At 52.9% G+C, this 57,671-nt stretch carries 49 protein-coding genes and 1 other RNA gene (2 of these 50 only partly in view); 17 read left to right on the forward strand and 33 right to left on the reverse strand.

Annotated features, from left to right (window positions below; translation table 11 throughout):
• A protein-coding gene (locus QEH52_RS00735) for a glutamine synthetase beta-grasp domain-containing protein (protein ID WP_308948000.1) crosses the window boundary here: on the forward strand, positions 1-689 show its 3' portion. It extends 337 nt beyond the left edge of the window; only the last 689 of its 1,026 coding nucleotides appear in the window; its start codon lies off the left edge, out of view; its stop codon occupies positions 687-689.
• A gap of 146 nt (positions 690-835) precedes the next feature.
• Here the strand turns inward: QEH52_RS00735 and QEH52_RS00740 are convergent, their stop codons facing one another.
• A complete protein-coding gene (locus QEH52_RS00740; protein WP_308948001.1) occupies positions 836-1,972 on the reverse strand; it encodes a J domain-containing protein in 1,137 nt (378 codons plus the stop codon).
• A 263-nt stretch (positions 1,973-2,235) separates the two neighbouring features.
• On the opposite strand from QEH52_RS00740, the gene QEH52_RS00745 reads away from it, so the two are divergent.
• Both QEH52_RS00745 and QEH52_RS00750 read left to right on the forward strand, forming a co-directional pair.
• Positions 2,236-3,456: a hypothetical protein gene (locus tag QEH52_RS00745; protein WP_308948002.1), complete on the forward strand. Its 1,221-nt coding sequence runs from the start codon at positions 2,236-2,238 to the stop codon at positions 3,454-3,456.
• A gap of 54 nt (positions 3,457-3,510) precedes the next feature.
• On the forward strand, positions 3,511-4,377 hold the full coding sequence (locus QEH52_RS00750) for a TraB/GumN family protein (RefSeq protein WP_308948003.1): 867 nt from the start codon (positions 3,511-3,513) through the stop codon (positions 4,375-4,377).
• A gap of 31 nt (positions 4,378-4,408) precedes the next feature.
• Here the strand turns inward: QEH52_RS00750 and QEH52_RS00755 are convergent, their stop codons facing one another.
• The 4 genes from QEH52_RS00755 to QEH52_RS00770 form a co-directional block, all read right to left on the reverse strand.
• A complete protein-coding gene (locus tag QEH52_RS00755; RefSeq protein WP_308948004.1) occupies positions 4,409-5,155 on the reverse strand; it encodes an RsmE family RNA methyltransferase in 747 nt (248 codons plus the stop codon).
• Between the two features lie 6 nt (positions 5,156-5,161).
• Complete coding sequence (locus QEH52_RS00760) at positions 5,162-6,376, reverse strand: DEAD/DEAH box helicase (protein WP_308948005.1); 1,215 nt, start codon at positions 6,374-6,376, stop codon at positions 5,162-5,164.
• A gap of 285 nt (positions 6,377-6,661) precedes the next feature.
• A complete protein-coding gene (locus tag QEH52_RS00765; protein WP_308948006.1) occupies positions 6,662-8,686 on the reverse strand; it encodes a BamA/OMP85 family outer membrane protein in 2,025 nt (674 codons plus the stop codon).
• A gap of 50 nt (positions 8,687-8,736) precedes the next feature.
• Entirely contained in the window at positions 8,737-12,345 is a 3,609-nt protein-coding gene (locus tag QEH52_RS00770; RefSeq protein WP_308948008.1) for a translocation/assembly module TamB domain-containing protein, read from the reverse strand.
• Positions 12,346-12,600: 255 nt separating this feature from the next.
• On the opposite strand from QEH52_RS00770, the gene gluQRS reads away from it, so the two are divergent.
• From gluQRS to QEH52_RS00795, 5 genes are all read left to right on the forward strand, one after another.
• A complete protein-coding gene (gene gluQRS, locus QEH52_RS00775; RefSeq protein WP_308948011.1) occupies positions 12,601-13,473 on the forward strand; it encodes a tRNA glutamyl-Q(34) synthetase GluQRS in 873 nt (290 codons plus the stop codon).
• Entirely contained in the window at positions 13,439-13,867 is a 429-nt protein-coding gene (locus QEH52_RS00780; protein WP_308948012.1) for a mechanosensitive ion channel family protein, read from the forward strand. Before gluQRS ends, QEH52_RS00780 begins: the two co-directional genes overlap by 35 nt.
• Positions 13,868-14,366: 499 nt before the next feature.
• Positions 14,367-17,831 carry a LamG-like jellyroll fold domain-containing protein gene (locus QEH52_RS00785; RefSeq protein WP_308948013.1) on the forward strand — a complete coding sequence of 1,155 codons (3,465 nt, stop codon included), beginning with the start codon at positions 14,367-14,369 and terminating at the stop codon, positions 17,829-17,831.
• A 60-nt stretch (positions 17,832-17,891) separates the two neighbouring features.
• On the forward strand, positions 17,892-18,725 hold the full coding sequence (locus tag QEH52_RS00790) for a peptidylprolyl isomerase (RefSeq protein ID WP_308948015.1): 834 nt from the start codon (positions 17,892-17,894) through the stop codon (positions 18,723-18,725).
• Positions 18,722-19,723 carry a HupE/UreJ family protein gene (locus tag QEH52_RS00795; protein WP_308948016.1) on the forward strand — a complete coding sequence of 334 codons (1,002 nt, stop codon included), beginning with the start codon at positions 18,722-18,724 and terminating at the stop codon, positions 19,721-19,723. The genes QEH52_RS00790 and QEH52_RS00795 overlap by 4 nt, the downstream gene beginning before the upstream one ends.
• Before the next feature lie 80 nt (positions 19,724-19,803).
• On the opposite strand, the gene QEH52_RS00800 is transcribed toward QEH52_RS00795, so the two are convergent.
• Together QEH52_RS00800 and QEH52_RS00805 are read right to left on the reverse strand one after the other, a co-directional pair.
• A complete protein-coding gene (locus QEH52_RS00800) occupies positions 19,804-20,487 on the reverse strand; it encodes a hypothetical protein (RefSeq protein WP_308948018.1) in 684 nt (227 codons plus the stop codon).
• A gap of 72 nt (positions 20,488-20,559) precedes the next feature.
• Positions 20,560-21,879, reverse strand: coding sequence for a thymidine phosphorylase (locus tag QEH52_RS00805; protein ID WP_425609273.1), 1,320 nt, complete (start codon positions 21,877-21,879; stop codon positions 20,560-20,562).
• 208 nt (positions 21,880-22,087) lie between these two features.
• Here QEH52_RS00805 and ssrS point away from each other — a divergent pair.
• Positions 22,088-22,269, forward strand: a non-coding RNA gene (gene ssrS / locus QEH52_RS00810) — 6S RNA.
• A gap of 31 nt (positions 22,270-22,300) precedes the next feature.
• Here ssrS and QEH52_RS00815 read toward each other — a convergent pair.
• Genes QEH52_RS00815 through QEH52_RS00840 form a run of 6 tightly spaced genes read right to left on the reverse strand, consistent with a single transcriptional unit; the run spans position 22,301 to position 32,977 of the window.
• Positions 22,301-22,735 (reverse strand): ExbD/TolR family protein, encoded by a 435-nt coding sequence (locus tag QEH52_RS00815; RefSeq protein WP_308948020.1) that lies wholly within the window; start codon positions 22,733-22,735, stop codon positions 22,301-22,303.
• 2 nt (positions 22,736-22,737) lie between these two features.
• On the reverse strand, positions 22,738-23,148 hold the full coding sequence (locus QEH52_RS00820; RefSeq protein ID WP_308948021.1) for an ExbD/TolR family protein: 411 nt from the start codon (positions 23,146-23,148) through the stop codon (positions 22,738-22,740).
• Positions 23,149-23,176: 28 nt separating this feature from the next.
• Entirely contained in the window at positions 23,177-23,956 is a 780-nt protein-coding gene (locus QEH52_RS00825) for a MotA/TolQ/ExbB proton channel family protein (RefSeq protein ID WP_308948022.1), read from the reverse strand.
• Complete coding sequence (locus QEH52_RS00830; protein WP_308948023.1) at positions 23,953-25,158, reverse strand: hypothetical protein; 1,206 nt, start codon at positions 25,156-25,158, stop codon at positions 23,953-23,955. Before QEH52_RS00830 ends, QEH52_RS00825 begins: the two co-directional genes overlap by 4 nt.
• Positions 25,159-25,161: 3 nt before the next feature.
• Positions 25,162-28,188: a tetratricopeptide repeat protein gene (locus QEH52_RS00835; protein WP_308948024.1), complete on the reverse strand. Its 3,027-nt coding sequence runs from the start codon at positions 28,186-28,188 to the stop codon at positions 25,162-25,164.
• A gap of 7 nt (positions 28,189-28,195) precedes the next feature.
• Positions 28,196-32,977: an alpha-amylase family glycosyl hydrolase gene (locus tag QEH52_RS00840; protein ID WP_308948025.1), complete on the reverse strand. Its 4,782-nt coding sequence runs from the start codon at positions 32,975-32,977 to the stop codon at positions 28,196-28,198.
• Between the two features lie 17 nt (positions 32,978-32,994).
• On the opposite strand from QEH52_RS00840, the gene QEH52_RS00845 reads away from it, so the two are divergent.
• Together QEH52_RS00845 and QEH52_RS00850 are read left to right on the forward strand one after the other, a co-directional pair.
• Positions 32,995-34,236: a hypothetical protein gene (locus QEH52_RS00845; protein ID WP_308948026.1), complete on the forward strand. Its 1,242-nt coding sequence runs from the start codon at positions 32,995-32,997 to the stop codon at positions 34,234-34,236.
• 43 nt (positions 34,237-34,279) lie between these two features.
• The gene (locus tag QEH52_RS00850) at positions 34,280-35,005 is read left to right on the forward strand and encodes a phosphoadenylyl-sulfate reductase (RefSeq protein ID WP_308948027.1); all 726 of its coding nucleotides are present in this window, start codon (positions 34,280-34,282) and stop codon (positions 35,003-35,005) included.
• Between the two features lie 69 nt (positions 35,006-35,074).
• Here QEH52_RS00850 and QEH52_RS00855 read toward each other — a convergent pair whose 3' ends face one another.
• On the reverse strand, positions 35,075-35,293 hold the full coding sequence (locus QEH52_RS00855; protein WP_308948028.1) for an FmdB family zinc ribbon protein: 219 nt from the start codon (positions 35,291-35,293) through the stop codon (positions 35,075-35,077).
• A 255-nt stretch (positions 35,294-35,548) separates the two neighbouring features.
• Here QEH52_RS00855 and uppS point away from each other — a divergent pair, with 255 nt between their 5' ends.
• From uppS to rseP, 4 genes are all read left to right on the forward strand, one after another.
• Positions 35,549-36,274 carry an undecaprenyl pyrophosphate synthase gene (gene uppS, locus QEH52_RS00860; RefSeq protein ID WP_308948029.1) on the forward strand — a complete coding sequence of 242 codons (726 nt, stop codon included), beginning with the start codon at positions 35,549-35,551 and terminating at the stop codon, positions 36,272-36,274.
• 21 nt (positions 36,275-36,295) lie between these two features.
• Positions 36,296-37,126: a phosphatidate cytidylyltransferase gene (locus QEH52_RS00865; RefSeq protein ID WP_308948030.1), complete on the forward strand. Its 831-nt coding sequence runs from the start codon at positions 36,296-36,298 to the stop codon at positions 37,124-37,126.
• Positions 37,127-38,305 carry a 1-deoxy-D-xylulose-5-phosphate reductoisomerase gene (gene dxr, locus QEH52_RS00870; RefSeq protein ID WP_308948031.1) on the forward strand — a complete coding sequence of 393 codons (1,179 nt, stop codon included), beginning with the start codon at positions 37,127-37,129 and terminating at the stop codon, positions 38,303-38,305.
• 115 nt (positions 38,306-38,420) lie between these two features.
• Positions 38,421-39,872, forward strand: a complete 1,452-nt coding sequence (gene rseP, locus QEH52_RS00875; protein ID WP_308948032.1) for an RIP metalloprotease RseP — start codon at positions 38,421-38,423, stop codon at positions 39,870-39,872.
• A 160-nt stretch (positions 39,873-40,032) separates the two neighbouring features.
• On the opposite strand, the gene QEH52_RS00880 is transcribed toward rseP, so the two are convergent.
• The 18 genes from QEH52_RS00880 to rplE form a co-directional block, all read right to left on the reverse strand.
• Positions 40,033-40,380, reverse strand: coding sequence for a hypothetical protein (locus QEH52_RS00880; protein WP_308948033.1), 348 nt, complete (start codon positions 40,378-40,380; stop codon positions 40,033-40,035).
• Positions 40,380-41,522 (reverse strand): DNA polymerase III subunit gamma/tau, encoded by a 1,143-nt coding sequence (gene dnaX / locus QEH52_RS00885; RefSeq protein ID WP_308948035.1) that lies wholly within the window; start codon positions 41,520-41,522, stop codon positions 40,380-40,382. The genes QEH52_RS00880 and dnaX overlap by 1 nt, the downstream gene beginning before the upstream one ends.
• Positions 41,523-41,572: 50 nt before the next feature.
• Entirely contained in the window at positions 41,573-42,685 is a 1,113-nt protein-coding gene (locus tag QEH52_RS00890) for an aminopeptidase (RefSeq protein ID WP_308948036.1), read from the reverse strand.
• 286 nt (positions 42,686-42,971) lie between these two features.
• Positions 42,972-43,964, reverse strand: coding sequence for an adenosine deaminase family protein (locus QEH52_RS00895; protein WP_308948037.1), 993 nt, complete (start codon positions 43,962-43,964; stop codon positions 42,972-42,974).
• 178 nt (positions 43,965-44,142) lie between these two features.
• On the reverse strand, positions 44,143-44,688 hold the full coding sequence (gene rplQ / locus QEH52_RS00900; protein ID WP_345785430.1) for a 50S ribosomal protein L17: 546 nt from the start codon (positions 44,686-44,688) through the stop codon (positions 44,143-44,145).
• A 43-nt stretch (positions 44,689-44,731) separates the two neighbouring features.
• Positions 44,732-45,733 carry a DNA-directed RNA polymerase subunit alpha gene (locus QEH52_RS00905; protein WP_308948038.1) on the reverse strand — a complete coding sequence of 334 codons (1,002 nt, stop codon included), beginning with the start codon at positions 45,731-45,733 and terminating at the stop codon, positions 44,732-44,734.
• Positions 45,734-45,799: 66 nt separating this feature from the next.
• The gene (rpsD, locus tag QEH52_RS00910) at positions 45,800-46,408 is read right to left on the reverse strand and encodes a 30S ribosomal protein S4 (RefSeq protein ID WP_308948039.1); all 609 of its coding nucleotides are present in this window, start codon (positions 46,406-46,408) and stop codon (positions 45,800-45,802) included.
• A 59-nt stretch (positions 46,409-46,467) separates the two neighbouring features.
• Positions 46,468-46,977, reverse strand: coding sequence for a 30S ribosomal protein S11 (rpsK, locus tag QEH52_RS00915; protein ID WP_345785431.1), 510 nt, complete (start codon positions 46,975-46,977; stop codon positions 46,468-46,470).
• Positions 46,978-47,006: 29 nt separating this feature from the next.
• The gene (gene rpsM / locus QEH52_RS00920; protein WP_308948040.1) at positions 47,007-47,369 is read right to left on the reverse strand and encodes a 30S ribosomal protein S13; all 363 of its coding nucleotides are present in this window, start codon (positions 47,367-47,369) and stop codon (positions 47,007-47,009) included.
• Positions 47,370-47,444: 75 nt separating this feature from the next.
• The gene (gene map / locus QEH52_RS00925; RefSeq protein WP_308948041.1) at positions 47,445-48,212 is read right to left on the reverse strand and encodes a type I methionyl aminopeptidase; all 768 of its coding nucleotides are present in this window, start codon (positions 48,210-48,212) and stop codon (positions 47,445-47,447) included.
• Between the two features lie 87 nt (positions 48,213-48,299).
• A complete protein-coding gene (gene secY / locus QEH52_RS00930; RefSeq protein WP_308948042.1) occupies positions 48,300-49,814 on the reverse strand; it encodes a preprotein translocase subunit SecY in 1,515 nt (504 codons plus the stop codon).
• Between the two features lie 42 nt (positions 49,815-49,856).
• The gene (gene rplO / locus QEH52_RS00935; protein WP_308948043.1) at positions 49,857-50,327 is read right to left on the reverse strand and encodes a 50S ribosomal protein L15; all 471 of its coding nucleotides are present in this window, start codon (positions 50,325-50,327) and stop codon (positions 49,857-49,859) included.
• 12 nt (positions 50,328-50,339) lie between these two features.
• Positions 50,340-50,864 carry a 30S ribosomal protein S5 gene (gene rpsE, locus QEH52_RS00940; protein ID WP_308948044.1) on the reverse strand — a complete coding sequence of 175 codons (525 nt, stop codon included), beginning with the start codon at positions 50,862-50,864 and terminating at the stop codon, positions 50,340-50,342.
• An 11-nt stretch (positions 50,865-50,875) separates the two neighbouring features.
• Positions 50,876-51,232: a 50S ribosomal protein L18 gene (rplR, locus tag QEH52_RS00945; RefSeq protein ID WP_308948046.1), complete on the reverse strand. Its 357-nt coding sequence runs from the start codon at positions 51,230-51,232 to the stop codon at positions 50,876-50,878.
• Between the two features lie 20 nt (positions 51,233-51,252).
• Positions 51,253-51,789 carry a 50S ribosomal protein L6 gene (gene rplF / locus QEH52_RS00950; protein WP_308948047.1) on the reverse strand — a complete coding sequence of 179 codons (537 nt, stop codon included), beginning with the start codon at positions 51,787-51,789 and terminating at the stop codon, positions 51,253-51,255.
• A gap of 17 nt (positions 51,790-51,806) precedes the next feature.
• Positions 51,807-52,205 carry a 30S ribosomal protein S8 gene (gene rpsH / locus QEH52_RS00955; RefSeq protein ID WP_308948048.1) on the reverse strand — a complete coding sequence of 133 codons (399 nt, stop codon included), beginning with the start codon at positions 52,203-52,205 and terminating at the stop codon, positions 51,807-51,809.
• A gap of 47 nt (positions 52,206-52,252) precedes the next feature.
• Entirely contained in the window at positions 52,253-52,558 is a 306-nt protein-coding gene (gene rpsN / locus QEH52_RS00960) for a 30S ribosomal protein S14 (RefSeq protein ID WP_308948050.1), read from the reverse strand.
• A 32-nt stretch (positions 52,559-52,590) separates the two neighbouring features.
• The gene (rplE, locus tag QEH52_RS00965) at positions 52,591-53,181 is read right to left on the reverse strand and encodes a 50S ribosomal protein L5 (RefSeq protein WP_308948051.1); all 591 of its coding nucleotides are present in this window, start codon (positions 53,179-53,181) and stop codon (positions 52,591-52,593) included.
• A 248-nt stretch (positions 53,182-53,429) separates the two neighbouring features.
• Here rplE and efp point away from each other — a divergent pair, with 248 nt between their 5' ends.
• Both efp and QEH52_RS00975 read left to right on the forward strand, forming a co-directional pair.
• Positions 53,430-53,987, forward strand: a complete 558-nt coding sequence (gene efp / locus QEH52_RS00970; protein ID WP_308948052.1) for an elongation factor P — start codon at positions 53,430-53,432, stop codon at positions 53,985-53,987.
• Positions 53,988-54,268: 281 nt separating this feature from the next.
• Entirely contained in the window at positions 54,269-57,001 is a 2,733-nt protein-coding gene (locus QEH52_RS00975; RefSeq protein ID WP_308948054.1) for a TonB-dependent receptor domain-containing protein, read from the forward strand.
• A gap of 325 nt (positions 57,002-57,326) precedes the next feature.
• Here the strand turns inward: QEH52_RS00975 and QEH52_RS00980 are convergent, their stop codons facing one another.
• A protein-coding gene (locus tag QEH52_RS00980) for a response regulator (protein WP_308948055.1) crosses the window boundary here: on the reverse strand, positions 57,327-57,671 show its 3' portion. 309 nt of this gene lie beyond the right edge of the window; the window shows 345 of its 654 coding nt (coding positions 310-654); its start codon lies beyond the right edge, outside the window; it ends in the stop codon at positions 57,327-57,329.

The following is a 57,671-nucleotide window of genomic DNA, read 5'->3' on the forward strand; positions in this document are numbered from 1 at the left end:
TCCTCATCCAAGACGGCCGCGCACTCGGCTGGCCTGACAACGGCTTCCCTGCGCCTCAAGGCGACTACTACTGTGGCGCAGGCTACTCTTCAGTCGGCGACATCGCTCGCAGCATTGTTGAAGAACACCTCGACCTTTGCCTCGACGCAGGCATCAACCACGAAGGTATCAACGCCGAAGTGGCCAAGGGCCAGTGGGAATTCCAAGTATTCGGTAAGGGTGCATACAAAGCCTGTGACCAAGTTTGGGTCGCTCGCTACATCCTTCAGCGCCTTTGCGAAAAATACGGCGTGGACGTCGAATACCACTGCAAACCTTACACAGGTGACTGGAACGGCTCCGGCATGCACTGCAACTTCTCGACCGAATACATGCGTGAGACGGGCGGCAAGGAATACTTCCTCAAGCTCATGGACAAGTTCGAAGAGTATAAGGACGAGCACATCGCTGCTTACGGCCCCGACAACCACATGCGCCTCACAGGCCTCCACGAAACACAGTCCATCGACAAGTTCTCTTGGGGTGTTGCTGACCGCGGTGCTTCGATCCGCGTGCCACACAGCTTCGTTAAAGACGACGCTTACAAGGGCTACCTCGAAGACCGCCGTCCAAACTCACAAGGTGACCCTTATCAAATCGTCTCCCGCGTCTCCAAGACAGTCGCTGAAGTCGAAGCTGAATACAAATAAGGCGAACCGCCTCAACGTGCGCCGCGCCGCCTAAGGCCAAGGACCTTGGCCAAAGAGTTGCAAAGCGAAAAAAACACGCCCGAGGCAAACACTTCATCAACGCCACTCCGCAAGGAGTGGCGTTTTTTTATTTCGAGAACTCAGAGTCAAAAGAAGGTCATCTGCTCAGCATCCTTGGCCCGCTCAGCATTCTTGCCAGATGTCGCAGGCGTCTTCACCTGCGGCGCCTGCCTTTGCCCTCGGCGCAAAGCCGCTTTAGCTGTCCGAATCTCGGAAGCCTTCAATTCGGCTTCCACTTCATTACGAATCGATTTAGCCGCACGCGCCAAATCAGCCACGGCAGCTTTCAAGTCAATCCGTTCAAATTTCAAGCCACCAGCAATCTCGTATTCCACCTCAGGCGAAGGCCCCCGCTGCGAGAACCCAAAGGCGATGTCCTTCTTCGCCGCTCGCAAAGCTTCCCGGATCGGTAATAGATGCGCCTTCTGATACGCGGCCAGATCACGCAAACGTGCCAAGCCGAGCTTCACACTGAGCCCCTCTTCGTCCATGTCGCACACGGCTTCCACTCGCAGCAAGCCCTCCAAATCGCTATTGTGGTAAGCCTCCTGAATCTCATGCCAGCGTTTCTCACGCACCGACTCCTCTAGCTCCGAATGATCAGGGTGCAAGCGTTTCGCCAGTTGCCGATAGCAGGATTTCAAACGCGCATCATTAGCGGCTTTACGGGCACTCGCCGCACGCAATTCCTCCTCACCATACCCACTACCCGCGCGCCCATCGCCAAAGGCACGGTCAAAGAAATCACGCATGCGATCCGCATCCGTCCAATCTTCATCCTCCTCGTCCTCAAATACATCCCCCCATGCATCGTCGCCCTCATCATTAGCATCATCGCTCTCCACCGAATCTTCCACCTCCGGCGGCACATAACTATAGAGCATGCCTTTCTTTTTGAGTTGAAAAAGCTCCTGATAGAGCTTCGGCACGTCCTCAAAGGAGTGATATGCGCAGTGCGACAAGTGGTGCAAGATGAACTGATACGCCGACACCTCATCCCGCAATTCACGCACCTGTGTCAAAGTCGCACCATGTGTACTGTTTAACCAACGCTGAAACGCAGCACGATCCTCATCTTCAAAATGCGCCAATAAGCCCTGCTTTTTGTCCAGCTCCTTACGCAAGCGCCGACAGGTCGACAGTGCTTTCTTCAAAAAGGGAGCCTGATCGACAACTAATAGCTCGGTGCAAGTCACCGTAAATTCCGAAGATCGTGTCTGCACTCGTGTAGCGCGATTGTTAGAGCCATATGCCATAAAATGAAGCCTGCCTACAGCACATCCTCCTTCAATTGAAAAATAACCTTATTGCACCGAGTTTGCCTCAAAAACTGTCAACAGGCCAACTCACAGAAAATAACTCGCGCTACAAACGTATAGATCACTAACTAATAAATTACCGTAAAAAAAACGAACTGCTCGATCCCTATTGCAAGTTAGACAAAGAGGCATTTAACATAAACGCTCCATCCTTTTCCCCATTAAAGATGAGTATCCACATCCTAACCACAGCGCCCAAGCTCTGTCAGCAACTCACCCAATTGCTCGAAGGCGGACAGCAAGCATTTCATTTCTACCGCGACTTAGAGGCACTCATCACGGTGCTACCTAAACTAAAGAAGGCCGACAAAGTCTTCTATGACCTGCAATTAGAGCCCCAATTGATGGCTTTCGATGCGCTTCGCTTCGGAAGCAAGAAGACGAATCTAGTCGCCTTCGAACTACTCCTTGAAGGCTCAACTCACTCCAACTGCCCTAAGACCGCAAAGCACTACTTCGCACTTTCCAATGATATCCGTAAATCAAGCGTGCGCCTCAAACAAGTGCTCCACGAAGTCGACAGCTTAAACGCCAAAAAGAAGCGCGCGCGCAAGAAGGCCCACACGCCCAAGAGCCCGCAAGTCAAGTCTAGCGGCAAACAACAAGCAAACACACCAATCACCCTCGCACGCTACCTCACCGCAAAGAGCGGCGTGATGCAGGAGCTACTGGTCACCATCGCGGGACTGGCCAAGCGCCCCAAATTCATACTCCTCTGCGGCGAGGATGGTGCCGACTTTGAGCTCACCGCACACGAACTCAACTTCCGTACCAATGGCGATCAATGCCCCCTCCACATTGCCGACCCCATGCGTGTTGAAATCAACGAGATCAAACGCAAAATTACCCCCCATACCCCAACAGGCTACTGCTATCTGGGCCTATCCTACGAATTAGGCGCGCTCACGATCGAACGCTTAAACAACTACCTCCAGCAATTGAGCGAAGCCGAGATACAAGCACCTAGACCATGCTTCATTCTAGGCCACGTAGATGACTCCGAAGGCTATTTAGAAAAAGAAGTTAAAGCCCTACTGAATAAGTTTAGAGAACTGGGCGAGACTGTCGAAATCCCATGCATGGCAGAACGCAAAGAAGATGTCAGCCTAATCGCCCAATCCATCTTCACCACCCTACGCAGTGCCCACCCCTTCCTAGTCACACGCATGCTTAGCCAAAGCGCCATCGAGTATCTAGAAGCACAATGTGCAGAAATGAGCTACTCCGGCTTAGTCCGCATCATACGCAACTCTATGTCGCTCACAGAACGTGACACGCTAACCGAAAACGAGCTCAAGAGCTTCGGTGACGACAGCCCCACCACCTCGCACCTAATCGAAAGCCTTGCCGACGAAAAATATTTCAAGAACCAAACGGGCGCTGCTTAGCCTACGAGAGTGGCGCATCGCGAGCTCCAAAAAAACGGAAGATCGCACAACTACATGAAAACCCTGACATACATCGCCGCCGCTTGCCTCCTAGTCAGTAGCAGCCTCTCTGCCCAAAGCTCTGTTTGGAAAGTATCCCAAGGCGCGCATAGGCTTTATCTGGGAGGCACTTCTCATATTTTGCGAAGCAGTGACTACCCCTTACCCAATGAATTCGACATCGCCTACCAAGCCGCCGACAGCTTGGTCTTCGAAGTCTCCCCCGACAATTTAAACGATCCAGCCTTTGCCATGCGACTAATGGCAGAAAGCGTCTATAAAGACGGCCGCACGCTAAAGAGCGTGCTTAACGATAAAGCCTACACCGCCCTAGCCGCAGAATGCCGTCAAGCTAACATGCCGATTGAAATGATCCAAAGCATGAAGCCGGGCATGGCCGTCATGATGCTAACAGTGCAGAAACTCATGCAAGCGGGCGTGTCACAAGCGGGTGTCGACCTACACTACGCCCAGCAAGCCAAAGTGGATCAGAAGCCGATCGCATCGCTTGAAACGACGGAGTTCCAACTCCAACTCATCACTAGTCTGGGCGAGGGCATCGAAAGCGAAATGGTGCTCTACAGTCTAAAGGACTTGGAACGCATCAACGAACTCTTCGAGCAAATGATCGAAGCTTGGCGCATAGGAAATATGGATACAATTGAACAACTCTTTGTCGATGACATGCTACAGTATCCAGAAATCTATAACACGATGCTCAAGGACCGCAACGCCCGCTGGTTACCACAAATTGAAGCCATGTTAGAAACCGAGCCCACCGAATTAGTTCTAGTCGGCCTCGCCCACATGGCCGGCAGCGATGGCCTGATTAAACTCTTAACAGCCAAGGGTTATACCGTCACGCAGCTAAATGCGGACTAAATACTACCTTTAAGCATTCGAACAGATGCACTTAAAGAATTGTGCAGGTCTGCGTATCGTAAAAATCCAAGCAAGCGGAAATAGCACCCACCGCGACAGTGCAAGCCGTCTCCAGGCGCAGCACATGTGCCCCTAAATGAGCTAACTTCCAACCGTTCTTACGAAAGGTATCACGCTCATTGGGCGACCAACCGCGCTCGGGACCCAAGGCGATTACGGCGCTGCGCAAGCCCGGGGATAATTGCTGCGGCAAAGGCCCTGCCGCTTCGTAATTATCCAATGCGATGTGCGCGCCCTCACCTTGTAAAAAAGAAATCGCGGACTGCAAATCGGTGTGCATGCCAACCTCAGGCACATGCGTGCCGAAAGATTGCTCCGTGCCGAGGCGCAAGCGCTCTTTCCATTCATCGCTCGTCCATAAACTGCTTTGCGCGTATGAAGGCTCACCACGTTCGGCCTCAAAGAAGTGCAAATCCTGCACCCCCATACTCGCGGCCTCAAAGAGTATACGCTTGGCGGTATGCGGGCGCGGCAAACCGAGTAAGAGACGAATCGGCAAGGGCTTCGGCGCGGCTTCCGTGCCAATCACACGCAAACTGATCGCACCATCGGCCTCCACCAAGGTCACCTCGGCTCGAGCACGCAGACCATTGATAAAGCCTACAAAGACCTTAGTGCCCACACGGGCACGCAGGACTTTAAAGATGTGCTGCCCGCGAGGATCACCTGCCTCCAGCCGCCTGGTTTCGAAGGGAGTATCAAAGAGGATGAGATTCATTAATGGCTACCGACGACGACCAAAACGGCTGCTGCCTGAATTACGCTTGCGGCGACGTGGCTTTTCAGCCGTTGAAGTGCGGATAATTGGCTCATGAAAGTAGTTAAAGCCTTCCAACTTCAACTGCGGAATCTGCATATCAATAAACTTCTCGATTGCGTCCAACTTGGCTTGCTCATCAGGCGCAACGATTGTCGCTGCATCGCCTTCACGCTGCGCACGGCCGGTGCGGCCGATGCGGTGCACATAATCTTCGGCATGCTCCGGCACATCGTAATTAATAACGTGGGTAACGTTGGCGATATCCAGACCGCGCGACGCAATATCCGTCGCAATCAAAATCTTAATCTTGCCGTCCTTAAACTGCTGTAGTGCTTTAGTGCGCGCCTTTTGCGGCAGATTCGAGTGCATCGCCGCGCAACTCAAGCCACGCTCTTGCAACCAGCGTGTGATGCGGTCGGCGCCCACCTTCATACGACAGAAAATGATCATGCTATCGATTTCCATTTGATCGATCAGTGCGATCAGCAGGTCAAATTTCTGCATGGCTCCCACCGGATAAATGACATGCTTCACCGTCTCTGCAGGTGTGAGCTTAATACCAATGGTCACGTCAACGGGATCTTTTAAGCCCTTAGCGACTAAGCGCTTAATATCCTCCGATACAGTTGCCGAAAAGAGTAATGTTTGCCGGTTCTTATTGCACAGCTTCATGATGCGCTGCACATCGTCAATAAAGCCCATATCGAGCATACGATCAACCTCATCCAGCACCAAGACTTCGATGGACTTGAGGTCAAAGTTCTTTTGCTGAATGTGGTCCAGCAAACGCCCGGGCGTCGCGATCACGACATCGGCGCCCGCCTTGATCTCATCAATTTGCTTACCATAGCCCACACCACCGTGGATCAGGCAGCACTTAGGCGCACAGTATTTGCCATACGAATCAAACTGGTCCTCCACCTGTGCCGCCAGCTCACGTGTGGGGCCCAAAATCAAGCAACGCGGTGCGGCGCCTTCGCGGTGCCCGCCGAGGCGATGCAGAATCGGCAGCGCATAGGCGGCCGTTTTACCTGTGCCTGTCTGCGCGGAGCCGATTACATCGCGCCCTTCGAGAATATGTGGGATCGCGCCCGCTTGAATAGGTGTCGGCTCTGTAAAGCCGAATTCGTCGATAGATTTAAGGATAGACTCGTCGAGTCCAAGTTCGTGAAACGTCATAATTATTTTGCTGTGGGTGAAATGCCCGGCCAACATAATAACGCATCCGGGTCCGATATAAATCCGAGCTATTTACGCGAAAAACGGTAATTACTCAGAAAGGAAGTCGCAAACACTGCCTGCATTTCATTGAAGATCAAGGAGAAAGCGTAAGCGCCTAAAAAGGGCGAAAGAAGACGTAGGGGCGTCACTCATGACGCCCGCCGAGCTTGAGCGCCGAGCCTGGGTGCGCCGGTCTTCATAAGTGAAGCCCCGACATTTCGCAACAGTTTATAATACTCACAGCTAAAAAGGGAAGCCGATCGAAAAATGTAGCGCGCCGTCCGAATCGGAATCTCTGGGATTCAAATTGTGCCCATACTCCAAGCGCAAGGGCCCCACCACAGTCTGATACCGAAGTCCAAAGCCGATGGAGCTCAAGACCTCCCGCTCGCGATCGAAAAAGCCGTCGCGGGCATTCAAAACAGAATCAAAAAAGAACACGGTCGAAAGCTGAGAGTAAATACGCTGCTCCAACTCTAGGTTAAGCAAGAGATAACTCTCTGAGCCCACTTCATCGCCCCCGGAATCCCTGGGGGAAGCACCACCTTCGACGTAACCACGCACGGAATTTTCCCCACCCGAGAAAAAGCGCTCATTAAATGGAATATTATCCTCGGCCGCGCCGGTAGTAAAAATCGTGCCTCCTTGCAGCCCGGCATGGAGCAGTATGCTCTCACTCAACGAACTATGATAGCTGCCCCCCAGCTCTAACTTTTGAAAGTTCACGCTTCCGCCCAGCCATTGTCCCGCAGTTTCTAAACTGGCATATAAGCTATAGCCGGAGCTGGGCGCTAAAAAGTCATCACGTCGGTCCAGCGATGCCTTAAAAGTCACACTCGCCACTGTAGCGTCTTCTTCCGATTCAAAACTAACTAGATCCAGACGATCAGCATTCTCTTGCGAAAAACCATACTCGACCGCCAGGCGCAGCCCCGTATCCGACAATTGCATAGAAGTGCCAACGGCCATCCCTTGGGCACGTCGATCAAAAGAAAGCTCTTCCCGATAATTGTATTCAGCATTCAGATACGTCGTCAAATCGGTCCCTAAAAACTGGGGAATCGAATAGGTGGCCTCGCCGAGTGTCGATTTAAAGCTCTGTTTCACTTCGACCTCGTAACGGTGCGCGCGCCCCCAGGGGCTGCGGTGCTCCCAGCGAAAACCTAGCCTGGCCTGTTCATAACTACCCCAACCTGCTCGCAGCTGTAGCTCCTTGCGCTGACTCGGGCTGAGTGCATACACCACCGAGCGGGCATCGCCGCTAGTCGGCTCCAACTGCAGACCGACTTCTTGAAAGATCCCTAAGCCCATCAATTGACGCCGCGCCTCACTCACTGCAATTAAATCCAGCGGCTCACCTGCCTTTAATTCAACCTGTCGCTTCAAAACAGAACGTTTTGTAGCCGCATCACCATCGAACTCAACTTGCTGAAGCGTGACAGCCTGCCCGTAGTCCACACGATAGCGCAAATGGCGCAGCAACACACCTGCTTGCTCTTCGGAATCAGCCACAATCTCACTGCTGACTGTCGCATCCGGATAGCCTGCTCGATAAGCTTCGTTACGAAGCGCCGCACGCTCGGCCTGTTCCCATTCGCGGGTGAACACCACTCCCTGCGCAGGCTCTTTGCGCACCTCATCCTCACTCCCTGCGCGCGTAATCACGATCTCTAACTCACCAATTTGATATAAGGGCCCCTGCTCAATCGTGAGCTCTACCTGAACGGCCCCGCTCACTGGATCAATGTCAATCTGCTGGTTCACTACTTGTGCGGAACGATAGCCTAAGTCATCCAAAGCTCGCAGCAGTCGCCCCTGCCGACGCTCAAAATTCTCGTAGGTGAAAACACGTGCTTTCTTGCCGGAAAATAAGACACCTCCGGGAATAAAAAAGCGCTCCACTTGTTTCGCTTCGATCGCATGCACTCCATCGACCACAACTGTATCGTAGTATGACAACACTCCGGGTGTGATGATAAATTCAACCGCCTCCGCGACAAAATCGACTTCAAGTTGAATGGCATAATCTCCCTGCCAATAAACAGAGCGCTCGGTCTCCCCCACAAGCATCCGCCCCTCGATCGTGGGCTCTAGATAGCCCTTTCGCTTCATTTGCTCCAACAATAAGAATGCACTGTCTTCCAAGATGGCGGCATCCAAATCAATCGCCACATCTGACTCGACATTATTCAAGAATGACAAGCGGGCATCCATGCTTCGATCTTGAAAAAATCCCAATCCAGACACCGTGAGATTACTCTGTCCCATTAAAGTGCTGCCCCACAACAGAGCCAAAATTGCAATCGGTAGTATCCGCCTCATCGCTTAAATAGACTCCAAATTAAATCCAGGTTATACGCATCATACACATCGTAGCCTCCCTCCAGAAACACATCTTCCGATAACTCATAGCGCACCCCGACTGTATTGCGACCGCTACGGCTGGTCTCCTCGCCGACATCGACCGTCAAACGATCAGAAAACTGTTCATCCATTCCGCCCGCACCCAGCAAGCCTTGCCCCAAATAGAGCCCGACCGAACCGACACCGCCGCCAGAAGTGCTACCAGTCGTCAGCAGTCTCACGATTGAGGCATTCGAGAGTGTCGGCGTGGATTGAAATTGCACATGTGGATCCTCCAGGGTCTGCGTCACATCCATCGTAATGATGTACGAGGCTTTTTGCGCAATACCGTTGAAACTTAACTGCACCGTATTCGGTTGGCCTGGCTCGATATAAGCTTCGCCGCTAGTGAGTCGCATTCTGGCACCGGGAAAGCGTAGCTCTCCATCCACGGTCCGCACCGTCCCGATCAATAAGGGTTCTGCAAAAGTGCCTCCCAAGTCAAAGTTGGCCGTTAACTGCGTGCGAAAATAGGGACTGCGCACCCGCATAAACGAATCTCCGGCGATTTTAAGATCAAAGCGCCAGTCTGCAATCGCCGGCTCACGAATCGAAAAATAGGGAGGCTTTGACTGCGGTCCACTTTCCACGCTCGGTGCGAGCGGATCAAATTCCACCAGCATGGTGCTCGAGCGTAAGTTTAAATTACCCTGAACGATCGCGCTCTCGTCATGATTGGTATGGCTGGCCTGCACATCCAAATCACTGCGTAAAATCATATCTGTGGTTCGCACCAAAGGCACATTCAGCCCGTGCACGTGAAACTCCCACAGCGGACGATCCAGATCGCCTGCATCCAACCAACCGGTAAAGCTCACTGGACTGCCCCCCACTTGCGCCGAGGCCTCTTTTGCCGTAAAGCGACGTTCCGCCAACTCTAGCTCGCCACGGATCAAATCCACCGAAGGTAATGATTCTGTCGGGCGCAGAGCGAAGTCTTGAAAGGATAAACGCCCTGTCAAATTCCAATCGGGCTGCAGGTCTAAGGAACCGCTCACACGTCCGCTACGCCGCATGATCGGGGGCAAATAATCCACCCAGTTTTCGGCTTGCCAATCCCTCAGCTCGATTCGCCCGCTTCCTGCCGAGAGCCATGCCTTGCGAGCCTCCAAGCTCCCGGTGAGTGCAGTGATCAGCCCCGCGGTCGGCACGCTCAAGCGCCCCGTCACCTCACTCTGATTCACGATAAATTTGAACTGCTCAACTTGAACACGATCAGCTTCAGCCCGCGCCACAATTTCAATATGATCAATCTCCGGGACGTTCTCCAACGATGTTTCCAAACTGGCAATCGACACTTCCAGCACCCCCGTAGGCTGCTCCATCCGGCCGCCCACTTGCATGTTCAACGCCGCCTGACTGAGCTTCAAACCGAAATGCTGCGACAACCATTTTGCAAAGCTGGGCGTCACGGACCCGGTTAAACTCGCGGCCAAATCTCCGCGATCTAATACCGTCCAAAATGCTTCACCCGCCACTGGAAATTGCAACCGCACAGGCGCGCGGATCGAACCTTGTAGCAAGGGAGCCTCCGCAAATTGCAACTGCACGGTATCCGCGACGAGACCTTCGGGGCTCAACTCAAGCTCGACATCTACACGAAGGGGCAGCTCCTCGCCAACGGCTCGCGTTTCCAAGTGCACCTCCAAGGACCCCAACAAATGCGGCCGCAAATCAGAAATGGACAGCTCCACCGATTCGATGGTGAGTGAGGGCAAGTCTCGATCCACCCAACGCCCCAAGCGTTGTAATGTAACATTGCGCAAGCCTAGCTCCAAGCCCGTGGCCGGATTCCAGCCAGCTTCGATATCTAACTCTGGCCCCTGCAAGTGAAAGCGCTCAGCTATAAATCGCGATTCTGGAAAATCCGCATCCCCGGAATATCGATAGCTAAAATGCGCGGGCGCCTGCAGCTCTAGTGTCGGACGCACGGGGTCCACCCACACGAAGCGACTGAGATCCAGCGACACACGTCCCTCCTCAAGCCGAGTCACGAAGGATGCCTCGATCACCGCACCCGCGGCTGTCGCCGAGCCAGCCACAGTCCATTGTTGCCAACCCTCACTCTGATAGCTCCCCGACAAGCTGATGGGCGTCACGCCCGGATACTCCACCGTGAGTGGCTCCAAGTCCCCCACAATCATAGGGCGCTGCCAGTCTCCACCAATCCGCCCACGGGTCTTTAACCCATCCGAAAACGCAAGCGGAGCCACCATCGTATTCAGCCACTCTGAAGCGAGCGCGACACTGTATTCGAAATCAAGCGACAAGGTGGACAGGTCAACCTGCCCGCTCAAGTCCACCACCCCCGCATCCGACGCCAAGGGCTGCAGCACGGCCTCATCCACCCGCAAGACGGAACCTTCCCAGCGCCCCTCCACATCCACCTGTGCCACCTGATAGCGATCGTAAATCAAGTCCTTGGCATTTAAATTGAACAGCACGTTCGGCCCCGCACTCAACGAGGGCGCCACACTCAGACTGGCCTCGATCTGGCCGCCTGCAGGCAAGAAGGCCTGCTGTGATAAGTCGACACTGGCATGAAATTCAGCCCGCTCAGCCACACTGCCATCTGCCAGATTCATTTCCAAAGGCTGACGTAAACGCAACTGCCCCCAGCCCGCAGCCACTTGCAGTACCTCCACCCGCAAGCGTTCTAAATCACCCGAAAACTCCATGCCCCCCGTCATTGTAATCGAGTCCTGATCTTGCGCCTGCACCACACCCTCAAGTTGTAGCCTGCCCATATATCGCCCGGCTTCCCAACGAAAATCAACGCCTGTCAGCGCTCCGCCTTGCCATTGCATGGCCACCGCAGAGGGTAACCATTCAGGATCGATCGCAAACCGCTCCGACTTAAGTGCTGCCCGCACGGGCAACCGCTCCCCCTCCGAAAACGAAACCAAGCCCACGGCTCGCTCCCCTGCGCGACGAAATTCAAAACTCACATCCAACTCTTCCGAACGAGGCTCCAGTGATAAGTCCAACTCTAGTCCCGCAGCGGGAGCCGTCACCAGTGCCGACCAGTCCGCGTTCGGCTCCAACGTAGCCCGCAGCTCCACCCGATCCAGCAAGTCTGGCAAGCGCACCGAATCAACGACCGCGGCCAGTTGCCAATCGCTCAACGTCAACCTAGGCAGCTCGAATATCGCGGCTCCATTCGACGCGTGGACCTGTAAATCATTCAACTTCAGCGGAGGCAGCCATTGCCCATAGGTCCGCAAGGCCTCACGCGCTTGCCGCACCGCGGAAACCACATCCACCGGCTCCGACTCGGCCGGCTCCGCGGATGAGCCCTCGCTCAACTCAACCCGCAAAGTATCCACCTCCAACAAAGAGGCAGACGAAAAATCTCCGCCCAAGCGTTCCCACAAATATTGCTGCAGCGAAGGCACCTCCAAGCGCCCCAGCGAGCAGCGAAACGAATCCCTAGCATAGCCCAGCTCCGTAAATAACAGCCGCCCCGACTCCAAACGCTGCACCGAGCGCACCTCCACATCCCCCCAACGCAGCAAGGTGGGCATAGCGCGAGGGAGCCACCAAATACTGGTGACCCATAAAGCGCAGAGACCAACCAAACCATAAACCAACAGCCGAACCAGTATGCGTATGTAGCGAAATTTCCTCACAAAGACCCAAAGACTAAACAGAGCGCATAATAGCTCAACTTGTTTCACCGGATTTTAAGTTCGGTCAAATTAACTCAATGCCTAAAAAAACGACATCCACCCACACACTAAGCTTGTGAACACAACACATCCCGCGCTAGCATTTGCCTCATGAGTTCGACCTACCGAGGACGCATTGCACCCACACCGACTGGCTATCTGCACTTGGGCCATGCACGCACCTTTTGGATCGCAATGGAACGCGCCAGAGAAGCCCGCGGTCAACTCATCTTCCGCGATGAGAATCTGGATCCACAACGCTGCAAACCAGAATTCTCCCAAGGAGCCATCGAAGACCTGCGCTGGTTTGGCTGCGACTGGGACGAAGGCCCCGATGTGGGCGGCCCCAGCGGCCCCTACCGCCAGAGCGAGCGCCACGCATTGTTCCTGCAAGCATGGGCGCGCTTAAAAGACGCCGGCTACATTTACCCCTGCGATAAATCACGCAAAGATGTCGCCCGCGCCGCACAAGCCCCCCACCCCGAAGAAGAGGCCAGCGAGCCCATCTACCCCGAAAGCTGGCGCCCACCACTCGGCACCGGTCAGGCGGCCGACAGCCCCGGCGACACCAATTGGCGCTTTCGCGTGCCCGACGAACGATGCATCGAATTCGACGATGGCCGCCTAGGCCCCTGCGCCTTTACCTGCTTGCGCGACTTCGGCGACTTCCTCGTCTGGCGAAAAGACGGCGTGCCCGCCTATGAGCTCGCAGTGGTGGTCGACGATGCCGCCATGCAAATCAGCGAAGTCGTGCGTGGCGAAGACCTACTCATCTCCACCGCCCGACAGCTGCTGCTCTACCAGGCCCTCGGCCTAAAAGCCCCCGAGTTCTACCACACTCCCCTGCTCTGCGATACCACCGGACAAAGACTCGCCAAGCGCAACCGCTCCCTCACACTGCGCGAATTAAAAGCCGCCGGACATCAACCCGCAAACCTGCGCACCTCCGATGACTGGTGGTCGGGACTCGAAGACTCCATCTAAACAGTTAATCAACGAAGACGAAGAACGCATCACCATACCCAACCGCAAGGTATTAGGCGAAATTTTCACCAACTCCTACGAGTTCAAAGTAGTCGAAGCCGTCGTGGGCATCGATTACAGCGCCGATCCCGAACAAGCGATCCAATGCATCGCCACAGCCGTCAAAAAAGTAGAAGGCATCGCGCCCGAGCGCGAGCCCGACGTCGGGATCGAAGACTTCGGCGACTCCGCGATCAACATCGGCTACCGCGTCTGGGTGCCCACCCAAACCTACCACCAAACCCGCTACCAAATCAACCTAGCCGTCTTCCGTGCATTAAAAGATGCAAAGATCAACATCCCCTTCCCACAGCGCGATGTGCACCTGATCCCCTCACAGACCGAGGAGGCTTGAACCTCAGAAAGAGTTTAATCGAGGCGGTGCCACTATTTTCTATCTAGAGGTAAATCTAAGCATTGAGAACTCCGAGAGCAGTAGCTAGGGAACAAAGTCCCCCTGGCTACTCACTCTGCGTCGGGCTTGTCGGCTTCGGCTCGAGCAAATCACCTAACGCGTGGGTGCACCTACCAGATAAGATTCCGGCCGAGAAGCGCGACCACCATCGTCCTCAGCGATCCTTCGTAGTCATGTTTTGAATACATAACGCATAGGCAGCACTACCGTATGTCGAACAGACTGGATTTGTTAAGCCCATGTATCAGCACTGTTAAGATTACTTGACGCACTGGTTTCCTTATTGCGTGCCCAGCATGGATTGCTGATTCACGGCGAAGTTCACGGCTATGGCCATCCGATTAATATTGATCAGTCGCGGGATCTTCCCGCATCGCCAGCCGGTTCTTAATCACACTTTCGCCTAATCGTTTTCAAATACATTGATGCTTTCCATTCTATGAAGTTTCCGCTCATTCCCTCTTTCATAATCAGTTCCGCGATCTGCCTCGGGAGCAGTGCCGAAGCAGCGCTGGTGGCCCACTATACCTTTGACGATAATTACAACGACGCCTCGGGAAACGATCATCATGCGTCGCTCTCAGGCGGCACGGGCTCAATCGTCACAGATAACGAACGAGGCCTCGTATTCAGTCCTGAAGATGCGTCTTACCTAGACTTGGAAGCCACCACGCCCATCCCTCACTTCCCAGCAAATGCATCCATCACCCTGATGGCATGGGTGAAGCAAACCGCAGCACAAGTTAGCAATTACAGCTACATTCTGGAGCTCGGTCAAAACGGCGACAGCCCGATTGCCAGTCTAGGAATTATGCCCGACGGTAAGTTCGTCACCTACTCCGAAACTTCGCAACCTGGCGGCAACTTGGATCAGGTAAACAGCTATAGTGACAACGCAGTCGAAACCGCTGGTACCTGGGCCTCATGGCACCACCTAGCAGCGGTCTATGATCGAAGCACCGATGTGGTCACACTTTACGTGGACGGCGCCGTCGCGGGAACAAACAGCATTGAACTACTAGATGACAGTTATCCGTTTAATTGGACACAGGCACGTATCGGAGGCGATATGGATGGCACGCCTCATTTCCGAGGCATGATCGACGATGTTCGTATCTATGACGAAGCCCTGACACAGGCGCAAATCCAAGCGATGAATCCTATTCGATTTCTAGTCGACTTCGGTTTATCGAATGAAATCGCGTCGAACCCTGACACGAATGGTCACCACTGGAATAACTTCGCCGCCGCCTCGGGAACCGCACCCACTAGCGATACACTGACCACAGTAACCAATCGCAGCGGTACCCTCGCAAGCGGCGTGGAAATTGCCATGACTGACGGATTCTTCAGAGCCAGTACAAACACCAATGGCGCAGAAGCGATCTATGTGCCTGAAGCGACCGGTGATTTTTATTATCTGCAAAAAGGCTCAGATGAAAGCGCAAGCTTGTTGATTTCGGGCCTCGATGCATCAGGCGCGACGGTTTACGATTTCAAATTCCTTGCGACCACCAATCGTCTTGCTCCACAGAGCTTCATCACCGACTACACCGCCACCGGCCTAGAAGCCACGTCGGTTTCCCTGCAAGCAGTTGGCAACGTAAACAACGTCGCTTCAATCAACGGAGTTCAGCCCAACGCTAACGGCGAAATTGAAGTGCACATCGGAATCAATGCGGACTCGACAACCTACGGAGCTCTCAACCTCATGGAAGTCATCGGACGTGATCCGAGCGCCCTCGCCACACCTGATCCACAGATACCCGCCACAGCGGAACTAACACCAGATCCAGGTGCTGGCCCGAATACCGAAAATCCCGAAGGCTTGACCGCATATGTCTGGGAAGATGCCGACCCTTATAGCGGGCGAACCGGAGCCGCAGAGCTCCTACGTCGCGCAGGTTTCCACGTCAAAATACTACCGCTCGATCAAGCGCCTTACGACGACACGGTGAATCCAAGCGAGGACGTAGATTTGATTTTCTTCGGCTCTTTCATTTCGGAGAACGAAGATTACGCTTCCTACATGTCACAGTATGCCGACGATCTATATAACTTCGTCGATCGCGGCGGCCTATTAGTGCAAATGGCGCAAGCCGACCAAACGGAACCCGTGCCACCGTTTTTCCCCACCACACAAAACGCTAGCCGCGTGGACGACGACTTCGCGCAGGCCCGTGTTTTATCTCCGGATCACCCGTTGATGTCCAACGTCCCGGTATCAGGCAACCCCGCCAACGTTGAATTCGTCAACGGCATCGGCGGCTCCTACGAGGACAATGTTGTTTGGGAAAGCTTCTACACCTTCTTTGGTTTCGAAGTCATCCTAGCAGGAGATGCCGACGCGCGCTACCCCGCCTTGATGGAAGGCGCTTACGGTCAAGGCCGCATCCTTTTGGCTGCGATGGGAAATGATAAAATCCTCAGAAATGACATCGATATCGCGCCGGAATCGCTAGCCGTTTTTAACGAACCATTTTTCGACAATCTGTATCAGCATTGTAAGGACGTTCGCGACGTCACAGCACCCGCACTGGAGATCACACCACAGCCTGGTAACAGCGAAATCGCCAATGGCGCTTGGACCTTAGTGCTACTACCCGACACTCAAGTCTATAGTCAAAACTATCCGGGAGTCTTCAGCGCCCAGACCAGTTGGATTCGCCAACATGCACGCACACGCAACATACGCTACGTGCTGCACCTGGGCGACATCGTGAATAATAACTCAATTCCAGAATGGGAATCTGCCCGCGAATCCATGGGCATGCTCGATGGCGTCGTGCCTTATGCCATCGTCACTGGCAACCACGACTATGGCCCAAGCGGTAATGCTGCCACACGCGACACTTATATGAATAGCTATTTTGTGCAAAGCGACTATAACGAGTGGACCACCTTTGGCGGCGCGATGGAACAAGATAAAATGGACAACACCTATCACCTATTTGAAGCGGGTGGTGTGGAGTGGATTATCTTTGCACTGGAATGGGGGCCACGCGACAGCACTCTAGAATGGGCACGTTCGATCTATGATTTATACCCCAATCGTAAAGGTATTTTAATCACACACGCATTCGTCAACAACAACGACCTGCGTTACGACATCACCGACACGAGTAACCCCCAAAGCTACAACCCTCACTACTACAGCACACCCGGTGGCGTAAACGATGGTCAGGAAATCTGGGACAAATTCATCAAAGAATACAACTTCGCCTGGGTCTTCAACGGTCACGTGCTTGGCGATGGAACAGGCTACCGCGTCGACAACAATCTTGCAGGTTCCGAAGTCCATCAAATGCTGGTAAACTACCAAATGCGTAATCTAGGCGGCGAAGCTTATATGCGTATCTTGGAATTCCAACCAGATGGTGAGACGGTCAAGCTGTCTTCTTACTCCCCACTCTACGACAATTACCTGACCGCAGCGGATCAGAACTTCGATGTGAACCTCCCACTCGGCGCCCAAGACTTGGATGAAGACGGAGTGCTCGATTACTACGATGCCGATTTCGACAACGACTCAGACGGCCTAAACAACTATCAAGAGTTCATACTACTCGGCACACACTCCGATATGGCAGACAGTGATGGCGATGGGCTTAACGACCTCGATGAGCTCACCATTGGCAGCAACCCGCTTGCTAGTGACCGATCCATTGTCGACCTGGTCCAGAACAACCCGACGCTATTCGGACTATATACCAACGACATGATCCTCGATCTCAACCCTGCAGACATCATGATCCAAACGGACGGATCAACAGTCGATGTTCAGTTGCAAATGCAAAAGAGCCCCGACCTGATTGAATGGACCAGCGAAGGTGACCCAGTGATCTGGTCGATGCCCATTCAGCCAGGCAAGGAGTTCTACCGAATCGATCTTTCCAACAACTAATTCGTCTCAACACTCTGTGGCCTGTATGCGGTGCATGCAGGCCACATTTGTTTCTATAGTATGTCCGAAAAACATTCATCTATTTTGAGCAAAGTCAGTCGCGAGCCTATGCTACACTTCCTCGTTGCCGCCTTATGCATAGCATGGCTACTAGGATTACGCCCCCAAGACGAACGCCCCATCATTCGAGTCGATGCCGCACACGTCGCCGAACTCGTAGCGACTTACGAAAGCGATCCGCGTGTAACAAAAGGCACCGCCGATGTCGACGAACTCGTCGCAGAATATGCCCGAGACGAACTGCTCTACCAAGAAGCGCTGAAGTATGAAATCCACCGCAATCAAAACTTAAGAGGACTCCTTATTCGTGAGATGCGCCGTCAACTTGAGCCAGTTATCTCCGAACCAACCGAGGAAGACTTGCGCAACTTTTTAGCGACAAACGCCGCGCGTTATAAGTCTCAGCCGAGCGTTGCCTTCGAGCATGTCTCATGGCCGCCGGAGGTCGCGAAAATTCCAGACGACATTCAAGCACGTCTCAATTCTGGTGTGCCTCAGAAGAACTTTGGCCAACGCATTCGTTTGGCGAATCCGATTCCATTGACTTATCTGCCGCACCTTAAAACAAACATGGGAGTAGCAGCAGCCGAACAAATCATGGCAAGCGAACCGGGCGTATGGTCGGGCCCGATCCAGAGCAAATACGGCACCCATTTTATACGTATCCTCCATAAAAACAGCACTGGCGAAAAGCCATTCGAACAAATCCGAAGCACGCTGAAGAGTCACTGGATCAGTGAGCAAATCGATCTAAAGATGGAACAGATCCTTGCCAACATCGCCGAAGCATATCAGCTGGACGTGCCAGATAACTATCTAAGCGTGTTACCATGAAAGCCCGCCCCACTCTTTTCGGGCTCTTGCTGCTCTTACTGACCACAACTCAGGCGCTCTCGCACCAACTCGCAGTCGCTCGCTTTCAGATACAGGAGATCGGCCCGTCGACTTATGAAATTCGTTACGATGTTCCTTCGGGTGAAATGGATCGCTACAGTATACCGATTCTCCCCAAGGGCTACAGCTACGTCGAAACACCACTCCAGCATGCAGGGCCGCAACGCTTACGCTTCAACACAAACGGACGTGCTCTCGCAAACAACGACACCATCGTATTGCCATGGCCGCGCAATGGCGTGCTCGCAAGTGCGATCTGGCTCAATGGCACACGTTCACAAAAATTCTTTAAAGCCAGCGAGACGGAGATCATCATCGAACTCAGCGCGCTTTCCGCAGGGTCTGGTTCCGCACTTGAAACCATGCATCGCTATACAGAATTAGGGCTGGAGCACATTCTGGAAGGCTATGATCACCTGCTATTCGTGGCAGGCCTGGCGATGTTGGTGCGAGGATGGCGGCGTGTCTTGCTAACGGTAAGCGCCTTCACACTGGCACATAGTTTAACTCTAGGACTCGCAGTGCTGGGTCTCATACGAATGCCTCCGGCACTGGTTGAAACCTTGATCGCATTGAGCATCGTATTTCTAGCTAAGGAAATATTACTCGCCCACAAAGGCCAAATCACATGGGCGAGTCGTTGGCCCTGGGCGATTTCATTTGGATTCGGGCTTATCCACGGGCTCGGCTTTGCCAGTGCGCTGATGGAACTGGGCCTGGAAAACGATTCCATCTTACTCGCTTTACTCTCCTTTAATATCGGCGTCGAGCTCGGGCAGATCCTGTTTCTGCTAATATGGCTGTTGCTGGCTTCAGCCCTAGTTGCTCTCGGTCTCAAGCGCCTACGTTACTTACGACCGCTGCTCCCCTACGCGCTCGGAATTATTGCGATGCTTTGGTTCCTAGAACGCTTGTTGGGTGAATACCCGATGACGTGAAAGGCACTGTAGAGCCGAATCGCGATCTGACCTCCGCCAATTTGTCCACACCTAGCCTACATCTTTTCCTCTAGGCCAGTCTATAAACCTCTGCGCCGAAAAAACGCGGCGCAAGTAATGCTAAACACGCCCGCCAGCATCGCAAATGAACACGGCTCTGGCACGACAGACAACGCGACAAATTCAACTTCGTCCGTAGCAGACCAGCGTCTAGGTTGATTTAATACGATGCGAATGGCATCCGCATGATAGCCTGTCGCAGCTCCGAGTAAACTATACTCTGCCGTGCCGCGAATGAGGCTATTTTCTGCGTCACTCATAGATCGAATTACGCTGGAATGATAAGTAATCCCCCCATCAATGCTAAAGGAAACCTCAAAACTAGTAGGCTGATTGACTGCCGCATTATGATATATATATTGATACTGCACAATCGATTCCCAGGCATATCTTTGATCAAAATGATAGATGTAAGTGATCTCTGCAGATCCCCCGCCAACGTCGATTAAAGAATATGGCGCCCACTGCGAATAACCAGAAGTAATTGAAGTGCCTTTGACTCCATCAATAAGCTCGCCGACACCCCCGGACAAACCACCCACAGTAGATCCGCTATAGCCATTATCCACATACCAAGAATTACCACCAGGCGTCCAATTACTCTGATACTCGGTAGGGAACACTTGAATGCTAGCTACAACATACTTTGTAGACAGCACTAGAAAGAAAAGCGCTACGAAAGAACTGCGAATTACCATGCTCATAAGGATTACAAATTACCCCCATTAGCTTTACTATAAACTCTATATAATCAAGCTTGAAGGTACGCCTACAGACTACGATTTGTGACTTATACGATCGACCACTAAGGGCCCAACGGATGGGGCCGCAGAAGCAAGGTGAATGGCGGTCTGTAGACGCGCTTCCGCTGCAGCGCAAGATTCTTCATCGCGATAATGAATGCGCACAATCGGTTCGCCGGGCTGAACACGATCTCCGACCTTTTTCAATAACTCCAAGCCTACGGCGGGATCGATCACAGAATCTGTCGACACGCGTCCGGCCCCGAGTAAACATGCGGCCTCACCAAAGCTGCGAGCATCCAAGCCACTGACATACATCGTTTCTGTGCTTTCGACCCCGACCTCGCAGCAAGACTCACAGAGAGGTAAGCGCTTATAATCATCGATTACACGGGGATCGCCGCCTTGGGCTGCGATGAGTTCGCGAAAGCCCGCCAACGCTGCTCCGCTCTGGATCGCCGCTTTCAATGCAGCCATCGCATCATCAACTGTGGAGTGAATCCCACCAAGCATCAACATTTCAGCGCACAGAGCATAGGTAACTTCCATCAAATCTTCTGGCCCTTCCCCGCGTAAGCAATCAATCGCTTCGATCACTTCCAAGGAGTTGCCGATCATTCGACCAAGCGGCTGCTCCATGCGTGTCAGCAAAGCAGAAGTCGGCTTGCCCATACTGGCACTGATCGCGACCAAGGCCTCTGCCAGCTCGCGCCCGCTCGCTTCGTTGGGCATAAAGGCGCCGTGTCCGAATTTGACATCGAGCACCAGTGCGTCGATGCCCTCGGCTAGTTTCTTCCCCAGGATACTGCTGCAAATGAGGGGAATACTCTCGACGGTGGCGGTCACATCCCGCAAGGCATAGAGCTTGCGATCGGCTGGCACCATATCAGCAGACTGCCCAATCATAGCTTGATGGATGTCCTGTAGTTGCTGGCGGTAGGCGGCATCGCTAAGTTCGGTGCGAAAGCCGGGAATGGCTTCGAGCTTATCCAAAGTGCCGCCGGTATGCCCGAGACCACGCCCACTCATCATAGGCACGCACAGCCCACATGCAGCCACCAGTGGGGCGAGAATGAGCGAAACTTTGTCACCTACTCCGCCTGTAGAATGCTTATCCACTTTGGGGCGGGTGATTTCCGGCAGCTCTACGATACGCCCCGAACGCATCATCGCTTCGGTCAACCAGCCAGTCTCTTCGGGACTCATGCCTTTAAGCACAATGGCCATCAACAAGGCGCTGGACTGGTAATCTTTAAAGTCTCCAGAAACAACGCCTGTCACAAATGCCTCCACTTGAGCACGAGTTAAGGCTAAACCATCGCGTTTGCGGGCTATGATCTCTTGAGGAAGCATCTTCATGCACGCCAGTGTGTGCACGCAGACTCTCTTGTCGAGCCAGCGCTGAAAATGAGAATGCGCTAAAACTTTAAATCCCCCGAAACAGAGCTTCGAAGCGACCTGTTTTTCATTTAGGTCGATTGCTTATTTTTACTTCACGAGAATTAACGAAATTTATGCTTCATTTCCGGTTGCTTCTGGCAAAAGCCTAGCTAGCTTTCAACCAACCCTGCAGTGTTCGAGACTTAATGGAGTATCTGTCCTTTACTCTGTAACAATCGGGAGCTTGCCCCTCGTAGGTGGCTGTCCAGCCGTCAACCGGAAGACAAATACCGACGAGGAAAGTACCCACCTTATGCTCAAAAGGCTAAGAACTCCCACTAAAACGGCACAGGCGGGGCCTTTTTGTGTACACGAGGCTGGATCGAGACTGCGACTAGCTTCCCTCCCCAAAAGAGATCGAATGGATACCGGCGGACTTCAAGGCGTTGAGCACATTGACAACACTCTGCTGATACGTTTCGGGGTCGGGCTGAATGATGACCAGCGTCTTGAGACCAGCACGATCGGAGGAGCGCTTCAACTGATCGAGGGTACGAGTCAAATGGGGTAAATCGATGCTGCCCGGATTATCCGTCGGCACGCCATTGAGCAGGACGGTGCCATCGAGTAAGATGTCGACATAATGCTGCTCTGGCAGTGGGGTATCGGGAGGCGCAGGCACCGAGGAGGGCAGCTTGACTCCGAGGTCGGCCTCTTCCTTGACGATGGTAGTGGTGACCATGAAATAAATCAGCAGTAGGAAGACGATATCAATCATCGGCGTAAGGTCGACTTTGTCATCGGGGATCTGTAAACGTTTAGCTTTCATGGCTATTGGGCGCTCTGATAAGTGGCAAAGATCACGTTGGGCACGCCGCCTGCCGCAGCAGCGGCAAACACTTTACGCACTTCTTTGAAGGGAACTTGCGCATCGGCACGGACGTAGACTTTAAGCTGCGGGGCGTTTAGCTTGCCTTGGGCCACCAGCTCAGGCAGCTCTGCAATCGTCGTGCTTTGTGATCCGAAAAACAAGCTACCGTCGGACTTAATAGTAATCGTGGTGCGCACACCACGTTCATCAGGAATGCTAGCATGCGCTGCAATCGGCAGCTCAATCGGCACGAGTTGCTGCACCTGCATGTTGGCCACCGTCATAAAAAACACGATCAGCAGGAAGACAATATCGATCATCGGAGTGAGATCGGGCAAATCGCTGCTTTCTTCTATGGGGCGTGGTTTCATCGTGGAGATCGATCGCGTGTGTCTGGCATTAAGAAGAGGCTGCTTCGGACACCATGCCGTTCTTCTTCATCAAGCGAGTCATCTCACCGAGACGCTCATAAATGCCGGACGAAGCTGCCATGTATTTGTTCTTAAAATAAAAATAGCACATGAGCGCTGGGATCGCGATCAGTAAGCCGGAGGCGGTGGTCACCAGCGCTTCGGAAATATTATTGGCCAGCAACTCGGGCTTACCAAGACCTTGAGCCGCAATATTACGAAAGGCCTTGACCATACCACTCACTGTGCCAAGCAAGCCCATCATAGGAGAGACCGAAGCAACTACCTGCAAATACTGCACAAAGACCAACGGCCCTGCCAACACCTTGCCCGCACGCTCTTCCAGCGCCTCGTTCACCTCGGCGACGGAGTCATATCCGTCGCCGACAGTTTCAAATCCGAGGCGTAAGATGTCCGTCATATAACCGGGGTGTGCATCGCATGCGCTCAAACCTGCGCTCACGTCGCGCGCTTCAATCGCGGCTCGTAAATCAGCGCGAGCCTCGGGTTGAGTAAAACGCTTCTCTTTAATAATGAGGCCGCAATAGCCAGCCAGTCCCACGGTGGCTACGGAAAAAGCCAGCAGTGGGTACATCGCCCAACCACCTTGCTGAAACATCGTCCACAAGGTGATATTTTCGACGGGTGCGGTGGTCTCAATTGCGACTTCAGCTTGCCCGTGCACCACGCTAGCCCAAACAAGGCATAGACAAAATGCGAGTGTAAAGCGCCTGGGGATAAAATGGAATAGATGCAGTCTTGTATTCATAATTCAGATACTGATTGGGTTAAATCTTCAAGATCCTGGAGGCTTGCGGCCGCCCACGGGCTCGTGGGAAAAGAAATAGAGAGCTCACGCAAAGCAGCGATGGCGGCCTGCGGCATATCAATACGAGCATATACAGTCGCCAGGGTATAAAGTAACTCAGGATACCATGGATCGGTCGCGTTTGCGTAGGTCTTCCCCGCGGCAGCGTAGCGCATCGCTGCAGAAAAATTTTCCTCGCGCAGGCTCAAACGTGCCCGGATCAGCTCCCGCAGCGAATAGCCGTCGGCACTCACATCCATCTCAGGTAAGTTCTCCAGAAAGACGGTCGGCACCAGATCATGACCCAGGTAAAAGCTACAATAGGCTACCCACAGTCGCGCACGTGTTTGGTGCACATTCTCCGTTGTCTGAACTTTGCGGTATAGATTGAAAGCACGCACATAATCAGCGCGTGCTCGCCATGCATTGGCTAATTCCAGCACCATGCCTAACTGCGACTCTGAAAGCGGACGCGCCGATAATATGTGTCGATGCACACGCTCAAGTTCGGAGCTCTGCCCTACGTCATCCAAAGCAAGTGCCAACTGCCCAATACGCTCTAACATACGCGAAGGCGCTAGCTGTAGAGGAATTTGAATGGCAAGATCGGTCGCCTCTCGCCATTGCGCCGCAGCTGTCAAAGCATCCAAATAGGACAATACCGTCGGCAGTAAATTCCCTGGTAAGCCACTCAGCTGCATGTAATCCACAAAGGGTTTGGCATGCTCTCGAATCACGGGTAAGGCCTGTAGCGCTTGCCCCCCTTCCAACTGCTCAATGGCATCGTAGTATGCTTGTGGAAAAATGAAATTGAGACTCCCCCGCTGACGCAGTAATTCGTCAAATTTGAGATAGGCACGCCCGCCACGATCGGTTCCGACAGGACGGAACACAATCTGTTGACCATCGACACCGGTCAAAATGACATCCTTCAACTGCTGCGGATACTGCAGACGCATCTTGATCTCTGGCATCGCGGCCAAGGATGCAGGCAATAGGCCGACCAGCAATAAGGCCACCACGAATAAACAACAGCAAGCACCCTGAACCCGCGCAGCCACAAAGCCCTGAAACGCTGGCCCATTCAAACGCCCACTCTCCGGTCGACGATTCAGGAGATAAGTCGACCGTAAGCGGATAAAAGAAATGGGGAACAGTTTCATAGCTTATAGAGATTGCACCTGTTGACGGATCGCATCGTAAAACGACGACTCTTCGGCAGCGGGCAAATCGAGGAAAAATTGATACGTATTGCGGGCCGATTCGATTTCGCCCTGAGCTTCAAGCAGCTGTCCACTTTCAAGCACTGCCTGAGCCGACCATTCGGGATACCCCGCATAGCCGAGATAGGTGCGCTCGAAGAAGCCTTGCGCTTTGCCCGTCTCGTTGAGACTCAGAAAGCAAAGTCCAATCTTAAAAGTTGCTTCCGCCCAAAGCACTCCGCGCCAATCGCGTTGCTGAATAATCAAAGTGTATGCTGCCACCGCATCCTCATAGCGACGCGCACTGCGCAAAGCATCAGCACGAAGCATCGCTGCCCGCCGACTGAGCTCCGAGCCAAAATACTGTTCCACAATTTGCCCAAAAAAATCAGCTGCTTGATCGAAATAACCAAGCTCCAATTCAAGCTGCCCTAACTCAAACAGCGCACGCGCGGCCGCAGACGATTCGGGCGCCTGCCGAAGCACCTGTAACAGCCATCCACGCGCCACGAAGGGGTCCTCCGCGGCCTTAATGCCCGCAATCCAAACCAAGGTAGCGGGACTCGCCAAGTCTACTTCCGCCTGCCCGAGTTGCACCGGGCTCACCTCTAGCGCAGCCCTCAGGTTGAGCGCACGCAATAGGCGCAGCGCCAAAGTATCCTGCCCCGCAGCACGTGCCGACAGCCGCATCTCAGCAAAGAGGCTCGCCGGCGGGGCGGATGGTAGCTGCCGGAGCTGCGCCTCCACCCGACGCCGAATCACACGCAAGATCTCAAAGTCCATGATATCCAGTGCTGCGCCCGCGACGCTCACATCTACCCGAGTCACTGGCTCCAACTGCTCATATAGCGGCTGACGAATGACCAATGCCAGCTGCAAATCTTCAGGAATTTGTGGATTTTGACTGAAATAGCCTAACTGAGCCACCCGATTATAGAGCATTTCGCTGCGAAACACTTCGTCAGCTAAGAGCTGCTCAATGAAAGCAATAGTCTGTGCGCAGCGCTGACGCACCTCGTCATCGGTTTTCCACCACGCATCGATCAACTGATCCACATGGTCGGTCTCAATGCCATCACCAAAGCGCTGAATGCCATCGCTATAATAGTCGAAAGCAGCTCGAATGCGGCCCCGCGCAAAATTGGCTTCGGCAAGTCGCAAGACCGCCTCAGCTGCTGCTGGTGAGGCTGGGAAGCGGTCTAGATAACGCTCTAAAAGTGCATCATGCTCGGCGTCGCGTTGATTCGCGAGCAAGAGCGAGGCCGACTCAAAGTAAGCGTGATCGATCAACGCCTGAGTGCCCCCGAGAGTTTCGACCAGTTCGTAATGCTGCAGAGCTGTTTCAACCAGCGCATCCATGGCATCCAAGTCACCGAGAAACATATGTGCTTCGGGCTGCAAAGCATGTCCCGGTGCGCTAGCCAGCCATGCCGTAATGATCTCGCGCGCAGTGGCATACTCCGCCATTCCAAAGTAAGCAACCCCGCGGCGAAAGCGTGCCTCGAGGTAATAAATACTACCAGGATTAGACTCAATCAATCGATCAAATGCAGTGAGCGCAGAAGAAAAGGCGCCAGTAAATAAAAAAGCCATACCTGACCAATAATCGACACTTTCAACAAATGCCCCCTCGGGAAACTCTTCTACCCAAAAAGGAAATGTATCCAAAATCCGCTCGGTATCTCCCTGCTGAAAAAGCGTCTGCCCCAATGAATGTGCCATCTGAGTCGCCACTGGATCATAAGGGAAGCGATGTAAAAACTCGTCCGCCAAATCCGCGACTTTCTCGACGTCCTGCTTCTGCTGATACAGAATCGAAAGCTGCGTCGCAATGGGTTTTTCAAATTCAAAAAATGCAGACTCATTCAAATAACTTTCCGCCAGCACGATGGCCTCTGCGGTATAACCACACTCGATCGCCTGAAGAAAAGCAGCGTAACGAAACTGCTCGATATGCTTGTGCTGTGGAAATTCCTGAATGAGCCTTACGAATGCAAAATAAGCCTCGTAGGTACGCCCCATTAAACGCAATACGCGTGCCTGACGCCAACGTAAGTTAGCGGTATACCGGGGCGCCACCACAAGTTCGAGACGCTGCGCACGCAGAGCATTCAACTGCTGCACTAAGCGGTCGGCTTGAGACACAATAAACTGTCGCCGAAAGAGTTGCTCCTCAATCGCAATCAAGTGATCTTCTACCGCAAATAATAATTGCTCGACTGGCAAAACCATCGCGAAGAGCAGGCTCGCTTCCAAATATTTTTCGTCCTCTTCAAAGCGATCGCCAGTATTCAAGAGTCTTAGATTAAGTCCCAGATCATAACGAAACTTACGATCTCGATTAATTTCGACGACCAATTGCATGAGGGCCCCCAGCCCCTCAATTTCCAAGGCACGATCGAAGAGAGTATTGAGCGCGAAGAGTCGTAGCTGATCCGAATAGCGCGGATCTAAAAATTCTTTGAACACACCCACTATATCCTGTTGGCGTGATGCTTCGTTCGCCGACAACACCAGTCTTTGTAAAATCTCATAGAGTTCCTGCGGCTCGACTTGAACACGATACAACTGAAGGATGTGTAGATAAGCATCCACAGCCGCGCTCCAGTTTTCAGCCCCAAAGTAACAATCGGCACGATTCATCATTGCAAGCGGATGCCGCGAGTCCGCCACAAAAGCCTGAATAAACTCATCCCAAAAGACGATTCCATCGCGGAGCTGTTGGGCATCTTTTGTCAGCTCATACCAACGCATATGTGCCAGACCAAGCAGATAAAGATTCTCGCGATAGATGGTACGATATTCCTCGCTCATGGCACCTTTCAAGCGTCCCTTAATCTCAAGCATATAAGGAATCGCTTCGCTAGGATCACTTGTAAAAACAGCCTCCGCCCGAGTGCCCAGCGTCGGCAAGTCCAGCTCAGGAAAATCCTTGACCTGCTGTGCAGTCAGCAGGCAAGACAGCGTCAACAAGCACAGCAGACAATACACTCTGTGCCTAATCGACATCCATGCCTTTCTCAATCGTAAAGACGGCCGACTGCATCGGCTCCAACTCAAACACCACACGTCCGTTGCGCACAGAAAGCAAGCTGCCGCTCAAGACGTCGCGCAGGCTCGTGTCCATCAACTCAGGGGCAAGATCCAATACATAGCGTTGCGATTCCTGCGCTCGGTTAAAAGCAACCAAGGCCGCATCCGCACCGTGCTTACGTAGGTAGGCGTAATGATCCGCACTAGCCGCCAACACACGGCGACTGCCTAAATAAAGCGCGGGGTGCGCCCGCCGTGCCTTGGCCAGCTTAGAAAAGTGCGCTTTCACGTCGGACTCTTGGCCACTCACATCCTGACCGAAACGCATCATACGGCGATTGTCTGGATCACCCGCCCCCGTCATACCAATCTCGTCGCCATAATAAATCATGGGCACCCCATCGATAGTCAGAAGAAATGTCATAGCTAGCTTGAGCTTATCGTAACTCGCAGCATGATTGACCACGATCCGCTGCGCCCAGCCTGCTTCCTCGTCGTCCACATATTGCTGGTTCGGCAAATCGCCATCCGCATAGGCCATAAAGCGTGACTTATCATGATTCCCGAGCAGTGCCGACATGCGAACGGTGCGCCCATAAATCTCCTCCGAGTCGCGCAAAGCAGCCTCCAACTGATCAAAACCGAGCTGGGCCTGCGCAAAACAAGGCAGCAACACATCGTAAAGCGGGAAATCAAATTGCCCGTCGAGCATGTTAGGTCCGACAAAATCGGAGATGCCTTGACGATCCTGAAAAGTCTCCCCAACAAAGTAAAAATTCTCATTTGGAAATGTATCACGCATGCGGGTACGGAATCGCCACCAAAAGTCGGGTCGAATATGTTTAACCGCATCCAATCGATAGCCATCCAGATTAAACGCTTCGATCCAGTGGGTCGCATCTTCAAGCAGAAACTCGACTGTCTCGGGGTTACGAAAGTCAAAAGCCGGCAAAAATGGCTCAAACCAGGTAGTGTATGGCTTATCATCCCAGCGGCGCAGATTACGGGAACCATCGCTCAGCTCTAATTGCCCAAAGAGTTCGGGACGTTCTTTGCGGATCGGGTTCTCCACATGCACGTGCTTGAGCACTAGGTCTGCAAGCACTTTCATACCATCCCCATGGGCGGCCTCGATCAGTTCTTCCAGCGCAGATTCGCCGCCAAAACGCTTCTCCACAGCGAACCGATCCACTGGCCAATAGCCGTGATAGCCAGTGTAATGACGGAAGGGGGCGAGGTATTCTTGCCAAGCACCCGCAGGGTTTTGATTCAAAGGCGCGAGCCAAAGCACATTCACGCCAAGCTCCTCGAAATAGCCCTCTTTGAGCTTCTGCTCAATCCCTTGGAAATCACCGCCTTGATAATTGGCCGGGGGTAATACCGCGGCATTCTCGACCTGCTGTGTATTATTTCGATCCCCATCATAAAAACGATCGGTGAACGCGTAATAAATAATGTCGTCGCGCCACACATCCTCACTTGGCTCGCCCGCGTATGCAATCACAGGCAGCCCCACCTTGCCCTCGACATCTTCGGCCAAAACGCGGATCAAGCTGCCTGGCTCCACTCCACGTAAGGACAGTCGAATCCGCGAGTCTGCGAGCTCAGCATCCAGCGCAATCACGCCACCGCTGGCGGGCAAGGCTTCCGCATGCACTGTCAGCAATTTCTTGTTCGCACGCAGTTGCAAGCTGTGCGGGTCGATCGACTCCACAAACAATGTGGCGGGGGGATGATCCGCCCCGCGCTCCCCCTCGATTTGGATAAATGAATTCCAGCCGCCATATCCATCAGCAAAGCGATCTCCGGGACGTGGATCTGGTTGCCACTGCCCATCGATCACATATTTATAGAGGTAGCGCCCAGGCTTAAACGCGGTGTTGACGGCCCAACCGCCATCCACGCGCTGCAGCCGATGCGTCGAATCATTCCAATCATTAAACTCCCCCACCAAGGCAACCGACTGCGCCTGTTCCAAACCATCGATACGAAATGTTTGAGTCGTGAGCGCAGCGATAGCAATCGGCAGTGAACTGATAATGCGCGGCCCGTCGGTGACACGGGGCTCCAGGAATAAGGGCAGCAAGTGCAGACCACTAGCATGCTCAGAAAGCTTCAAATGGAGCACATGATTCACCGCATCAATTCTCGCTTCCACCGCAGCGTTCGAGCCTACGCGAAAGACATGCGAAGCACCGGGGTTACCAAATCGGCGCAGGTCGATTCGTAACTCGGCACCTGCCTGCGCTCGCAGGAGAGGGGGCGCCCCCAGATACGGTTTGCCCACAGCAACACTTGGGCTCGAAATTGCATAGGAAGGAGGCGTATCCGTTATTTCGATACTCCAGTAATTTGTAGACTGCGGCGCAAGACTATCGAGATAAATACCTTCTCGCAAGGCATCTGCCACTCGAATCGCCCGCGGCGGCATCCCCTCGTCCGCAAGGCGATCGCGCAGCAGCAACCAGTCGCGATTTTGCGGCGAAAGCCCCAATGCCGCTACGGCAGCCTGCGACAAGCGCACCCGCAGGTGACGCAATGTTGCATTTGCATGAAAATTTGAAGTAATTAAGAAGTTCGACTGCGTTTCTGGATCGCTGCGCAGATAGGCGAAGAACCAATGCCCAGAAGCCCCAACATCGGCCACCTTTCCGTAGAAGGGGTTATCCCGATTCACTTCATTCAGCAGAAAGGTATTGCCACGACTCAAAGCTGGCTCCGACTGCAAGCGTAGTAAGCGCACGTACCACGCTCGTAGTGCAGCCTGCTCAGCTGAAAGTAACCCGCCATCGGCGGCGCCCGCGTTCCACCATTTATTGAGCTCGGGCAGCGACCAATAATCAAAAATAGTGGAGCGTTGATCATCGCCTCCAAAGCCCTCTCGCCCAAGCCCGGGCTCACCGACTTCCTGCCCATGGTAGAGCATGACCGCTCCCCGCGAGAGACCAAACAAGGTCGCTGTAACTGGACGGCCGGCCTCCATCCCCAGCCCTCCCCAAGTCGCGGGATGAGCGAGTCGGATCTCGTCGTGATTTTCCGCATAGCGAAGGGCACAATCAAAGAAAAAGGCGCCTAAATCGCGTTCGACGGATTGTAAATCGTTCGCCCACGCCTTGCCGGCATAAAGGTGCTCCAAGGTATCGTAGCCAGGATCATCATACACAGCATGAAAGCCTGCATCCAAGAGAGCCAACATCACGCTATCCTCTTGCGAGATGGCAGGATCGTGCCCGGGAACTTTAGCCGGATCATCATTATACGCCTCGGCAAAGAACAATACCGCGGGGTCACGCTCACGCGCACGATGTATCATCCACTTCCAAAACTCAGGTGGCACCATGTGCGCCATGTCCGCGCGAAAACCATCAACACCGAGCTGCTGCCAATAGGCGATGATGGCATCCATCTTTTGCCAAGTATCCGGTATACGCGCGCGTGGACTAACGGCAGTGGGATACTGCGGGGTAGCATCGTGATTTAAAAAATCAAATCCATAGTTGAGTTTGATCGTTTCGTACCAATCACCACTAGTAGGCCGCCAGGAAACGACGTTGTTCCCCGTAACACGCCCATGTATTTTTTCCGGCGTAAAATAGCCATCTGCATGGCCCACTATACGAGCGGTTTCATTCACAAGCTGCCCCGTCTTGGGATCTACTGTCGGCAAGCGCAACGGGGCCTCCCCAGCTGCGACTTCAGCTGTCAGGTAATAAAAATTATTATCCGGATCGAAATAGACGCCTTTGCGATCATTGACACCAAAGGCAAGTTCCGGGCGAATGTCGGAGGCATAACTGCGTGCGACATGGTTGGGCACAAAATCGATAACCACCTTCATCCCCGCAGCATGCATGCGAGCGGTCAGAGCTTGAAACTCCTGTAGTCGCTGCTCAGGTCGATCGGCATAGTCGGGCGAAACGTCGAAGTAATCACGAATCGCGTAAGGGCTCCCTGCGATGCCTTTCAATAGATCGGGATCATCGGCATGCTGTCCAATCTCGGAGTAGTCGCTCGAAGTGGCTTGCTGAAGCAGACCAGTCAGCCAGATATGACTGAAGCCATCGCGGCGCAAAGTGGCTAAGACCGGCTCACTCAAATCGCTAAACTTACCACTACCGTTTTCCGCCAGCGTTCCGTTAACCTTGCGTGTTTCGTTCTCATTACCAAATAGTCGCGGTAGCATCTGATAAATAACAGGGCGCGCATCGACTGCACCAAAGCGTCCGCGTCGTACCCAATCTCCCGCAGCATTCAGTTCGTAGTAAAATGGCAAATACACTTCGTCCGTTCGACGTGTCGCGTATTTCTTCAGGGGTGCGATACCACCAGTCGGCTCCAGAGTAAACCATTGTAGGGCACGCACGCGATCAATCTCGCGGCTAACAGGTAATGCCAACTGGACGGCAGCGTCGCCCCAATGAAGTTGCAGCCCATCAAAGGCCGTCGCCTGCCAACGGTAGTCTCGGTATTGGCGCGCTTCAATCAACTCACCATCCCGACTGAAGCGCAGTAACAGGTCTGCTTGAAAAGCGAGAAAGACGCGACGCTGCTCATCGACTTGAATCGCCGTAGAGCCAAAGCCAGGCCCAGCATCCATAGCTAGCCAGAACGACTCCAGCGGTAAAGACGAGTGAATGGATGGAATCGTTAGCTCAAGCGAACGAGCCGGTAGCGCGAGCGCCGACAGCAGCAAGAAAATAAAAATGCGGAAGTGAGACATGGGGGGATCGTAGGGCAAAAGTGACAAAAGTATCTGCTTCCAGCATGACAGCCAAAGCGGGCAAATATCTAAACATGGCCAATTTGACAGTTGAACAAATCGGTTATTTGCCGCGCATGAAAGCTGTCTTAGCTTGGCAGCACTCAATGAGCGCCCCAGTCCCACAGCCCCCCACTCGCATGCAGCGACTCGTCCGCCGGCCCTTGCTTTTAATTTTAATAGCGAGCCTGGTGCTTCACCTACTGTTTGGCCTAGTGCTCGGCAGTTGGAAAATTTTCAGTATTCTAACAGAAGATACTGTAGAGATCGAAGTCGTGCCTCCACCTGCAGCAATCCAACCACAGCAGCGCGCGTATACGATGAAGACCATGCGCACCCAACGCTCGACCGCGCTCTCCACCCAGATCCCAATCTCGGTGGACCAGGCTTCGGACCTAAATTTGCCAAAGATCGATGTGCCGAAGCCCAGCTCAAATCCGACAGCAATCAAAGCCCGCGGGAGTGCTAGCGGGATCGGAGGCATCGGCGGCGGCACGGGCGCCAGCGGTGGATTTGCAACACTCTTTGGCAACACCTCGCCACTGGCTGGAGCTTTGGAGGGCCACTTTATTGACTTTAAACAAGACCGCTATCGCGAGAAAGCCCCCCAACAAGGCTGGATGGATGCGGGCAAGGACTTCCTACGTAGTTACAAGCTACGCGAATTTCGCAAATTCTTCAACGCGCCCCAAAAGCTCTATGCCACCCACTTCTACATCCCGCTCATCAACGCCGACGAAGCACCGCGCGCGTTTGGAGTCGAGACATTGGTGGAACCCAGCCAATGGGTGGCCGTCTACCAAGGGCAATTTCGCTCTACACAAGGTGGCAGCTTTCGCTTTGTCGGCACTGCCGACGACATTCTAATCGTCGGCGTCAAGGGACGGACCGTGCTATCTGCAGGCTTCACCGAATCCAACCCCGGCAAATGGAAAGCCGACACAGAGCCCAGCTTCTTGGGTCCCAGCGTATCTCAATATTTACCGAAACTGACTGTGGGTGATTGGTTCAAGCTCGCCCCCAACGAACCGACCGAGCTAAGCGTGTTGATTGGTGAAATCCCTGGCGGCGAATTTGGCTGCTATTTGTTTATCGAAGAAAAAGGAGTCGATTACGAAACGACTCAAGAAGGCCGCCCGATCTTGCCCGTCTTTAAACTAAAAGACTTCTCACGCAGCGATATCGAACAAATCAATCGCGACGGCTATCCAAAACGACTGGATGGGCAGAGTTTTGGATTTTTCTAGACGGCTTTCTTGACTTCCTGACTCAAAAACTAAAGATAAGCACATGAGTCACACAAAAATCGCAGCCAAAACCAACCTCGAAGCCCTGGATCTGGAGATCGCCTCCGCGACCGAGCGCGTGCGTTGGGCGCACGAAACCTACGGAGAGCAGCTGGTGCTCACCACTAGTTTTGGAGTGCAAAGTGCCGTGATGCTGCACTTGGTCACTACACTCATCCCCAATATCCCTGTGATATTTGTGGATACAGGCTACTTATTTCCGGCCACTTACACCTTTGCAGCGGAATTGACTGAACGCTTAAAGCTCAATCTCAAGACTTACATTCCTCGCCAGACTGCGGCGCAGCAAGAAGCGCTCTACGGTAAGCAATGGGAAAAAGGCCTTGAAGGGCTGGAGCGCTATAATTTGATTAATAAGGTCGAACCGATGAATCGAGCAGTTAAGGAGCTCGGCGCGACTGCTTGGCTCTCTGGCCTGCGTCGCACCCAGTCTAGCTCACGCAGCGAGCGAAAAGTCGTCGAAAGCCAGAACAAGACAACTAAGATCTACCCAATCATCGACTGGAACGACCGCGATGTGTATGAGTATTTGACCGAAAATGGCCTGCCCTATCACCCGCTCTGGGACCAAGGCTATGTTTCGGTTGGCGACTGGCACAGCACCAAGAAACTGGGCGCGGGCATGACCGAAGAGGAGACACGCTTCGGAGGGCTCAAGCGTGAGTGCGGCCTGCACGAAGTAACTGGCGGCAGCGACTTCCAAATCTAGTAGACGCTGCGTCGACACAGGCACTGAATCGCCAGCGCCCCCTGCTGGTGCGCGCTGGCCGACTAGTGACTAATGACAGGCGCAGCTACCGCTACAACATTGTCCACCGCCGGACTCCGGCTTTGCAGTACCAGTAAAGCCTAGGCCACCGGTAATCAGACGGCGTACCGGCACTCCAGTCTCTGGATGCTTTGTGAGCGGTGCATCTTTCATCGACTGCTGCAGCTCAAATTGAACGGGCTCCTCACCCTCTTTTTCGGGAATCGTTTCGTAGATATAGGTCGCCATAAGCTGACAAACAATAGATAGCTGAAGCCGATTGGCAAGAATTGAGAGCGCAGCATTTGGATTCAAAATGCTCACAACGCGATCGCTTTGGAAAGAAATCTCGCCCCAAGGCAGATCAAAAAGTCCCGAAATACACCGCGCTCTACCCTTGCGCCGCTTCACTCAATTGCTTTTATCGGGGAGAATTGCCACGATTCGCGCCCCACGCCCCGTGATCATGGCACTCACTCTCGTATATAAGACTGACCAAGACGCATGACCGCATCGAAAATTCCTCAACACGTCGCCATCATCATGGACGGCAACGGCCGCTGGGCAAAGCAGCGCAAACTCCCTCGTATCGAAGGCCACCGACGTGGGGCAGAAGCGGTCAAGCGTGTGCTCAAAGCAGCGCAAGAGAACAAAGTCAAAAACATCACATTATACGCTTTCAGCGTCGAAAACTGGAATCGCCCGCAAGACGAAATCGACGCATTGATGAATTTACTGGAGCGCTTCCTCAGCGACCAGCTGCCTCAGCTCATCAAGCGCAAGATCCGCTTACAAGTAATCGGCCGCTACCAAGAGCTTCCCGAGCGTATTCAAACACTGCTACGTAAATCAGAAGCCGCCACCCAAGAGTTTGACGAGTATACACTCGGCCTAGCGCTCAATTACGGCTCTCGCACGGAGGTCATCGACGCCGTCAAAGCCATCTCCAAAGCCGCACAAGCCGGCGAAGTCGACATCGACCACTTAGACTACGAGGGCTTTCGCTCGTATCTGTATACGCGCGACATGCCCGATCCGGACTTAGTGATTCGCACGTCAGGCGAGTCTCGCCTCAGTAATTTTCTAATGCTCCAATCTGCATACGCAGAAATTTACTTCAGCCAAGTATTCTGGCCCGAGTTCGACGAAGCCGAGTTTAAGACCGCCCTAGCTGCCTACGCCTCCCGCGAACGTCGCTATGGCAAAACCACCGAACAGCTCAAAGCTTAACTAGCCCCCAACCCACCCTCTATGCAGCAACGAATCTTTAGCTTCGCCGCACTCTGGTCCATTCTCGCCATCTCGCTTTGGCTATTTGGAGTACATGCAGGTGTCTTCCTAGTCGCCATCTTGGCCGCCCTCACACAGTTAGAGCTCTACCAGCTATTCGAAAAAATGGGTCTCAAGCCGATGATCAAAGTCGGCATCGCGGCGGGCGCTGTCATTACCGTCGGTTCCTATTACATCGGCGGGATCGATTCGGGCAACGACCTCTTTGTGCTCAGCTTCGTCGTGCTCACGCTGGCGATCATTCGCCTCGACCTACAAGCTGGCCGCCTGCGCAGCTTTATGCCGACACTTTTCGGACTGCTCTACGTGCCCTACTTGCTCCACTTCTTGATTAAAATCGTCAAGCTGGCCGAAATCAACGGCGAGAGCGCAGCGACAGGAATGTTTCTCGCAGTATGGACCGTGGCTGTAGCCAAATGCTCCGATGTGGGCGGCCTACTCGTCGGCATGAAACTCGGAAAAACTCCACTCTCCGTCATCAGCCCGAAAAAGACCTACGAAGGCGCTGCGGGCGGCATTGCCTTCTCGATGCTGATCGGCATCATCCTGACAGCTGTATTCCACTCACTCGCCCCGGCCGGCTTTACTTGGTGGCTATGTGCATTGATCGCCATCCCTATTGGCATTGCCTCCATCGCATCCGACTTAGTGGAGTCGGCCTTCAAACGCCAGGCCGACGTCAAAGACTCGGGCAAAATCATCCCTGGCATCGGGGGAATCTTCGACTTGACCGACAGTCTCATACTCACCGCACCGCTGAGCTACCTGTTCTTCAAATACACACTTTTTTAGATGCCAGCCGAGAGTCACATGCGCCCACGCAAAAGAATCATTCTGCTCGGAGCCACCGGTTCGATCGGAAGCAGTACCCTGCGCGTACTGCGCGAGCATAAAGATCGACTCGAACTAGTGGGTGTGGCGGCGCACAGTCGGCATGCCGAACTCGCCCAGATCTGCCACGAATTTGCGGTGCCACAGGCGGTGTTGCAGGATGAAAAGGCCTACCACCTGGCCCAGCAAAGTGGCGACTTTCCCAGCAGCACCACAGTCAACTGCGGCAGCGAGGCACTCGCGGAACTCGCCACCCTACCTGAAGCCGACATTGTACTGGTCGCGGTGGTCGGCGCCGCGGGCCTGCGCCCAGCGCTCGCCGCAATTGAAGCCGGCAAAGACATTGCCCTGGCCAATAAAGAACTATTGGTGCTCGGTGGCGCGCATGTAATCGAAGCGGCCAAGCGCAAGGGCGTACGACTACTCCCCACCGACAGCGAGCACAACGCCATCTTTCAATGCCTGCAAGGGCACCCGGCCAATCAACTCGACAAGCTGATTCTGACTGCCTCAGGTGGACAATTCCGCGACACCCCCAGCAGCGAATTGCAGCAAGTCACTCCTGAGATGGCGACCCAGCACCCCAACTGGTCGATGGGCCCCAAGATCACAGTCGACTCCGCCACCATGGCCAACAAAGGCCTGGAACTGATCGAAGCACACTGGCTATTTGGCTTGGAACCCGAGCGACTCGAAGTGGTCATTCACCCACAGAGCGTGGTGCACTCCTTTGTTCAGTTTATCGACGGCTCCATTCTCGCGCAACTCAGCCCCCCCTCGATGACCTTCGCCATCCAACACTGTCTCCTCTACCCCGACCGCGCGCCGGGCGTGGAGCCCACGACGGATTTCCGCACAGCCTTCTCACTCGATTTTAAAGCGCCCGACTTCAGCAAATACCCCTGCCTGCAACTCGCCTACGATGCGCTCCGCAGCGGCGGCGCGGCACCCGCGATTTTCAATGCCGCCAATGAAGTCGCGGTCGAACGCTTTCTGGCCAAAGAGATCGCCTACCTTGAAATTCCTAAGCTGATCGAACATAGTCTCAGCCGGATGCAAGCTCCGCAGCAGCCCAGCCTCGAGCAACTCTTTCAAACCGACACCGAAACCCGGGCCCTCGCCCAGAGCTTTCGCTTCTAAAATCTATATCACATTGCAAAATAAGGACGGGCGGCTTTAGCTGCTCGCCCCCAATTGAAGCCGTCTGCCATACGTCGCCGGCAGCTAAAGCAGCCGCTCCAGTTCATCACACAACATGTTTTCCACAATCCTCTACATCGCCCTCGCTCTCTTTGCGCTCGGATTTTCCATTTTCATCCATGAACTCGGCCATTTCATCGCAGCCAAAAAGCGCGGCCTGATCGCCGACCGCTTTTCCATCGGCTTCGGCCCACGCCTCTTCGGCTGGCATCGTAACGGCACCGACTTCCGCCTCTCACTACTTCCCCTCGGTGGCTACGTGTCCTTGCCACAACTCGCCGACATGGGACGCATCGAAGGCGGTGAAAAAGAAGACGCCGACCGCCTGCCCCCGATCTCCTATGCCGACAAGATGATCGTCGCCGTAATGGGTGCGGTCTTTAATCTCATTTTCGCACTCGTGCTCTCGCTGGTGCTATGGGGCGTCGGCCGTGAGATCGTAAAGTCCACCACCGTGGGCTTCGTCGCCGAAGAGATCCGCAACGCCGACGGCGAGATCGTGCCTGGCCCCGCCTATGCGGCCGGCATACGTGAGGGCGACAGCATTTACAGCATCGACGACAAGCAAGTGCCCGACTGGTGGTATTTCCAAAATGCCATCGCCACCAGCGTCGGCAAAGAAGCGGGCGAAAACGGCCGCCGCCAAGTCGAAGTCGGCATCCTGCGCGATGGCCAAGCCATGGAGTTTACCGTCTACCCCGAACTCGTCTCCAGTGAGCGCATGCGCTACATCGGCATCGAGCCAGAAACTGACGAGACCTCGGCCCCCATCGTGATGCGCCTCGAGCCCGGCATGCCTGCAATGGAAGCCGGCCTACAGCCGATGGACCGTTTAATTAAACTCGACGGCGAAGAGATCATCTCTGGCGCCTTCCTCAGCACCTACCTAGCCAATCACGGCGACCGCAGCATCAACGTCACCGTCGAACGCGACGGTAAAGAGATCACACTACCGATTCAGCCACGTATCAAAGAGGGCGAAAACAGCCCACGTTTCGGCTTCGCCTACGACTTCCAGTACAAGACTGAGGTCGTGCACTACAATCCCATCGACCAGCTCTATCGCTTCGCCGAAACGATGAAGATGACCCTCTTCGCGCTGCTGCACAAGAACTCCGACGTGCACGTGAAAAACATGAGCGGTCCCGTCGGCATCGTGCATGGGCTCACCCGCATGGCGCAGATCGGCTTCATCGACCTGCTATGGATGCTAGCGCTGATCAACGTCAACCTCGCGATCTTCAACCTACTACCGATCCCCGTATTGGATGGTGGGCACATGCTATTCGCCACCATTTCCAAAATCATCGGGCGCCCATTGCCGCAAAAGGTGATGGAAAACGTGCAAGGCGCCTTCATGATTCTACTCTTAGGCTTTGTGGTCTACGTCAGCTTCTTCGACGTCGGCCGCGTCGGCCGCGATATCGGGCTCATCAACGACGAGCCTCCTGCGGAAGCAGCTCCCACAACGCCAACAGACGAAGCCGCCCCAGAAGTCGCGCCTTAAACAATTAGCGCACCGAGCCCTCCAATCGCCAAGCAGGGCTGGAGTCCCGCCTTTAGGCGGTTACAGTGTGCTGGGCCGAAGAGATGCGGCCGCCTAAAGGCGGAACTCCAACTCTCAGACGACTCTGAGTGACTATCGATCTAGCCGGACAGACTCGCGGCTAGAACATCTTATCTTGCTCATCCATGTGGCGGACCTGGGTGAGACTGCCTTTAAACTTTTCTGCAAGGGCTTTTATAATTTCGGGACTGAGCTTAGAGCCGGCTTCTTCCACGCTTAAGAGCGGCTTTCCTTTTACGAGTTTGGACACGGCGGCCGCCTCCCCCAGCATCATCGAATCGAGCGCCTGGTCCACAGCTTCTAACTCCTCGGCAGTCACCTCGCCATTGAGCGCAGCCGTCAATAAATCGGCAGGATTCCCTTCAGCATCTGTCGCCCCGGAGCCGCCTGCCGCATGCAGCGCCCCGCCAGCAGAGGTGGGCGCAGTCACATCAGCTGCGGGAATCACTAGGGCTTTTTTTTTTCGCCGGCATCGCCGGTCCCGCCCCCAGCGGCGGCGACTTGCTTGATCAAGCTGTCAATCGCGCGCGAGCGAGACTCTTCAGCTGCTTTCAAGAGCACGACTTCGAAATTCACTTTCTCGGAAAGGCCCTTCTGCACAGACGCTTCACCTCGGTGCAAGGCATCCAACATACGCATGATCGACTCAGTGCTCATTTCGCCACCCAGCTTAGTCGTACTGCCACCATTTTGGATAGCATCCAACAAGGCTTCACGCCCATGTGCTTCGAGGTCGATCAAGATACGGAAAAGATCGCGCCCTTCGACGGCAAATTCATCCACCGCGGCAATAATCGCCGCGTAATCGAGCGCAGCCAGCGCTTGCGCAAGCTTGGCGATCCGCTCATCCGAAACAAGGCCATAGACGTCGAGCACATCGCCCTCTTTGATGTCGCTGCCACAAAAAGAAATCATTTGATCGAGAATCGATTGCGCATCACGCATCCCACCATTGGCGAGGCGAGCAATGGATGCCAAGGCGGCCGCCTCGACCTGAATCTCCTCGGACTTACAGATTTCGGTCAGTTTGCCGACGATCACATCGTCCGAAATCGGGCGAAACTCAAAGCGTTGACAGCGCGAGACGATGGTAGGCAGCACCTTGTGCGCCTCGGTAGTGGCAAAGAAGAACTTCACATGCTCGGGCGGCTCTTCCAGAGTTTTCAACAAAGCATTGAACGCAGCCGTCGAGAGCATGTGCACCTCGTCGATGATGTAGATCTTATAGGTGCACTGGGCCGGTGCGAATTGGCACTCTTCACGCAGGCTGCGCACTTGCTCGACACTATTATTAGACGCACCATCGATCTCGATCACATCCATGCAGGAACCATTCATAATGGCCTGGCTGGTCTCGGACTCATTGTCCGGAGTGGCGCTCGGCCCTCCCTCGGCATTGAGCGCTTTGGCAAACAAACGAGCAGTACTGGTCTTACCCGTGCCACGCGGCCCCACAAAGAGGTAGGCGTGCGCAATACGTTTGCTCTCGATGGCATTACTCAAGGTGCGCACGATGTGATCCTGCCCCACCAATTCACTGAATTGCTTAGGACGCCAGCGGCGCGCGATAACTTGATAACCTTTTTCCATCTTAATGTCTCCAAGAAGCTCTGAACCGAGGCATCTTGCAAGTGACTTTTTTAGGAACCGAGCAAATACTCAGGGTTCAACTTCTTAAGCTCCTCTTTCACGAAGAGACCATCCTTACGGATCAGCTCGCCATCGAACCAAATCTCGCCGCCGCCGTATTCGGGACGCTGGATCTGCACCATATCCCAGTGCACTTGCGAGCGATTGCCATTGTCGGCTTCCTCGTAAGCTTGCCCTGGGGTAAAGTGGAAAGAGCCGGCAATCTTCTCATCAAAGAGGATGTCGCGCATGGGCTCCAGAATGTGTGGATTGAACCCGATCGCGAACTCTCCAATGTAACGTGCCCCCGCATCAGAATCCAAAATTTCATTCAGTCGCGTAGGGTTGGTGCCGTCGGCATGCACGATTTTGCCCTTTTCAAACTTGAGATGAATGCGGTCGAAAGAGGTGCCTTGATAGACGGTGGGCGCATTATAAGTGATCTCACCCTCCACAGAATCTTTTACTGGGCAGGAGAACACTTCGCCATCGGGAATATTGTGCGTGCCACCACAGGCCACTGCGTTGATGCCCTTGATCGAAAAGCGCAAATCGGTATTCGGGCCCTTCAGCTCGACACGATCGGTCGCAGCCATGAGTGCCTCAAGGGCAGCCATGCCCTCAGTCATGCGGCTGTAATCCTGGGTGCAGACGCGGAAAAAGAAGTCTTCGAAACTCTCGGTGCTCATCATGGCTTGCTGCGCCATCGCTGGCGTAGGCCAGCGAAGAATCACCCATTTAGTCTTGTTCACACGGTAATCGAGCACGGCCTTCATTGCCTTCATCACGCGCCCCACCTTGGCAGGGTCCACATCCGACATTTCAAAAATATTGTCGGACCCACGTACCGCGATGTAGGCATCCATTTTTTGCATACGGTCAAGCTCCCAAGTTGCCTGTGTCTCGAATTGTTCGACATCGAGGCCATTGATCAACTCTCGATTAATACGTGCGTTCTGCACATTGACAAAAGGCACCGCCCCGCGCTCACGCGCCGCGCGCACCAGCGCCACCACCATGGCTTCTGGAATGTCGAAGGCGTCGATCAAAACTCGCTCCCCCTTTTGCAAATTCGTAGAGAAGCCAGTCAATACGCCGGCCAGTTTAGAAAAGTTTGGTTCCATGCAACAATGCGAACCATTTACACGCCAAGGTCAAAGCCACAAAAAGGAAATTTCGCAACTCAGTCCGACAGCACCCCACCAGCACTCGCAAGGGCAGAAAAAGTTATTCACAATTAGGCGCGCAAAACATGATCCATAAGCCACTATCAGGGAGCAATTAACGAAGTTATTGCAACACTTACTCACAATTCAGCGCGCCCAGTGCAAACAAGTGCTGCGCCGTCATGACACCGAAGCACAGGTCTAACTCACGGCGACTCCGTCGCTACCTAAGCCACGGGCCCCACTAGACGCATGCCTCGACTTCGGCAATCCATCTAGCCCGGGTGGCATCATCCACCAGGGCGACTTCAAAGCCATTCGTCGCCAACTGCTTTAATTCGGCATGAGTAAAATTGAGTCCCGCACTGAGTGCCGTATATTCGTCTTCGACAGTATTACCGAAGGAAAAAGGATCATCGGTGCTGATGGTGCAGCGCAAGCCGCGATCGAAGAACTGACGGATGGGGTGTTGTTCCAATGTGTCCACCACATCGAGTTTGACATTACTGATCGGGCACACGTCAAAAGTCGCCCCACTCTCAATCGCGAGTTCAAGCACAGCCTCGTCTTCGATGGCGCGAATACCATGCTGAATCCGCTTGGAGCCGAGCACTTCGATCGCTTCGCGCACATGCGCGGCTGGCCCAAACTCACCCGCATGCGCCTTGGTCTCAAGCCCATGCGCACGCGCCCTTTCCCATAGCTTAGGCGTCCAGGCCTCCAGAGGCAAATACTCAACACCATGCAGGTCGATCCCCGAGAGCCCCTCCCAAGTGACACAGTCCTCTAGCACGGGGGCAAGAATCTCGCTATAGCTGTTACGGGCCATGCCCATAAAGACACGTACCTCTAGGCCCGCAGGTGCGGCCGAGCGAATCGCATTGACAATTTCCGGTCCAGGCAAACCAAGGAATTCGATCATGCCCGCGTGAAAGGAAGTCTCTACATAGCGCACGTTCTGTGCGAGATGGCCCGCAAAAATTACCTTCGCCGCCTCATGGTAGCGCTCTGGTGAAGTAAACCAGTGCATGGCATGCTCGATTAAGTGCGCTTCGAAATCTTCAAAGCACTTCCATTTAAAATCAGAGGCCCAACACGCTTGAGCTTGATTGAAGCGCTCTGGATCCAATTGCTGGAGTAATTGATACGGCAACGCGCCCTCGATATGCAGGTGGGTTTCAGTCTTAGGAAGACGATGAATGAAATCGGCGGTGTTACTAGAGATAGGTGCGTGCATGGCTGGATTAAAAATTTTTGATACGGTTTCGGCGAGGAAGAAAACTATTGGAGTCCCGCCTAAAGGCGGCCTGAGTCACTAAACGAAAACCGCCTAAAGGCGGGACTCCAACAATTTCACACAAAAAAGCCCGTTCTCGAAGAGAACGGGCTTTGATTAAAAGAGTATTGAGAGCCGCTTACGCGTCTTTCTTTTCTTCAGCAGGCGCTTCTTCAGCAGGTGCTTCTTCGGCAGGTGCTTCTTCGGCTACCTTCTTAGTCGCCTTTTTAGCAGCCTTTTTGGCGGCTTTCTTAGTCGCTTTTTTAGCAGCCTTCTTCTTTGGCTTAGGGTTGTAGCCTTCGTCGTTGCCGTCTACGAACTCGATCAGAGCCATTTCAGCCGCATCACCGATACGTTGACCTAGCTTGTAGATACGAGTGTAACCGCCATTGCGCTCTGTGAACTCAGTAACAAGTTCGTCGAAAAGCTTAGCAACAGCCTTTTTATCGCGAACGCGAGAGATCGCGAGGCGACGGTAATGAAGCTTACGAGCAGCGTCGTTGGCCTTTTCAGCTTTCTTAGCGAGCGTAATGATCTTCTCGATAAAGGGGCGAAGGGCACGTGCCTTGGATAATGTCGTTTCGATGCGGCCGTGTGTAATGAGAGCAGTCGCGAGATTGCCCATCATTGCAGAACGGTGTGGCCCGGAAACGCCGAGTTTATGTTTTCTCTTATTGTGACGCATTGTCTAAATTTCTTTCTACTAAAGGGGATGGAAAAGTGAGCGATTAAAGTTCGCTGCCCTTTTCAAGGAGGCGTTCGTCGATCTTCATACCAAGGGAAAGTCCAAGTTGCTCGAGCTTATCCTTGATTTCGTTGAGCGATTTTTTACCGAAGTTGCGATACTTAAGCATCTCTTGTTCGGACTTCATAGCGAGCTCACCAACAGTTGTAATGTTAGCATTGTTGAGGCAGTTCGCGGCACGAACAGAAAGTTCGATTTCGTTCACGCTCATGTTGAGAAGCTTGCGCAAGCGGTTTTGCTCTTCGCTGATCTCCTTGCTTTCACTTTCGAACTCAATGTCGTCTTGGGAGACTTCTTCGAATACTTCGAGGTGGTGTTTCAGGATCGCAGCACACTGCTTGAGCGCATCATCTGGGCTCACACGTCCGTCTGTAGTGATTTCAAGGATCAGCTTATCGTAATCCATTGATTGGCCCACACGGGTGTTTTCAACAGAATACTTAACAAGACGCACAGGGCTGAAGAGCGAATCAATGGGGATCACGCCAATAGGTTGATCCTCTTTCTTGTTATCTTCACCTGTGCAATAGCCGCGGCCAACTTTGACTTCGAGCTCCGCAAGGAAACGCTGTGGACGATCAAGTGTGCAGATCAATTGATCAGGGTTGATGACCTTAAAGTTAGCATCTTCTTGAATGTCGCCAGCAGTCACCTTGCCATCACGATTCACATCGATCAGCAATGTAACAGTCTCGCGAGAATCCGAAACAAGAAGAACCTTCTTAAGGTTGAGCACGATGTCGGTGACATCTTCAACAACACCGTCGATGCTCTGGAACTCATGTTGCACACCATCGATCTTGATCGATGTGATCGAAGCACCTTCGATCGAGCTAAGAAGCACACGGCGCAGCGAATTGCCGATAGTATGACCGTAACCGGTCTCAAACGGCTCAGCTGTAAAGGTGGCGAAAGTGTCTGTCGCGGTTTCTTCAACCTTGGACAGACGATTTGGAAGTTCGAATTTTCCTAAGCGCTTTGGCATAATGGACTTTTCTCTAGCTGGTTACAATTATTGCGATAATCGAATGATACGAAGAACAAAGCCGGATTAGCGGCTGTAGAATTCAACGATCAATTGAACGTTAATCGACTCTTCTGTTTCCTCGCTAGAGGGCAGGCGATTAACGGTGGCCTTGAGCGCGTCCGCATTAAGTGTCAACCACTCAGGAACTGTGCGCGCTTGGCTTTCTTCCATGCAACGTGTTGCGAGTTGACGAGATGATGTGCGCTCACGCACTTCAATTTCGTCACCTTCTTTAACCATGAAACTAGCGATGTCCGTTTTGATACCGTTCACTGCGATGTGACCGTGACCAACAAACTGACGTGCAGCGGCACGAGATTTAGCAAAACCCAAACGATAGATGACGCTATCGAGGCGGCACTCTAGCATTTTAAGGAAAATTTCACCTGTTACACCACGAGTTGCCTTTGCTTTTTCGAAAGTAAGGCGGAACTGTTTCTCAGTCATGCCATACATGAAACGAAGCTTTTGCTTCTCATTCAGGCCGACTGCGTAGTCGCTGAATTTACGGCGCAGGCGAGGGCCATGCTGACCGGGAGGGTGTGGCTTACGTTCGAATGCCTTGGTAGGGGCAAAGATAGCCTGACCAAAACGGCGATTGATACGAGTAGTGGGTCCTGTGTAACGGGCCATGTTATATTTTCCTTATTATCTGCTAACTAATTAATATGCGTCTATGTGGCAGAGTCACATTAGACACGACGACGCTTAGGCGCGCGGCAACCGTTGTGGGGGACCGGAGTCACATCCACGATTTCGGTGACGATCATGCCAAGAGATTGGAGTGCGCGGACAGCTGAGTCACGTCCCATACCTGGGCCGTTCAACTTGACAACGACTTCTTTCATGCCGTGAGACATGGCTACGCGGCCTGCGTCTTGTGTGACGACTTGCGCAGCGTAGGCGGTAGATTTGCGAGAGCCACGGAAGTTGCACTTACCGGCACTGGACCAGGAAATGACGTTACCACGCGCATCGCAGAAAGTTACTTTAGTGTTATTGAATGTAGCGAGTACGTTCACGATACCAGTCGTGATATTCTTACTCCCCTTCGCACGGCGAATTTTTACCCCGTCCAAATCACTCTTAAGAAGATCCTCAGCGGTGACTTCCTTTTTCTTTTCAGGCTCGGCAGCTTCATCAGTAGCGGCCGCAGCCACTACTTTTTCTTCTTCGACAGATGTGTTTTCTTCTTCGCTCATAGGAAATTCCTTTTAAAGGTTATTGGCGGTTACTTGCGAACCGGCTTGATCGCACCTTTACGTGTGCGTGCATTAGTTTTTGTGCGTTGACCACGAACAGGCAAGCCACGCATGTGGCGCATACCACGCACGCAGCGGATAGCAGAAAGACGCTTCAAGTTAGCAGTGCGCTCACGGCGAAGGTCACCTTCTACGACGAACTGCTTGTCGGCCACGATCGATGCGAGCTGATTCACCTCTTCTTCGCTCAGGTCACCGGCACGGCGATCTGCATCGAAACCAGATTCGGCAACAATAGCTTCGGCGCGTGTTGGCCCGATGCCATAGATGTAACGAAGCGAGTAGACTAGCTTCTTATTTGCGGGGATATCGACTCCAAGGATACGTGGCATGATATTTAGATGGTTGGTCACCCGCTGGATTGCGGGAAAACGGTGTAAAATAGTGATTTAAGTTAGTTTGAAAAGTTAATTCTGCGGAATTGTTAAAATTTCCGGTTCCCCGTTGGTCACGAGGACTGTATGCTCGAAGTGAGCAGACGGTTTACGATCTTTTGTCACAGCGGTCCAACCATCGTCGAGCATCTCGATTTTTCCTGTGCCCATGTTAATCATAGGCTCGATTGCGAGACACATGCCTGGCTTGAGCAGTGCGCCACTGCCACGCCGTCCATAGTTTGGGATTTGCGGTGCTTCATGCATCGTGGTGCCCACGCCATGGCCGACGAAGTCTCGAACAATGCCATAATTATGGCGCTTGATGAAACGTTCGACAGCATTGGAGATATCGCCGACACGATTGCCTGCTTTTGCAAAACCAATTGCATAATCAAGCGACTCGCGTGTGGCTTCAATCAAAGCTGCATTCGCATCCGCGACTGGCTCAATTAGAACCGTGTTGGCATTGTCACCAATATAACCGCGATAGCGTACCACAACGTCGATCGAAACGACATCTCCAGGCTGAATCGTGCGACGCATAGTACCGATTCCATGAACAATTTCCTCGTTCACAGAGAGACAGGTGTAAGCAGGAAAGACATGATTACCAGCACGGTAACCATAACAGGCACTTTCCGCCCCCAACTCTTCGATAGTTTTGCGACCCAGCTGATCCAGATCGTATGTAGTCATCCCCTCTTCCACCGTATCGACTAGACGCTTTAATACCGTCGCGGCGACCTGGCAGGCTTCGCGGATCGATTGAATTTCTTCGTCTGAACGAATGTATTTCATCGGATTACGTAGTGAGGAGATAAATCAAAGAACAATTATAAACGAAGACAGGCCGCAAGCAGCCGACCTTCGGAGATCAGTGCAGGCTCAGCTCGGATTAAGGAACCAAGAGATGACACCGAGAATGAAGAGCGCGATACCGACAAACAGTAGTGGGCGCCATGCGGTCCAGAAATCCTGGAGTCCCGCAGAATCGACAAGTTGCTTATTACGTTCCGCTGAACGACCGCGAATCTTCCCTTTCTTGAGAAAGCCATCGTAGTGACGCTGCAACAAGTAAGTTTCGATCTGGCGCATAGTGTCCAAGATCACACCTACGGTAATCAACATTCCGGTGCCACCGAAGAAAATCGCGACACTGAAAGGAACGTTGTAAGCAAAGAGCAAAATGTCTGGGAAAACTGCGATCACTGTGAGCGAGAGTGCACCAAACAAGGTGAGACGCGTCATGATGTGATCGAGGAACTTAGCAGTTGGCTCACCTGGACGCACGCCGGGGATATAACCGCCATTTTTCTTCAAATCATCTGCAATTTGAATGGGCTTGAACATCATCGAGACCCAGAAGTAAGAGAATACCAAGATCAGCAAGCCGAAGACTAAGTAGTAAGCGAATTGCCCACGACCGAGCGAATCGGCAAAGTCGTTGAAGAAACGCATGCCTGTTGCACTACCAAGGTAAGACAAGATCTGAGTCGGAAACATCAAGATCGCGCTACCGAAGATCACAGGCATCACACCTGCGTAGTTAACCTTGAGTGGCAAGAAGGAGCTCTGCCCACCGTAGACCTTACGACCTACGACGCGCTTAGCATACTGGACAGGGATCTTACGCTGAGCCTGAGTGATTGCAACCAGTGCCGCTGTCACCGCGAAGAGCAGTGCCAACATCAATACGCCTTCAGGAACTCCCAGAGAAGCCCCTTCAGAACCTACGGGTGCAACAAACATTTGGTAAGCAGAAGCCACCGCTCCGGGCAAGCCAGAGATAATGTTCACTGTGATCAGCAAGGAGATACCATTACCAATACCACGCTGTGTAATCTGCTCACCGAGCCACACCATAATCATGGTGCCCGCAGTTAAGAAGATGGTGCCAGTGATCAAGAAAGGCACCTGCCCTGCAATCACGACTTTGCCGTATTCCGCAGGATTAAAACCTTGCCCGATCAAGCTAGCTGGATTGGTCGAAAGTGCGACCAATAGCAACAAACCTTGCACGACGCAAATGCCGAGCGTCAGGTAACGCGTATATTGGTTGATTTTCTGCCGGCCAACGTCGCCTTCTTGTTGCAGACGAGCGATGACAGGGAAGACCGCCCCGACCAACTGCATGATGATCGACGCACTAATGTATGGCATAATGCCCAGTGCAAAAAGTGCACCATTCAAAAGCGCGCCCCCGCTGAACATGTTAAACATGCCAACGAGACCACCTCCCGCATTCGCTTGATCCGCGAAGAATGCCTGAATTGGAGCGATGTTCATTCCAGGAAGTGGAATGTTCGCGCCAACACGGGCAATGAACAACAACGCCAACGTGAAGAAGATCTTCTGGCGTAGTTCAGGAATCTTCAGCGAATTTGTAAAAGCAGAAAGCATCAGTAGTTATCCTTTACTCGACTCCCAAAAAAGGGAAACGAATTACGCTTCTTCCTTCTCTTCAGCAGGAGCTTCAGAGGCTTCGATCTGACCGCCTGCAGCTTCGATCTTGCTCTTGGCAGTCTCGGAAACCTTGCAAACTTTAACAGTGAATGCCTTAGAAACTTCGCCGTCACCCAGGAGCTTGATGTCCTGCTTGTTGTCACGGACGAGTCCAGCTTTGATCAGAGACTCACGATCAACGACATTGCCTTCCAGCTTTTCGAGCTGTCCGACATTGACCAGTTGATAAGAGACCTTGAAGTTCTTGTTATTGAAACCGCGACGAGGAAGCTTACGGTAAAGGGGCATTTGACCACCTTCAAAACCGACACGGATACCACCGCCAGAGCGAGCCTTTTGACCCTTATGCCCCTTACCGGATGTTTTACCGTGACCGCTACCTTCACCACGTCCAAGACGCTTAGTCGGGTGCGTTGCACCCTTAATGGTTGGAATATTTTCGAGATTCATGTTGCTGATTCCTTAGACTTCCGCAGCGACTTCGCCGAAACGGACGTTTTGAATTTCCTCATGCGAACGAAGCTGTAGGAGCGCGGCCATAGTGGCGTTGACCATGGCCAGGTGGTTGTTCGAACCGAGGGACTTGGATAGAATATTTTTGACACCAACGGATTCGAGAACCGCACGGCAACCGCCGCCAGCGATTACACCCGTTCCGTCAGAAGCGGGGCGAAGCAAAACCTTACCGCCGTCGGCTTGGCCGAGCACGTGGTGTGGGATGGTATCGCCGCGAAGATTAATCGTAACGAGGTTCTTCTTAGCTTGCTCAGTGCCCTTACGGATACACTCAGGAACTTCCTTAGCTTTACCGTAACCGACACCAACTTCACCTTTTTGATTACCCACAACAACAAGAGCTGCGAAGCTGAAACGGCGACCGCCCTTTACAACCTTTGCGCAACGGTTGATATGCACAACCTTCTCGATGTATTCAGGAGTTTCTTCCGGCTCGTCTTTTTGGGAAAATGATCTTTTTTGTCTGCTCATATGGGAAGTCCTTAGAATTTGAGGCCGCCTTCGCGAGCCGCTTCAGCGAATGTTTTGACACAACCGTGGTAGCGACGACCGGAACGGTCGAATACAACAGTTTCAACACCGGCTGCTTTCGCCTTCTCAGCGATCACTTTACCCAGTGCAAGTGCACCATCGTTGTTTGCTTTCACGTCAGCGTCTTTGCCACCAACTGATGAAGCGTAGGCCACAGTGTGACCAGCTACGTCGTCGATGCATTGCGCATAGATGTGCTTGTTGGAGAAATGCACAGCGAGGCGCGGGCGCTCTGCAGTGCCTTTGACCTTCTTGCGGATGCGATAGCGACGCTTCTGCGCGAGAGAATTTTTCTTTTGGAGTTTCATGTATTACCCTCTGCTGAAAATTAAGCGGACTTCTTACCCTCCTTACGGCGGACGTATTGACCGACGATATGGACACCCTTGCCCTTGTAAGGCTCTGCAGGGAAGTAAGAATAGATTGTCGCGGCGATTTCACCGACGATTTGCTTATCGGCACCGGAGACGGAGATTTTAGTGTTCTCGGTCACAGTGACAGTGATTCCTTCAGGAATCTTCACTTTGACCGGGTGAGAGTAACCAAGTGCGAGGTCGAGCAAGTCGCCTTCAAGCGCTGCGCGGAAACCAACACCTTTGATTTCAAGTTTCTTTTCGTAACCATCAACGACACCCATCACCATATTATTGATAATGGAACGTGCGGTGCCAAACATGGCGCGAGCGTGGCGACTGCTGTCTGCAGGAGTCACGCGGATTTCGCCATCAGCCAGCTCGAGATTAATCGAACCGTCGAAAGTTTTTTCAAGTTTCCCCTTTGGACCTTCAGCGCGAACTGTCTGACCATCGATCGTGACGTTCGCCTTTTCAAGGACGGGGATAGGAAGTTTACCAATTCTGCTCATCGTGTGCTGCCTTTTAATTACCAGACTTTGCAGACGAACTCGCCGCCAACGCCCGCTGCGCGAGCATCGCGGGCGCGCATTACGCCTTTAGAAGTTGTGAGGATTGCGACACCCATGCCCTCAAGGACGCGTGGGATTTCTGTGCAACCGTAGTAGAGACGACGACCTGGCGTGCTTTGACGCTGGATATCGGTGATCGCCGGTGTTTTACCTGCGAATTTCAACTTGAGTGTGAGCGTCTTAAAGCCCTTCTCATTTTGACCTTCGCTAAAGTCGTGAATATAGCCCTCTGCCTTTAAAATCGAAGCGATTGCAGCGCGCATTTTAGAGTGCTGCGTGGTGCAGGACTCCTTGTGTGCTCGGCTCGCGTTACGAATAGTGGTGAGGAAATCTCCAATTGTGTCGTGAACTGCCATAGTATTTTACTAGTGGGTTTTCAGTGAGTTTGGTTAAGCAAGAGCGCTTACCAAGAGGATTTGGTCACACCAGGAATCTTACCTTGTGTGGCAAGCTCACGGAATGTGATACGGGAAAGACCGAATTTGCGAATGAACGCACGGGGACGACCAGTGACGGAGCAACGATTGCGCGCACGGATCGGAGAGCTGTTCTTAGGCAGCTTAGTCAACTTGGCTTGCGCCTTGTAGAACTCCTCGTCGGAAGTTTCAGGGTTGGCGATGATCGCTTTGAGCTCTTTACGCTTTGCGGCGTATTTAGCGATCATGCGTTCGCGCTTCAAGTTGCGTTGGATTGCTGATTTTTTAGCCATGAGTAAATCTTTCTTAAGTCAGTAGGTGTCGCTTAGGCACTGGCTGCAGCGGCGGCGCCTTCTTCGGCAGCCACTTCGGAGCTAGTCTTACGGAAAGGCATGCCGAAGAGCTTAAGCAATTCGCGGCCTTCTTCATCAGTCAAAGCGCTTGTGTTGATGCAGACATCCATACCAATGGTGGCGTTGGTGCCTTCAGCACTGACTTCGGGGAAAATCGTGTGGTCATTCAGACCCAGAGTGTAGTTACCTTGACCGTCGAGACGTGTAGGAACCCCACGAAAGTCACGAATGCATGGCAGCGAGATGTTGATCAAACGCATCAAGAAATCATACATGGCCGCGCCACGTAGCGTAACCTTACAGCCGATTGGCTGACCTTCGCGAAGCTTGAAGTTCGAAATACTGAGCTTCGCGATTGTAGTAACAGGGCGCTGACCGGAGACCTTCGCGATCTCGTCGTTCACGTATTGCACGTGGTTTTTATCAGCAGTTGCGGAGAAGCCAGAGTTCAAAACGATCTTCTTGATCGCGGGAACTTGGTGCGGGTTTTTATACCCGAACTTTTCCATAAGTGCGGGCACAACCTTCTCGGCGTAGTGTTTTTGTAATAATGACTGTGACATCTTTAGTATAAGGCGGATTTCCAACCCGACTTGTTAATGGTGAATGGATGCTTTTTCCGGAGAAAGAGCGCGAAAATGCCGTTAGTACACATACTGGCAAGTACAAATTCAGAAAAAACAGAATAAGTACAATGAATACACTCAACTATCAGACTGCAGCTACGTTTCTGGCAACCGCTTGAGAGGGCGCCCTTGACACTGGGGCCACTGACTGCCAAATCAGACATTTTTTTCAACCAATCATACCCATGGCATCACCAACAGACGTCCGTAAAGGCAAAGTTCTCAACTATCAAGGCAACCCGCACCTCGTACTTGATGTGCAACACCGCACCCAAGGTCGACAAGCTGGCTTCATGCAAGTCACTATGCGCAACCTAAATACTGGTGCTAGCACCAATACGAAGATCCGTACCACGGACAGCGTCGAAATCATGCACACCGACATGATCAAACTCGAATTTAGCTACATCGACGCAGATGGCTACCACTTCATGGACCCGGAATCATTTGAAGACATCATTCTCGAAGAAAGCCTAGTCGAAGATGCAAAGGACTTTTTGGTGGAAACACAGGCTTACAGTGTGCTCCACGTAGACGATAAGCCCATCTCGATCGATCTTCCGGCATCGCTGGAGATGAAAGTCACCGAATCGGCCGAGGGCATCAAAGGCGACACAGCTAGTAATGTGCAAAAACCAGCTACACTGGAAACAGGCCTGACGATTCAAGTGCCGCTGTTTATCAAGGAAGGCGAAACGATTAAGGTAAACACCGCGGACCGATCCTACGGCGGACGTGCTTAGGCACCAGCACACAAACACACTCAAGATGACGGCGTCGAGAAATCGACGCCGTTTTTTTGGGGTAGAGAAGACGCTGAGAATATGAAGGCAGAGCGAAAAGCCAGCTTCGCGCCACTTCAAACTATGAAGATAGAGGCATAACCCACATTAATAACTACGCGAAATCAGCTCACTATAAACTAGCCTAATAAAAACTAGTCCCTATACATACATCAAAGCCTCAATAATGTGACGCGATCTCCAGCACAGCAGAAATACAAATCACTAGACTTCTCATCTAAATGAAATTCACGACACTGATACGGATTACTCTAGGCGCAGTCGTCTCACAATGCCTGACAGGGCAAGTAATCGAGAGTGAGGAGCCTAGTGAGCTGACGCAGCTAGAACCCTATTTAGTCACTGGCAGCCATTTACCCGTATCCAACGAGCGACTCCCTCCAGCCCTGACAGTGATCGACTCTGCTGCACTAGAACTCTGGGACCATCAAACTGCGATCGAAGCCATACGTGAACAAGCATTCTCCTTTGGAGCCAGTAATACAGAAAACGACAGTAACGGCGGCACCGGCTCAGCTGGCGCGAATCTTCGCGGATTAGGTAATTTATCGACTCTCACACTGATAAACGGCCGCCGCTCTGGCGGTAACAGTGCATATGGATTTCAGCATGGCGGCTTTGCCGATCTTAACCTCATTCCAACAGCGGCCATTCAAGCAGTGCAAGTCGTACCAGGCGACAGCTCCGTAACTTACGGATCCGATGCGGTGGCGGGCACTCTAAATATCCTACTACACGACAGCTACACGGGAAACCGGATAGACTCTAGCTACAGTAACACAACCGACGGCGACGCATCTGAAAAAACGCTCTCCTTTTTATCAGGCCAAGCGCTCAACGACTCCACACACTTAGTTCTATCGGGCAGCTGGTATCAGCGCAACGCCATCAACACACGCGATCGTAATATTTCAGAAGACACAGACCGTCGCTCACAAGGCGGCCAAAACCAAGGCAGTCCCACATACCCTGGTCGAATTAAAGTTGATGGCAGCGAATACACACTCAAAGACGGCGTCGTGAGCCCCCAAAGTCTCTCGGATTACCGCCTTTGGGATGCCTCGGAAGATCTTTATAATTTTAATGACCAAGCCATCGCAGTACCTGAGGTGGAACGCAGCAGTCTAATGGCTCACCTCAGCCACGAGATTCGCCCCCAACTACAAATTTGGACTGAGTTCTTATACACAGGGAGTAACTTCGAGAATGGTCTCGCCCCCGCACCCTGGTTTGGCGGTTCCTTCCCTTTTGCCGGTTTTAACTTCCCAGTGCATTCTGCAGTGTTAGACGCAGCACGTACGAGCCCTCACCTACCAAGCGGCATCGCCCCCTCCGAACTAGAACAAGTGAACTACCGCAGTTTTGAACTAGGCAGGCTCGAGATCGAACAACAGAAAACCGCCTTACGCGGACTGATCGGCTTGCGTGGGCAAGCTGCAGACTGGAACTGGGAAACAGCCGTCAGCTATATAGAAACAAAGCTCGCAGCTAACTATTCGGGTATCACTGATGAAACTGCTCTCGTCGACCTAATAAACTCCGGCGCATTTAACCCTTTCGCAAGTGCCGGCGCCGTAGGGACTGGCTACGATAATACGACCGCCTTACAAAGTGCGGCCCGTACACCAAGCAACCATTACGACGAAACATTCTGGAGCTACGATCTCAAAGCCGATGCCCCCCTATTCGAACTGCCCGCGGGCGAGCTTGAACTCGCAACCGGACTCGAATTCCGCAAAGAAACTATCGATGTCGCCATCGATCCGCTTTTTGAATCGAGCATGAACCTTGGTGGCGCAAGCGAAAACTCATACGGCGCGGAGCGCGAGGTGAGCGCTCTCTTTGTCGAGACCTGGCTGCCCATCTTTAGCCAGGCACATCAGGAATTGGCCATCAGTCTATCCAGTCGCTATGAGCACTATCGCGACCGCCCCACAGCAGGCAACAGCGATGTTTCCAACGAATATGACGCACTCGTCTATAAGGCTGGGCTCTTTTATCGCCCACATCCCGCCCTCCAAATACGCGCCAGTCTTGGCAGCTCCTTCCGAGCCCCCACACTCACCGAAAGCTATGGAGCTGGCATTTCCACATACCCGATCTACAATGACCCACTCGGCTTCACGCCTCCTAGCTCTCGTATCGATACGGCCGTGAGTGGCAACCCTGACTTGGACCCCGAGCGATCCATCAATCTGAATGTCGGACTTCTATTCGAGCCAGATACTACACGCGGATGGCAAATCGCTGTCGATTATTATCGAATAGAAACCGAAGATGTCATCGTCAACGGCGCTCAATACTTCATCGATCAGGCCGCCTTGGGCAACGATATCGGAAATGCTGTCGTCTTGAGAGACCCCAGCACCCAAGCACTCACTGGCGTATTTGCCAACTGGTTCAACGCATCTGAATCCATAACTGATGGCATCGAATACAAAGTGCGCTACAAAGCACCAACTAATAATGGATTCTGGCAAGCAACACTCGGACTCAATCAGGTGCTTAGCTACAAACTAAAAGCATCGGACGGCGCTGCCTACCAATCTTATCTCGGAACGCTAGTCGACCCACGCGCCACGGGAAGCAATCTCGTTGGTCGTGGCTCCATCCCCGAATATAAGGGTTACCTCGAACTGCTCTGGCAGCACAAGCAACTCACCCTCGGCGGCACACTCAACTACATCGACTCGCTCGATGATAATTCAGCCTTCACAATCGATCAGGAGCCACGCACGGTGAAAGCTTGGTCCACAGTTGATATTGTCGCGAGTTATCGCTGGCCTGAAAACTCAATGACATGGCTCAACAATACAACTCTCACAGTTGGCGTGGATAATGTCAGCGACGAGGCACCACCTTTTGCTGCAGGCGCTTTTGCGGATGGTTACGATAGCTCACTCTACACCCTAGAAGGCAGACGTTACCACATAAGTGTCAGTCGCGAATTCTAAATAGAGCGACTGTCTCCTTCTTAAAAAAGAAGGCATCAAGAGACTGGTTCATAAAATAGCCCGTGAATGTCACCACATCCACAAGTGCCCCGGGCAAACACCGGGACAATAAGTCTGGCACGAAATACCTACTATGAATGAACCAGTCTCTCGACTCCAGACATAGCACACGATTCTGAAGAAGACTTCAACCGTCCAATGACTCATATATGTATGTTGCAGTGAAGCTAATCGCTAAAAAGATGAAAAAAGCCGGCAATTACTTAAAATTGGTATCAAAACACCAATTACAGTAAAGCGGCTTTTGAGCACTCATAATGACTGCTCACGCACTCCAGTCCAAACCACTCTTGTGCTTTAAAATCCCTTTATCTAAAGCGAAATGCAGCAGGCTAGATTCATTCTTCAAGTTTAACTTTTTCATCGCATTATGACGATGCCGCTTGATCGTAAAGTCACTTAAGCCTAGCTCTTTCGCAATTTCATCATGCGACCTCCGCTGCGCGATATAGCGTAGCACTTGTAATTCGCGCTTTGACAATACCTTGAAATAAGCATCGGGATCATTACGCACGCGCTCCAAAACCTGCAATACGCTCGCAGAATAATAAACGTGACCATCGAAAATCTCTCCCAAGGCCTCGTTCATAATATCATGCGACATATCCTT

The sequence above is a fragment of the Thalassobacterium maritimum genome (assembly GCF_031127805.1).
Lineage (GTDB): Bacteria > Verrucomicrobiota > Verrucomicrobiia > Opitutales > Coraliomargaritaceae > Thalassobacterium > Thalassobacterium maritimum.

What these genes read in the sequence shown, in the direction of transcription:
- QEH52_RS00745 (WP_308948002.1), top strand. Translation starts at nt 2,236, where the DNA reads ATGAGTATCCACATCCTAACCACAGCGCCCAAGCTCTGTCAGCAACTC.
- QEH52_RS00750 (WP_308948003.1), top strand. Translation starts at nt 3,511, where the DNA reads ATGAAAACCCTGACATACATCGCCGCCGCTTGCCTCCTAGTCAGTAGC.
- QEH52_RS00755 (WP_308948004.1), bottom strand. Translation starts at nt 5,155, where the DNA reads ATGAATCTCATCCTCTTTGATACTCCCTTCGAAACCAGGCGGCTGGAG.
- QEH52_RS00760 (WP_308948005.1), bottom strand. Translation starts at nt 6,376, where the DNA reads ATGACGTTTCACGAACTTGGACTCGACGAGTCTATCCTTAAATCTATC.
- QEH52_RS00765 (WP_308948006.1), bottom strand. Translation starts at nt 8,686, where the DNA reads ATGGGACAGAGTAATCTCACGGTGTCTGGATTGGGATTTTTTCAAGAT.
- QEH52_RS00770 (WP_308948008.1), bottom strand. Translation starts at nt 12,345, where the DNA reads ATGCCCACCTTGCTGCGTTGGGGGGATGTGGAGGTGCGCTCGGTGCAG.
- gluQRS (WP_308948011.1), top strand. Translation starts at nt 12,601, where the DNA reads ATGAGTTCGACCTACCGAGGACGCATTGCACCCACACCGACTGGCTAT.
- QEH52_RS00780 (WP_308948012.1), top strand. Translation starts at nt 13,439, where the DNA reads ATGACTGGTGGTCGGGACTCGAAGACTCCATCTAAACAGTTAATCAAC.
- QEH52_RS00785 (WP_308948013.1), top strand. Translation starts at nt 14,367, where the DNA reads ATGAAGTTTCCGCTCATTCCCTCTTTCATAATCAGTTCCGCGATCTGC.
- QEH52_RS00790 (WP_308948015.1), top strand. Translation starts at nt 17,892, where the DNA reads ATGTCCGAAAAACATTCATCTATTTTGAGCAAAGTCAGTCGCGAGCCT.
- QEH52_RS00795 (WP_308948016.1), top strand. Translation starts at nt 18,722, where the DNA reads ATGAAAGCCCGCCCCACTCTTTTCGGGCTCTTGCTGCTCTTACTGACC.
- QEH52_RS00800 (WP_308948018.1), bottom strand. Translation starts at nt 20,487, where the DNA reads ATGAGCATGGTAATTCGCAGTTCTTTCGTAGCGCTTTTCTTTCTAGTG.
- QEH52_RS00805 (WP_425609273.1), bottom strand. Translation starts at nt 21,879, where the DNA reads ATGCTTCCTCAAGAGATCATAGCCCGCAAACGCGATGGTTTAGCCTTA.
- QEH52_RS00815 (WP_308948020.1), bottom strand. Translation starts at nt 22,735, where the DNA reads ATGAAAGCTAAACGTTTACAGATCCCCGATGACAAAGTCGACCTTACG.
- QEH52_RS00820 (WP_308948021.1), bottom strand. Translation starts at nt 23,148, where the DNA reads ATGAAACCACGCCCCATAGAAGAAAGCAGCGATTTGCCCGATCTCACT.
- QEH52_RS00825 (WP_308948022.1), bottom strand. Translation starts at nt 23,956, where the DNA reads ATGAATACAAGACTGCATCTATTCCATTTTATCCCCAGGCGCTTTACA.
- QEH52_RS00830 (WP_308948023.1), bottom strand. Translation starts at nt 25,158, where the DNA reads ATGAAACTGTTCCCCATTTCTTTTATCCGCTTACGGTCGACTTATCTC.
- QEH52_RS00845 (WP_308948026.1), top strand. Translation starts at nt 32,995, where the DNA reads ATGACAGCCAAAGCGGGCAAATATCTAAACATGGCCAATTTGACAGTT.
- QEH52_RS00850 (WP_308948027.1), top strand. Translation starts at nt 34,280, where the DNA reads ATGAGTCACACAAAAATCGCAGCCAAAACCAACCTCGAAGCCCTGGAT.
- QEH52_RS00855 (WP_308948028.1), bottom strand. Translation starts at nt 35,293, where the DNA reads ATGGCGACCTATATCTACGAAACGATTCCCGAAAAAGAGGGTGAGGAG.
- uppS (WP_308948029.1), top strand. Translation starts at nt 35,549, where the DNA reads ATGACCGCATCGAAAATTCCTCAACACGTCGCCATCATCATGGACGGC.
- QEH52_RS00865 (WP_308948030.1), top strand. Translation starts at nt 36,296, where the DNA reads ATGCAGCAACGAATCTTTAGCTTCGCCGCACTCTGGTCCATTCTCGCC.
- dxr (WP_308948031.1), top strand. Translation starts at nt 37,127, where the DNA reads ATGCCAGCCGAGAGTCACATGCGCCCACGCAAAAGAATCATTCTGCTC.
- rseP (WP_308948032.1), top strand. Translation starts at nt 38,421, where the DNA reads ATGTTTTCCACAATCCTCTACATCGCCCTCGCTCTCTTTGCGCTCGGA.
- dnaX (WP_308948035.1), bottom strand. Translation starts at nt 41,522, where the DNA reads ATGGAAAAAGGTTATCAAGTTATCGCGCGCCGCTGGCGTCCTAAGCAA.
- QEH52_RS00890 (WP_308948036.1), bottom strand. Translation starts at nt 42,685, where the DNA reads ATGGAACCAAACTTTTCTAAACTGGCCGGCGTATTGACTGGCTTCTCT.
- QEH52_RS00895 (WP_308948037.1), bottom strand. Translation starts at nt 43,964, where the DNA reads ATGCACGCACCTATCTCTAGTAACACCGCCGATTTCATTCATCGTCTT.
- rplQ (WP_345785430.1), bottom strand. Translation starts at nt 44,688, where the DNA reads ATGCGTCACAATAAGAGAAAACATAAACTCGGCGTTTCCGGGCCACAC.
- QEH52_RS00905 (WP_308948038.1), bottom strand. Translation starts at nt 45,733, where the DNA reads ATGCCAAAGCGCTTAGGAAAATTCGAACTTCCAAATCGTCTGTCCAAG.
- rpsD (WP_308948039.1), bottom strand. Translation starts at nt 46,408, where the DNA reads ATGGCCCGTTACACAGGACCCACTACTCGTATCAATCGCCGTTTTGGT.
- rpsK (WP_345785431.1), bottom strand. Translation starts at nt 46,977, where the DNA reads ATGAGCGAAGAAGAAAACACATCTGTCGAAGAAGAAAAAGTAGTGGCT.
- rpsM (WP_308948040.1), bottom strand. Translation starts at nt 47,369, where the DNA reads ATGCCACGTATCCTTGGAGTCGATATCCCCGCAAATAAGAAGCTAGTC.
- map (WP_308948041.1), bottom strand. Translation starts at nt 48,212, where the DNA reads ATGAAATACATTCGTTCAGACGAAGAAATTCAATCGATCCGCGAAGCC.
- secY (WP_308948042.1), bottom strand. Translation starts at nt 49,814, where the DNA reads ATGCTTTCTGCTTTTACAAATTCGCTGAAGATTCCTGAACTACGCCAG.
- rplO (WP_308948043.1), bottom strand. Translation starts at nt 50,327, where the DNA reads ATGAATCTCGAAAATATTCCAACCATTAAGGGTGCAACGCACCCGACT.
- rpsE (WP_308948044.1), bottom strand. Translation starts at nt 50,864, where the DNA reads ATGAGCAGACAAAAAAGATCATTTTCCCAAAAAGACGAGCCGGAAGAA.
- rplR (WP_308948046.1), bottom strand. Translation starts at nt 51,232, where the DNA reads ATGAAACTCCAAAAGAAAAATTCTCTCGCGCAGAAGCGTCGCTATCGC.
- rplF (WP_308948047.1), bottom strand. Translation starts at nt 51,789, where the DNA reads ATGAGCAGAATTGGTAAACTTCCTATCCCCGTCCTTGAAAAGGCGAAC.
- rpsH (WP_308948048.1), bottom strand. Translation starts at nt 52,205, where the DNA reads ATGGCAGTTCACGACACAATTGGAGATTTCCTCACCACTATTCGTAAC.
- rpsN (WP_308948050.1), bottom strand. Translation starts at nt 52,558, where the DNA reads ATGGCTAAAAAATCAGCAATCCAACGCAACTTGAAGCGCGAACGCATG.
- rplE (WP_308948051.1), bottom strand. Translation starts at nt 53,181, where the DNA reads ATGTCACAGTCATTATTACAAAAACACTACGCCGAGAAGGTTGTGCCC.
- efp (WP_308948052.1), top strand. Translation starts at nt 53,430, where the DNA reads ATGGCATCACCAACAGACGTCCGTAAAGGCAAAGTTCTCAACTATCAA.
- QEH52_RS00975 (WP_308948054.1), top strand. Translation starts at nt 54,269, where the DNA reads ATGAAATTCACGACACTGATACGGATTACTCTAGGCGCAGTCGTCTCA.